The following is a 54,070-nucleotide window of genomic DNA, read 5'->3' on the forward strand; positions in this document are numbered from 1 at the left end:
GGAACAGGAAGCGCACGACGTTCGAGTACACGCCGCACACGAGCAGCAGCAGGCCGCGGTTCAGCGCTGCCGTTTGTACGCGCTTCGTGAAGTCGGCGTCGGCTTCGTTCGTGCCCGGCTTGCAGAATTCCACGGCATTCATCGCGCCCGGACCGCGCACGTCGGCGATTTGCGGCACTTCGGCCTTCATCGCGTTCAGCTTGGCCTTGATCTTGTCGCCGAGCTTCGTGGCGCGCTCGCAGAGCTTTTCTTCTTCGATGATCTCGATGACTGCGTGCGCCGAAGCGACGGCCAGCGGGTTACCGGCATACGTGCCGCCCAGACCGCCAGGCGCTGCCGCGTCCATGACTTCCGCGCGGCCGACCACGCCCGACAGCGGCATGCCGCCGGCGAGGCTCTTGGCGATCGTCATCAGATCCGGCGCGACGTCGTAGTGTTCCATCGCGAACAGCTTGCCGGTACGCGCGAAGCCGGTTTGGACTTCGTCGGCGATCAGCAGGATGCCGTGCGTGTCGCAGATCTTGCGCAGGCCGCGCACGAAGTCAGCCGGCGCCTGGTAGAAGCCGCCTTCGCCCTGAACCGGTTCGAAGATGATCGCGGCGACGCGCTTCGGATCGATGTCGGCCTTGAACAGCATCTCGATGTGCTTGAGCGAATCGGCCGTGCTGATGCCGTGAACCGAGTTGGGGTACGGAGCGTGGTAGACGTCAGCCGGGAAGGGGCCGAAGTTCAGCTTGTACGGCGCGACCTTGCCGGTGAGCGCCATGCCCATCATCGTGCGGCCGTGGAAGCCGCCCGCGAAGGCGATCACGCCCGGACGGCCCGTCGAGGCGCGCGCGATCTTGACGGCGTTTTCGACGGCTTCAGCGCCGGTCGTGAAGAACGCGGCCTTCTTTGCGAAGCTGCCCGGCGCGCGCTGCGCGACCTTCTCGGCCAGCGAGACGTACGACTCGTAGGGGACGATCTGGTAGGCGGTGTGCGTGAACTGGTCGAGTTGCGCCTTGATGGCGGCGACGATCTTCGGATGGCGGTGGCCCGTGTTGCACACGGCGATACCGGCGGCGAAGTCGATGAAGCGGCGGCCTTCGACGTCCCACAGTTCCGCGTTTTCGGCGCGTTCGGCGTAGAAGTTGCACATCACGCCCACGCCGCGCGGGGTAATGGCGTCCTTGCGGCTCTGCAGATCGGCGTTCTTGCTCACGTTCATCTCCTTGATGCTTTCGGTTCTGAGGTTGGTGGGTGGACCGGCAAGCAGTCCATGCCGCGACTATACTCACGTTTGGCTCTAAAATTTAGAGCCATTCAGTGCAATCTTTAGGAGCCAATTTCGATGCGAGCGAGTGTCCTGTCCGACTGGCTGGCCCAGCGGCTCGAGCGCGGCAGCGGCCAGCCCGTGTACCGGCAACTGCACCGGTTGCTGCAACAGGCGATCCTCTCGCGCGAACTGCCGGCGGGCGCGCGAGTCCCGTCCTCGCGGCTTCTGGCGGCGGAGCTGGGGATCGCGCGCAATACGGTGACGCAGGTTTACGAGCAATTGGTGCTCGAAGGCTACGTCACATCGGCGACGGGGCGTGGCACGTTCGTGGCCGATACTTCGCCCGATGAGATCGTCGACGCGGCGGAAATTGGCTCTATCGGATTGGTGAAAACCCCGATTAAATCAGGTGCCATTGCGAGCCAATCGCGAACTAGTGCAACTAACAGCCAGATTGACGCCGCGCTGGCAGTGTTGCCGCCGCCGTTGGCCGTTGCTGCCGATCTGCTCGACGACGACGCTGTCACGCGGTTTTCAGGCGCGCCGCAAGCATTGCAGTCTGCGCAGCCGCACCGGCCGGCTGCCCGCGCGCTCTCCGCGCGTGGCGCGCGCCTGATCGCGGGAGCGGGCGTTTCGAAACGCCAGGGTGGCGCGTTCATGCCCGGCGTGCCCGATGTCTCGCGCTTCCCGGCGCGCATCTGGACGCGCTTGCACAACAAATACTGGCGCACGCTGCGTCCCGATTTGCTGACTTACGCACCGGGCGGCGGGCTCGCTTTGCTGCGTCACGTATTGGCCGACTATTTGCGCACCTCGCGTTCGGTGCGCTGTTCGCCCGAGCAGATCATCATCACGACCGGCATTCACCAGTCCGTCGATCTTGCCGTGCGTCTGCTGTCCGATCCGGGCGACACCATCTGGACCGAAGACCCTTGCTACTGGGGCGTGCGCAGCGTGCTGCACGTTTCGGGGCTTAAGCCGCGTCCGATCGCCGTGGATAGCGAAGGCATCAATCCTTCAGCTGCCGATTTCGCCGCGCCGCCGCCGAAGCTGATTCTTGTCACGCCTTCGCATCAATATCCGCTCGGCATGGTGATGAGCCTCGCGCGTCGCCGCACGCTGCTCGAATACGCGCGGCAGCATCAGTGCTGGATCATCGAGGACGATTACGACAGTGAGTTTCGCTACGGCAGCCGGCCGCTTGCGTCGCTGCAAGGGCTCGATACGGCGGGGCAGGTGATTTATGTGGGGAGCTTCGGGAAGACGCTGTTTCCGGGGCTGCGCGTGGGGTATCTGGTTGCGCCGGAGCCGCTTGCGGAGAGTTTCGCGACTGCGAGTGCCGAGCTTTATCGTGAAGGGCAGTTGTTGCAACAGGCCGTGCTGGCGGAATTTATCGCGGAAGGGCATTTCACTTCGCATATTCGCAAGATGCGGGCGCTCTATGGGCAGCGGCGGCAGGCGTTGCTTGATGCTGCCGCGCGGCGTTATGGGGATGCGTTGCCTGCTATGGGCGGGGATGCCGGGTTGCATGTGGTCATGCAGTTGCCTGAGGGCAGTGATGATCGTGCTGTCGCTGAGGCTGCGCTTGCTCGTAATATCGTTGTGCGGCCGTTGTCGGGGTATTACTCGGAACGTGAGCGCGCGGCGGCGGGGTTGTTGATTGGCTATGCCTGTGTGCCCGATGAGGAGATCGTGCCTGCTTTTGATACGCTTGGCGAGGCTATTGATGTTGGCATTTCCTTGTGATCGTGTTGGTTTGCCAGTGTTGCCCCTGTGCGGGGCGGCACCTACTTTTCTTTGCCGCGGCAAAGAAAAGTAGGCAAAAGAAAGCCGCTCAAACCGCCAGTGTGACGCCGTTCACCACTCGCCCACCAGCGGAGTGGTGACTGGGCAGCGCTCGCATCACGCGTCGTACAACGGAGTGGAGACGCCCGCCCATCCGGGGGCGCTGCGCGCCCCGTGGGGCATAACAAAAAACCGTGGTTTGGGGGTATTCGTATTCTCTGAAAGGTTAGAAGTACTGTTGGTTTCCCATGCAGACCGAACCGCTGCGCGCGTAGCGAGCAGCGGGATGAATGAGTCCTTTGTCACTTCGTTGGGTGGTGCGGGATGCGAGCAATGCCCAGTCACCACTCCGCTACAGGGTTAGTGGTGGACTGCGTCACACTGGCGGTGTGAGCGGCTTTCTTTGCCTACTTTCTTTGCCGCCGCAAAGAAAGTAAGTGCGGGGGTGTCAGAATTTCCGTGTTCAAGGCGGGTTGAGCATTACACGGTGAATCTGAAGAAGCGATCCTGATAGAGGATAGCGAATTGGTTCATGGCAGCTTTCCAGTCGTGAGTGGAGCTGCCCCAGCCCGCCGTGATATTGCGCAAGGCCAGCCAGATCAACTTCGTTGCTGCCTCGTCGCTCGGGAAGTGCCCACGGGTCTTAATGATCTTGCGCAACTGGGCATTGATACTCTCGATGGCGTTGGTCGTATAAATGATCTTTCGGATCGCGGGCGCAAACGCAAAGAATGGAATCACGCGATCCCAGGCACTACGCCATGCCATGCTGATCATCGGGAATTTCTGCCCCCAGGGGCCGTCGGCAAAGTCATTCAGTGCGGCCTCGGCCGCCTCCGCGCTGGTGGCCGCGTAGATCGGTCGAATGGCGGCAGCCAGCGTCCGACGGTCTTTCCAGCCCGAATAATCCAGGCTGTTTCGAATCAGATGGACGATGCAGGTCTGCAGCGTCGTCTCGGGGAACACAGCCGCCAGCGCTTCAGGCATGCCCTTGAGGCCGTCGGTGACGGCAATCAGGATGTTGTGGACGCCGCGCGTCTTCAGATCGTTGAAGACTTTCATCCAGAATTTGGCGCCTTCGGTGCCTTCAATCCAGAGTCCGAGAATGTCGCGCGTGCCGTCCGGCAGCACGCCCAGCGCCAGATAGACGGCCTTGTTGCGCACCACCGCGTCTTCGCGGATCTTGACCCGCAGTGCGTCGAAGAACACGACCGGATACATGGGCTCAAGCGGGCGGCCCTGCCAGGCAGTGACTTCGGCCATCACTTCATCCGTGACCGAACTGATGAAATCGGGCGAGACCTCGGTACCGTACTGCTCCAGCAGGAAGCCCTGGATCTCCCGAACTGTCATGCCTCGGGCATACATGGCAACGATCTTGTCGTCGAAGCCGGTGAAGCGTCGTTCGTGTTTGGGAATCAGCAGCGGCTCGAAGCTGCCATCGCGCTCGCGCGGCACCTCGATGCGCATCGGGCCGTCTTCGGTCAGGACCGTCTTGGCCCCTTTGCCATTGCGCTGGTTGACGACGTCGGCCGGCTTCGTCGCGCCCGGCGGATAACCGAGATGGTGGTTCATCTCGCCGCCCAGCGCACGTTCGATCAGGGCTTTCTTGAGCGCCATCGTGGCGGCATTGATGGCTTCGGCCGTCATCGGGCCGTTGCCGAACTGCTCAAGCAGCTCTGCAGGAATCGCCGGTAAATCTGCCGGCGGGGCTTTCGGTTTGCGTGGCATAAACACTCCTTGGGAGCATGTTATGCCTTAAACACAAAATTACTGACAGGCCCCAAAGAAAGTAGGTGCCGCCCCGCACAGGGGCAACGCTTGCAGACCGACACGACCACAAGGAAATGCCAAAACAGCCAGCAAAAAGAGCAGTTAAAGCCGAATCAAAACCGCCCCACAACTAACAAGCGCACAAGCAAGCATACGCCGCGCGGTGAGCTGTTCCTTCATAAAAACCCACCCAATCAGCACAGCAAAAATCGACGACAACTCGCGCAACGCAGAAACCATAGCAATCGGCAGATACCGAAACGCCTCGATCACAAGACAATAAGCAGTCAGCGCCAGCACACCTGCCAACATACCGCGCGCCGCATTACCTTTCGACACGAACATCTGCGCCACACCACCGCGCAGCGCACAGACGACAATAAACTGAGGCACATTCCAGAGCAAATAAACCCACATGATGTAGCTAAGCGGATTCCCCGCGACACGCGCCCCTAGCCCGTCGACGAGCGAATAGACCGCGATAAAGAGACCCGTAAGCAGCGCCCAGGGCACGCTCTCACCTGAAAACCGCATGCCACGCCGAAATGCCAGCGACATGATGCCGAGCGAAACCAACATCACGCCCGTAGCCGCGAGCGCATGCAACGCCTCATGCGCAAACACAAGCGCACCGACGAAGATCAACAGCGGCGAAAGCCCACGCGCAATCGGATAAATCTGACCGAAGTCCCCGCTGCGATACGCGCGAATCAACGTGAAACAGTAAGCGAATTCCAGCAGCGCCGAAGCCACGATATAAGGCCAGGCCTCGGGCGCGGGCATCGGCAGCACGCACACGCCGACGGCGCTGACCAGCACGTATGGAATCGAAAACATGCCGAGCAGCCACACACGGTCGCCCGAGAGATGAAGGAAGGCATTCCAGCTCGCGTGCATGAGCGCCGAGAGCAAAACCAGCAGGACGACGAAACTTGCCATTGCGAGTGCGTAAAGAACCGAGTGGAAAAGTGGCGGCCCGCTGCCGCTACAAAGAAGCAATTATTCCACCGAATGCGCGCGATCGCCACAAATTGCCACAAATCGCCATAAAACAGGGTGGCGCGTCAGGTCACGCGCGCCCGCAGCCACGCCGAAATGAGATCAATTGTGACGACCACGGCGATCACCATGATGAGCACCGCGCAGGTCTGCGCATAATCGAACGAGCGGATTTCCTCGTACAGCACGACGCCGATGCCGCCCGCGCCCACCATGCCCACCACCATCGCGGATCGCACATTCGACTCGAAACGATAGAGCGCATAAGAGATCCACAACGGCATCACCTGAGGCAGTACGCCATAGATGATTTCGTCGAGCGGTGAGGCACCGGTCGCGCGCACGCCCTCGGCGGGACGCGGATCGATGGCTTCGACCGCTTCGGCAAAGAGCTTCGCGAGCACGCCGGTCGTATGCACCCACAACGCCAGCACGCCCGCGAACGGTCCGAGCCCGACCGCGACGATGAACAGCATCGCGAACACCATCTCGTTGATGGCGCGGCACGCGTCCATCAGCCGGCGCACCGGATGCCGTACCCAGCGCGGCGCGAGGTTGTGCGCGGACATCAGCCCGAAAGGCACCGCGCAGACGATGGCGAGCGCCGTGCCCCACAGCGCGACGGCTACCGTCACCCACATTTCGTGCGCATAGGTGCGCCATTCGGTGAAGTCGGGCGGGAAGAAGCCGCGCGCGAAGGTGCCCATGTTCGACGAGTCGGCGAGCAGGTCGAGCGGGCGCATGTCCGCGCCCTGCCACGCCGCGCCCAGCAGCATGAACACGATCGCCCACAGCACGAGCGACGACCAGCTACGCTTGCCCTTGCCGTGCGCGGCGGCCGCGAGGAGGGGAGCCGTCTTTGCCTCGAAATCCATCGATCCCATCACTGTTTGGCGGCTGCGTCGAGCGCGCCGATCTTCGCGTCGATGGCCGCGATCTGGCTCTTGCGGTCGTCGTCGGAGAGATGCGTGTCGGCGATAATCTTCTGCTTCTGCTGAAAGAGCGCGACCTGGCGGATCGGCAGCAGTTGCGCGTCGGTGGCGGGCGCAAAGCCTGCGTAGCCGGTGATCGCCGCCATCACGGCTTTTTCGCGCGGATCGGCTTTAGCGTAGTGATAGAAGAAGTCGCGCAGTTTCTGTTTGGTGGCTTCGGGCAAATCCTTGCGCCACACGAGCGGATCGGACGCAATCAGCGGCGACGTCCACAGCACGCGTACCTGCGCGAAGCGATCCGGATGCTTCTTTTCCAGCGTGGAAAGCTCGATGGTGTTATTCGTCGCGATATCGACCTTGTTGTTGACCACGGCAAGCAGGTTTGCTTCGTGGCTCGACGGCAGCACGGTCTTGAAGGTCGTTGCGTTTACAGCGAGGCCATGCTGAGCGAAAAGATAGTAGCCAGGAATCAGCGTGCCCGACGTCGAATTCGGGTCGCCCCATCCCAGTGTGAGATCCTTAGGATTCTTGAAGACATCGTCGATGGTCTTCACACGGCTGTTGACGTTGGTGATGAGCACCGATTTGTAGCCGGCGTCGCCGTTTGCGTAGAGCACCTTCGCGAAGATCTCGCCGTTCGAGCGGTCCACGGCTTCCATCGCCGAGGCATTGCCGAAATAGCCGATCTGCACCTTGTTGAAACGCATTGCCTCGATGATGCCCGAGTAGTCGGTCGCAAAGAACGCGTTGACGTGCAAGCCGGTCTGACGGTTCAGATCGTCGATGAAGGGTTGCCAGCGCTGTTTAAGCACCGCCGACGAATCGGTCGAGATAATGCCGAAGTTCAGGTCTTCCGCGCGAGCGGCCGTGGCGCCTAGCGATGCAAACGCAACGGCGCTGGCGGCGCACCAGGACAGCATGGAACGAAGCAGTTTCATGTGAAAGGTAATCCGGTTCGTGGAAAGAGAAGACGTTTGCTTGAACAGAACAGGGAATGCGGCGCTTCAGGCGGCTTCGGGGTGTGCACCGAAACGTCGCGTGATCGCGTGCGAGGCTTCGGGTTCGAGCAGTTCGCGCGCGGCGCTGCCGTAAAGCTGTTGCAGAAGCGCAGGCGTGAGCGCAGCGGACGGACCGTCGTACACCACCCGGCCATCACGCAGCGCAACCGTGCGCGGACAGTACTGCATGGCGATATCGACCTGATGCAGCGATACGACCACGGTGAGGCCATGATTGCGGTTGAGCATGCGCAGCATGTCCATCACGCGGCGCGACGATTCGGGATCGAGCGAGGCGATCGGTTCATCGGCGAGAATCAGGCGCGCACGCTGCACCAGCGCGCGGGCGAGCGCTGCGCGTTGCTGCTGGCCGCCTGAAAGATTGGCGGCGCGTTCCCCTGCCTTGTCGCCGATGCCCACTTCCGCGAGCGCTGCAGCGGAGAGTTCGCGCTCGCTGCGCGGAAAGCAGCCGGTCAGGCGGCGCCACAGCGGCAGGCGCGCAAGCGCGCCGATCAGCACGTTGGTTTCGACCGTGAGCCGATGCACCAGATTGAACTGCTGGAACACGAAGCCGATATCGCGGCGGATGCGGCGCACCTCGCGCACGATGCGGCCGTTCTGCTGGATCGGTCTACCCAATATTTCGATCTGCGAAGGTTGTGGGTCGGACGCCACGAAGCCCGCGATATGACGCAGCAGCGTGGATTTTCCCGACCCCGATGCGCCGATCAACGCGACCATTTCGCCCGTGCCGATGCGCAGGTCGATTTCGTCGAGCGCCTTACGGCCCGCGGAAGATGTGCCCCCGTTAAAAGTCTTCGAGAGGCGTTCGATACGTATCGCGTCCATCGTGGCATCCATTCCGATTCGTCGTATGAGCCGGGCGTTTGTGCCGCGAGTCACGGTTGAGTCGATGTCATTCTAGGAAGCGAGTATGACGCTTGAGTGAAGGTGTCGCGACGTCTAGACGACTAAACAGGTTGAGTGACTTCGAATCGCCATAAACCGGCTCCGCGTGAAGAAAAAATGTCGTTGTCATGATACCTTTTCTTGCGCGTGGCATTTGTGTGACGACGCGCATGTGTCACGTTCCATGCGCGGTGAAGCGGATATGTTGTGGAGTTGACGCGAAACAAAACATTCACGGACCACGCCGTCATGCAGGCACTGAGCTTACGGAGTACCTGTTCGGCAGAATGCCGGCGGTGGGTGGTTTGCTGCGATGGCGCGAATGCGTTGATGAACGGATACCGCGAAAGGTTGGGGTGCCGCGCGCGTGCAGCACGAATGTTGGCAGCCGGAGTGACCGCGCACATGCTGCTCTAGCAGACCTATACGGTTGCCCAGTCCCGACGCGTTTATCTGAAGAGCTGTGAGGTTGATTGCCGGCCCTGTCGCATAGTGGGTGGGGGCAAGTGATAGATTCAATCGGACCTCGCCCATCCGATGATCAGCAATCAACGGACATGGAGCGCTGGGAAGCGACAAGCTTCGGCGCAGGGGCGCATTTGCAGATGCAAAGATCGTCGCTCAAGGCCGCGTGTCGACCGTCAGGCGCGGTCATTATTTGACGTGGACCCTCGCATTGGATCTTGCCCGTCGAATTGCATTCCCGACAATGCACGTCGTCACCTTCGTGAGCGACATCTCTGCCGGCAAACTGGATCGTTGTATGTGCTGCGATGATCGTTCCATTCGCGGTGTTCTTGTCGCCGTTTAGTATCAGATAGCGTTTCATAGATCGTGGTGGAGACGATGATTCAAAGGTTTTTCGCGAAGACGGACCCTGTCATTTCCAATTGAGGACTTCAATCGCAGTCCTCGTCGATCGTCGTGTCGGGGAGCGTCAAAATAATCGATGAATTGATTAAAGGACCAAAGGTGTTGACCATTGTGACACCTTGGTTATCTATCACATCACGCTACTTGTCGGTGAATTTCAGCGTCGACAAAGAGTCGGAGATTTCGTCTAAAAAAGAAATTGGAACGGTGAGATTTTTGTCCGGATCATACATGCTGCCGATAATTACAGAGTCATTGTGAATCAGACAAAATCCTGCGTAAGCAAGAGTGGAGCGATCTCGCTTGCTGGGATTTCCGTAAATGAAACCACTCCATTGATTGTTATCAATGGGCCGGAAGATGAGATTCTTGGTTTTTTTATTTGGTGAAAATTTTCCGTTTTTAAAATCGGCCGGGCAGCGATCAGAGTTATCTTCCATGATTTGTTGAGTTTCCGGAGTCTGATCATCCAAGCTCTTCTTGTTTGCGGACCAGTAAAAATCACTTTTGTTCTCGCACATCATCCCGAACCATTTAAGATCCGCATGCCCACGCGTTTTAAATGACCATGAGTATCCTGATGACATTTGCGCTTGCAAGAGATAAGGCAAAATTCCATCGCTGGCAACTTGTGTGGCATCGTAGAATATTATATCTGGACCATTGTATTTAATATGCTGATTCTTCGATAATTGCATGTCAAACGTACAATCTTCCATGTCAACCGAAACGGCTAGCGGACCATCCGCGGTCTTCACATAGCCAGCCTGATCACCAATTTTGACTGGGTTGATGTCGTCTGCTTTGGCACATACACAAATTAGCGCTGCAAATGATGCAACTGCTGCAATGTATTTGTGCCGTGAAATAGATTTCATTCGATCTCTCTTCTTTTGAAGTCTTGCGGCAGTGAGCTGGTGGATCCGTCTGCTTGGGGGAATTCAAGCGCATCCATAAATACCACTTGGGCATTAGAGAATGCCATGAATCGCCCCTCTATACCCCAAATTGCTGAGTAGCTGCTATTTGAGTTGCCTGTATTGATAGTTCCGGCGACATGGCCAAACGAGCGGCTTTCGGATTCGCAACCGAAGACGGAGCCTTATAGTCGAAAGTGCGCGTTGTATGGATGGTGCTTTGTAGCGTCCGCATTCCTGACCATTGCGTGAACGCATCAGCTTCACTACCTGTTCCCGATCGCGAAAACTGGATCGGGTTGGTTGTCACTTCATCAAGAGCGTAAATGTTGTCCGTCACCACGAAAATGTGTGACTTGCCGTCCTGCGTTTGACGCCAGAAGCCGAAAAGTCCCTCTTCCTCCATCAGGCGTTGAACAAAATTCCAGTCGGTTTCACTTTGACGGCAATACGAACGCTGGGGCAGCGGGTTTTGTAGCGCAAATTGGAATTGTCCCCGCGCCTGCGGATGCATGTTGAATACATCGGTAATGATGGCGTCCACACTTTTGTCCTGCCAGTAACGCATATCGCTGCGGAACCGAAGGAAATGCATCCATGACGCATAAGTAACCTGATAGCCACTGTAACTCCCGTCGGCGCCTAGTCTGCGCGCTGTATGGATGTAACCGTTGACCGGTAGATAGGATTTGTCCGCTTGTTGAATCCACAACGTCATCGGTTTAGCGATGAGCGATTTGAGTTCGATGTCGCTAGCGGTCGAGACCATGTCAACCGTTACACTGAAATCACGGCCGAGTTCGGAATAGGTCACCGCCCGACGTGGTACGAGCGCGTTGTCCGGCAGCGAAGGAATATCCGCCTTAATAAGGCGATCCTGCTGGATCAGCCCATCGCGAATGATCTGGAGCAGATCCGTTGGGTTCATGGATTTTCTTTCCCTGGTGTGGCGCAGGCCGTCAACGCTTTTTCAGTGGCTAACCGTTATGCGGTGGAGGCGCGACCACGCAATTTTAAATATCGCAATATGCGTGCGTCAATCACGATATTTTGGGCGATTTCATGCCCGCTGTATTTGTGATTGGCGTTGCGATTAACGTCGCGTTTAATGTTTCAGGAATTTTTTCCCGAATCTGAAAAATTAGAAATCTATTATGCGTAATTTTTCCTGATTAACGCACTACGCTCGCGCCATTGCTGATAATTTCCGCTTTGTTGGAACCGCATTCCGCGCGGCACTCTGTACGTTTGAGTATCGCGTTTGAACATCGGATGACGCGAGAGTCGCGCGACCAAAGGATGCTCTGGTTGCCGACTGGCCTCGAAAGCAATTGTTTGGCGTCGCATCACGCGAACGCCGCGTAGCAAGGTTTGTAAGCACGCTCGCTAAAGCGCCGACGGCCAGCACATAAACTTGCCCGAAACCGTTCAGCAGGCCACCGACAAACAATAATTAGCGCCACATCATTGTCCGCGCAACGGCAACAAACATAAGGCAGACTGCGTGCGTGCCCACGCCGGGTAAGGGTTTCAGCCGCTCCCACCGTACATATATCGCGTTATGTATAGCTTCCTGCCCGACAGCTTCGCGGAATACGAGGACCTGAAAACGCTCCTCGATGCCGGCGCGCGCTGGTTCGATATTCGCAGCGCGGGTGATGTCGAAGTGCGCGGGCGGCCGTTCTCGCTCTACGTGGCTTCGGTCGGCTCGCGCGATCCGGCGGCGCCCGCAATCGGCTTTTTCGGCGGCATTCATGGACTTGAGCGCATCGGCTCGCAACTCGTGCTCGATTACATGCGCGCGCTGGTGGGGCGTCTCGCGTGGGACGAACTGCTGATGCGCCAGCTCGAATCGGTGCGGCTCGTGATGATGCCGATCGTCAATCCTGGCGGCATGTGGCTCGCCACGCGGGCGAATCCGAACGGCGTCGACCTCATGCGCAACGCGCCGCAGGACGCCGACGAACGCGTGCCTTTTCTGGCGGGCGGCCAGCGGGTGGGCTCGTGGCTGCCGTGGTATCGCGGGCGGCGCGGCGCGGCCATGGAAACCGAGGCGAGCGCGCTGCTCAAGATCGTCGACGAAGAACTCGCGCATCGTCCGCTGGCTTTCGCGCTCGATTGCCACTCGGGCTACGGCTGGCAAGACAGCATCTGGTTCCCCTACGCGCGCACGCGCCAGCTCATGCGTCATCTGCCTGAGATGTACGTGCTCAAGACCATGTTCGAGCGCGCGCACCCTCACCATGGCTACGCCTTCGAGCCGCAGAGCCATCAATACCTGCTGCACGGCGATCTCTGGGATTGCGCGTATGACCGGGCGCCCGCCGGCAACGTGTTTCTGCCGCTTACGCTCGAACTCGGCTCGTGGCTGTGGATCAAGAAAAATCCGCGCCAATTGTTCTCGCGCCAGGGCATGTTCAATCCGGTGATGCAGCACCGCACGGCGCGCGTGTTGCGGCGTCACGCGAACCTGTTCGAATTCCTCACGCGCGCCGCATTTTCCTCGGCGCGCTGGCTGCCCGCGGGGACGGCGCGCCAGCAGGTGCTGCAAAGCGCGATCAACCACTGGTATCGCGATCCGCGCGCGCCCGGCACATGAGCGCCCCGTGGATCCTGTTGCGCGGTCTCACGCGCGAGTCGCGCCACTGGGGCGCGTTCGCGCCGCTGCTCGCGCAGCGTTGCGGTGCGGTGCTGCCGGTCGATCTGCCGGGCAACGGTACGCTCGCGCACGTGCGTTCGCCGCTGGCGGTCGAGGATTACGTGGATGCCGTGCGCGCCGAGGCGCAGCGTCTGGGCGCACGCGGGCCTTACAAGGTGCTGGCGATGTCGCTGGGCGGTATGGTCGCGACGGCGTGGGCGCAGCGCCATCCCGATGAGATCGCGCAGCTCGTGCTCATCAACACGAGTATGCGGCCCTATAGCCGTTTCTACGAGCGCCTGCGGCCCGCCGCGTGGCCCGCGCTGCTGTGCGCGGCATGGCATTGGCGCGCGCGCGGCGACGATTGCATCGCCGAGGCGATGATCCATAGCCGCACCTGCGCGCGCCGCGACACGCTCGCCGCCGACCTGGCCGCGTGGCGCGCGATCCGTGCGGGTGCGCCGGTGAGCCGCCCCAATGCCATACGTCAGTTGCTGGCGGCGGCGCGCTACACCGCGCGAGGCGTGCCGCGCTGCCCGACGCTGGTGCTGTCCTCGCAGGCGGATCGACTGGTCGATCCGGCGTGTTCGGCACGCCTCGCGAGTGCATGGGGCGCGGCATGGCGCGAGCATCCGTGGGCCGGCCACGATCTGCCGCATGACGATCCGCAATGGCTCGTGGAGGCGGTTTGCACCGCATTTGGGCCGAGCGGTGTCATGCACGCTCACGGCAGCCAAGGCGCGGGCTGAGCGGGGCCGTTGCTCGCCGCGCCGCGCTAGAAAGCGTCGCGCGTCGATTGCTCCATAATAAGGGACGTTTTTCGCCCGTTTTCTCCCCCTTTCGCCCCATTCGGAACGATTCCCGCATATGAACGATCCAGATCGCCTGGCGTCGACTCCTTCGGCGCCGCGCCTCACGAGCCTTTCGCACGGCGGCGGCTGCGGCTGCAAGATCGCGCCGGGCGTGCTCTCCGCGCTGCTCGCGCGCGCCACACCGCTCACCGCCGCCTTCCCGAACCTGCTGGTGGGCACCGAGACCGCCGACGACGCCGCCGTCTACAAGCTCAACGACGAGCAGGCCATCGTCGCGACCACCGACTTCTTCATGCCGATCGTCGACGATCCCTACGACTTCGGCCGCATCGCCGCGACCAATGCGCTTTCGGATGTCTACGCGATGGGCGGCAAGCCCATTCTCGCGCTGGCGCTCGTCGGCATGCCGATCAACGTGCTGCCGCACGAGGTCATCGCGCAGGTGCTGCGCGGCGGCGAGGACGTCTGCGCGGCGGCGGGCATTCCCGTCGCGGGTGGCCATTCGATCGACTCGGTCGAGCCGATTTACGGCTTGGCCGCGCTGGGCGTGGTGCATCCCGAGCGCGTCAAGCGCAATGCATCGGCGCGCGCGGGCGACGTGCTCGTGCTGGGCAAGCCGCTGGGCGTGGGCGTGCTGTCCGCCGCGCTCAAGAAGGACCTGCTGGACGCCGCGGGCTACAAGGCGATGGTCGACGCCGCAACCATGCTCAACAAACCGGGCGCGCCGCTCGCGGAACGCGAAGGCGTGCACGCAATGACCGACGTGACCGGCTTCGGTCTGCTTGGCCACACGCTGGAAATCGCGCGCGGGGCGGGCCTGACGGCGCGCGTGCGCTATGCCGCTTTGCCGTGGCTGCCGGGCGTCGAGGCCTTCGTCGAGCAGGGCGTCTATACGGGCGCGTCGGGCCGCAACTGGGCCTCGTATGGCGACGGCGTGACGCTCGCGCCGCAACTGCCCGAGAGCGCGCGCACCCTGCTGACCGATCCGCAGACGTCGGGTGGCCTGCTGGTCGCCTGCGCGCCGCAAGACGTGGACGCGGTGCTTGCGCTGTTCCATGCCGATGGCTTCGCGTCCGCGTGCGTGATCGGAGACATGATCGAAGGTTCCGCGCGAGTCGAGGTCGTATGAGCGCAGAGTCGCCGAAAGCCATTTTCTACGCGCTGGCGGCCAATGCCGGCATCGCGGTCTGCAAGTTCGGCGCGGCGGCGTTCACGGGCTCGGGCTCGATGTTCGCCGAGGCAATTCACTCGACGGCCGACTGCGGCAATCAGTTGCTGCTGCTGTTCGGCCTGCGTCAGTCGCGCGAGTCGCCCACACCGCTGCACCCGATGGGCACAGGCCGCGCGATCAACTTTTATTCGCTGCTCGTGGCGCTGCTGCTGTTTTTTGTGGGCGGCGCGTTCTCGGTGTACGAGGGCATTCACCGGCTGATTTTGCGCGAGCCGCTGCAATACGTGTATGTCGCGCTGGGCGTGCTCGGCATTTCCGTGGCGCTGGAGGCGTTTTCGCTTTACGGCGCGATGAAGGAAATACGCAAAGGCTCGCCGACGAAATCGCTGTGGCGTTGGGCGCGCGAAACACGCGATTCCGATCTGCTGGTCGTGGCGGGCGAAGATATTGCCGCGCTGGCAGGGCTGGCGATTGCCTTCGCCGCCGTGTTGCTCACGGTCATCACGGGCAATCCCGTTTGGGACGCGTGCGGCTCGATAGCGATTGGCGTGCTGCTGATGGCCATCGCGTGGTTCATCGCGCGCGAAGTGAAGTCGATGATCGTGGGCGAATCGGCAAGCCCCGAAATGCGCCGCGATATCGAAGCGCATTTGCGCGCCCGGCCCGAGATTCGCAGCATCATCAGCCTGATCACCCTGCAATGGGGTAAGGAGGTGATGGTGGCGGTGCAGTGCGAGATGCTCGACTACGAGCACAGCCGCACCATGGTCGAAGCGATCAATGAAATCGAAGCCGATTTGCAGGCGCGCTTTCCCGTGGTGCGCTGGGTGTTTTTCGAGCCGGATTTTGTGAAGCGCTGAAACAGCGACAAGGCCCGGCAGTTTCAGAGACCGCCGGGCCTTATCGCTTTCTGGCGCCCTTCCTGGCGCTCAATGCCGGAACGGCGTCCACACGGGCGTGGTGTTGTCCCAGTTGTCGAGTTCAGACGATTGAGGAATCATGATTCGGCATCCTTATCGAAAAAGGTGGGTCGATTTTCCTGGCCGGAAGCGGCTTTATTCGCCGGCACGCGCCACGCGGGTCGTATCGTTGGCGCGGCCTTCCTGCAGCGCGATACGTTCCGCTTGCGTGCGGCCGATCAGGCTTTGATCGGGGTAGCTCGTCTTGTTCATCGCGGGCAGCGTGCCGTTACGATAAGCCTCGACGATTTCCGCCTTGACCTGCGCGCGGCTCTTCGGTGCGCTGTTGTCGTCACGCGGCACTTGAGCGACTGGCGCCGTGGTCTGCGTGCTGGCTTGTGAGTCGCTTTGCGGACCATATGTCCCCGCGCGGCCGATGCCGCCGGCGAAAGCCGATGCACTGGCAGCGAGCGTGACGATAAGTGTGGCGCCGAGGGTGGTTGCGAGAGTGCGTTTCATGATCTGCTCCTGTGTTGTGGTGCCGCGAGTGCCGATGTTTGAATCGGGCGCTGCGGCGACAGGTGCAAATGTAGGTAAATGGGCGTGTGTGATAAACGCCTTGAACGCGAAAGCAATTGTCGAAATTCCGGAACAATCCGAATTAAAGCGCACGGAAAAATGCAATCGCGCGCCGGCAAATCGTTGCACGGCGCGCGATTCAGCGGGGCCAGAGCCCCGCGATATGCTTCGAAAAAGCAGACGAAAAACGTCAGCAGGTTTTAAGCCGCCCACTCCGTAATAACCGGCGTTTCCAGATTCGGCGCCGATTCGCGCTCTTCCAGCGTGCGCAAAGTGCAGGTCTTGTCGAGCGAGGCGCGGCCCGAAAGCAGCGGGCAACGGTCGAACACTTCCGCGATCCAGTCCACAAACACGCGCACCTTCGGCGAGAGATGGCGGCTATGCGGATACACCGCCGAAATCGGCATCGGCAGCGGCTTGAAGTCGGGCAGCACCTCGACCAACTGGCCCGATTTCAGATGCGGCAGCACCATGTAGCGCGGCGCCTGAATCAGGCCGAAGCCTTCGATGCCGCACGTGACATAGGCGTCCGCATCGTTGACCGAGACCATGCTCTTGAGCTTGACCTCGACTTCCTTGCCGTCCACCAGAAACGCCCAGTCGATCACGCGGCCCGTGCGGCTCGAAAAATAATTCACGGCGCGATGCTCGGCCAGTTCCTCGAACGTGGTCGGCGTGCCGTGGCGCTCCAGATACGCGGGCGCCGCGCACGACACGCCTTCGAACAGGCCGATACGGCGCGCGACCAGCGACGAATCCTGCAGCGCGCCCACGCGCACCACGCAATCCACGCCTTCCTGCAGCAGATCGACCGGGCGGTCCGTCAAACCCAGTTGCAGGTCGATATCCGGGTAGCGCGTATGGAATTCGCTCAGCGACGGAATCACGATCAGGCGCCCGATCGAACCCGGCATGTCGATGCGCAATTTGCCGTGCGGCTTGCGGTTGCGATCCTGGAACGTGGTCTCGGTTTCTTCGACGTCGGCAAGAATGCGCACGCAGCGCTCGTAATACGCGGCGCCGTCGGGCGTGAGCGAAAGGCGGCGCGTGGTGCGGTGCATGAGGCGCACGCCAAGAAACGCTTCGAGATTCTGAATGATCGTCGTGACCGAAGCGCGCGGCATGTCGAGCGTTTCGGCGGCGCGGGTGAAGCTGTTGGTGTCCACGACGCGGGTGAACACCTGCATGGCCTGAAGGCGGTCCATTGCCATTCTCCAAAAGACATCGGGCGCACGCCGCGCGGCGCTGACTGAAGCACTGCGGGCGACTAAAGGAAACACATTGTTCAGGTGCGCCGAATTGTGTTGCCGGATTATAGGCATTTATTTGCAAGTCTGCCGAACCCACAATTCGCATCATTCGAATTTACTTTCGCGCTTTGCGCCGTTCCGATATGGATGCTTTCAAACGCTCGACGCCGTGGACGATCGCCGATCAGAGCGGGGCCGACGTGGCCCCCGAGGCCGCGCCCGCTGCTCGCGCTCGCGTTGCGATGGCAGCCGCGCCCGCGCCAAAGGCCCGCGCCACGACCGCCATCGACGTGAGCGAGGTGACGATCGAAGGCCACGCGCAGGATATCGTGCTGCGGCTTTATCGTCCGCAGGGCGCGAGCAATCTGCCGGTACTGCTCTATTTTCATGGCGGCGGCTTCGTGCGCGGGACGCTCGACGACGCCGAGGCGGCCAGCCGGTTTTTCGCAGAACGCTTACCGGCGCTGGTGGTTTCGGTGGGTTATTCGCTCGCGCCGCAGTTTCCGTTTCCGGCCGCGCCTGAAGATGCGCATCGCGCGGCGCTTTGGGTGCTCACGCGGGCGCGCGCTTTTGGCGGCAGCACGAAGCGTATTGTCGCGGCGGGGCACGACGCGGGCGGTCAGATCGCCAACGTGCTCGCTTTCATCGGACGTGATCGCGGCGATGTGAAGCTGGCGGCCCAGGCGTTATTCGCGCCGATGCTCGACCCGAGCCTCACGCGCCTGGGCGACGAAGCGCGCCTCGCTTCCGATATTTCCGCGAGCGAATGCGCGGCCTGCTATCGCGCGTATCTGCCCGAAGCGGCGCAGCGCATGCATCCCTATGCCGCGCCGCTGGAATGTACGCGTCTGGCTGGGCTGCCGCCCACTTTTATCGTCACCGCACAAAACGACGTACTGCATATCGAAGCGGAAAAGTACGCGACGCGCCTGATCGAAGCGGGCGTGCGCACGCATGTGATGCGTTATCCGAGCGTCTCGCACGCGCAGATTGGCGCGCATCCGGATGCGCTCGCCGAAGCGGTGCGCTTTTTCCGCTGCTGTTTCGAAGCCGGCACGCCTTCCTAGCGCTTCTTTGCTGCGCAGGCTGCGCGCGCCAATGCCCGTCTTCAACGAACAAAAAACATTCACTACATTTTTGGAGCCCGCCATGTCACTTAACTCGCATTCCCGTACGCGCATCGCGCTTGCGGTGGTCGCCGTTCTCGTCGTCGCGGGGCTAGGCACCGTTGGCGCAATGCGTCTGAGCACGCATACCGCCGTCGCCGCCGAAGCGCCGCCCGCGCCCGAAGTCGATGTCGCCGCCGTCGTGAAGCGCAACATCACCGATTGGCAGTCCTATTCGGGGCGTCTTGCGGCGGTCGAAAAGGTCGATGTGCGCCCGCAGGTGTCGGGCACGATCGTTTCGGTGAACTTCCGCGACGGCGCGCTCGTGAAGAAGGGCGACACGCTCTTCGTGATCGATCCGCGCCCGTATCAGGCCGCCGTCGATCAGGCCGCCGCGCAACTGGCCGCCGCGCAGGCGCGCACGGGTTACACGCAGAGCGACTGGGAGCGCGCACAACGCCTGATTGGCGATAACGCCATCGCAAAGCGCGACTACGACGAGAAGCAGAACGCCGCGCGCGAAGCGAGCGCCAACCTGAAGGCCGCGCAGGCGGCGCTCGAAGCCGCGCAGATCAATCTGGGCTTCACGCGCATCGTCGCGCCCGTGGCGGGCCGCGTGTCGCGTGCGGAAATCACCGTGGGCAACGTGGTGTCGGCGGGCGCGAGCGCGCCGCCGCTCACGACGCTGGTGTCCGTCTCGCCGATCTACGCCGAATTCGACGCCGACGAGCAAACCTACCTCGACTACATCGGCCACATGAAGGATGGCTCGAAGGTGCCGGTGGATCTGGGCCTCGCGAACGAAACGGGCTATTCGCGCTCGGGCACGATCGAATCGGTCGATAACCGGCTGGATACCTCGTCGGGCACGATCCGCGTGCGTGCGCGCTTTGACAACGCCGACGGCGCGCTCGTGCCGGGGCTCTATGCGCGCATCAAGGTGAGCGGCAGCGCGCCGCATCCGGCGCTGCTCGTCGACGAAGCGGCAATCGGTACCGACCAGGACAAGAAGTACGTCTATGTGGTCGACGGCGCGGGCAAGGTGGCTTATCGCAACGTGCAGATCGCGGGCCAGCAGGGCAACCTGCGCGTGATCACGGATGGCCTGCAGGCAGGCGATCACGTGGTCGTGAACGGCACGCAGCGCGTGCGGCCGGGCGAGGCGGTGCGCTCGCATATGGTGCCGATGAACGGCGACCCCGACGGCGACGCGGCATCGGCCATGGCGACACAGGCGCAGGCCAAGGACGCAAAGGCTTCCTGACGCGTAGCGATTCGCAGGCAGCCGAAATTTGTCTGTGATGTGCGCTGTCTGCGCGATCCTCGCATCCAGTTAGTCATCCGAATCAAAAGAGCGACCCATGAACATATCGAAATTCTTCATCGACCGGCCGATCTTCGCGGGCGTGCTGTCCGTGCTGATCCTGCTGGCCGGGGTGATCGCACTGTTCCAGTTGCCGATCTCCGAATACCCCGAGGTCGTGCCGCCCTCGGTGGTGGTCCACGCGCAGTACCCGGGCGCGAATCCGAAAGTGATCGCCGAGGCGGTAGCCGCGCCGCTCGAAGAGCAGATCAACGGCGTCGAGAACATGCTGTACATGCAGTCGCAGGCCAATAGCGACGGCAATCTCACGCTCACCGTCACGTTCCGTCTGGGCACCGATCCGGACAAGGCCACGCAGCTCGTGCAGAACCGCGTGAATCAGGCGCTGCCGCGCCTGCCGGAAGACGTGCAGCGCCTGGGCATCACGACCATCAAGAGCTCACCCACGCTCACGATGGTGGTGCATCTGATCTCGCCGAACAATCAGTACGACATGACGTATCTGCGCAACTACGCGCTGCTCAACGTCAAGGATCGCCTCTCGAACATCCAGGGCGTGGGCGAAGTGCAGTTGTGGGGTTCGGGCGACTACGCCATGCGTGTCTGGCTCGATCCGCAGAAAGTGGCGCAGCGCAATCTCACCGCGCAGGACGTGGTCAATGCGATTCGCGAGCAGAACGTGCAGGTGGCGGCCGGTGTGATCGGCGCCTCGCCGAGCGTGCCCGGCACGCCGTTGCAGCTGAACGTGAACGCGCGCGGGCGTCTGCGCACGGAAAGCGAATTCGGCGACATCATCGTCAAGACCAATCCCGATGGCGGTGTGACCTATCTGCGCGATATCGCGCGTATCGAGCTTGCGGCTTCGGAATATGGCCTGCGTTCGCTGCTCGACAATAAGCCCGCCGTGGCGCTTGCGATCAATCAGGCGCCGGGGGCGAACTCGCTCGCGATTTCGGAGCAGGTGCGCGCGGCGATGAAGGACCTCAAGCAGGACATGCCCGCAGGCGTCGATTACAAGATCGTCTATGACCCGACGCAGTTCGTGCGCTCCAGTATCGAGGCCGTCGTTCACACGCTGCTCGAAGCCATTGCGCTGGTCGTGATCGTGGTGATCGTGTTCCTGCAGACGTGGCGTGCGTCGATCATTCCGCTGATCGCCGTGCCGGTGTCGATCGTGGGGACGTTCTCGCTGTTGCTGGCATTCGGATTTTCGATCAATGCGCTCTCGCTGTTCGGCATGGTGCTCGCAATCGGCATCGTGGTGGACGATGCGATCGTGGTGGTGGAAAACGTCGAACGCAATATCGAAAGCGGTTTGTCCGCGCGCGATGCGACCTATAAGGCCATGCAGGAAGTGAGCGGGCCGATCATCGCGATCGCGCTCACACTGGTGGCCGTGTTCGTGCCGCTTGCCTTCATGAGCGGTCTCACGGGTCAGTTCTACAAGCAGTTCGCGATGACCATCGCCATTTCTACGGTGATCTCGGCGTTCAACTCGCTTACGCTGTCGCCCGCGTTGTCGGCGCTGCTGCTGCGCGGTCACGATGCGAAGGAAGACTGGCTCACGCGGGCGATGAATCGTGTGCTGGGCGGCTTCTTCAAGCGCTTCAACAAGGTCTTCCATCGCGGCTCCGAAAGCTACGGACGCGGCGTGAACGGTGTGCTGCGCCGCAAGGGCGCGATGCTCGTGGTCTATGTGGTGCTGCTCGGCGCGACCGTGCTGATGGCGCGCATCGTGCCGGGCGGTTTCGTGCCCGCGCAGGACAAGGAATATCTGATCGCCTTCACGCAATTGCCGAATGGCGCGTCGCTCGATCGTACCGAAAGCGTGATCCGCGAAATGAGTGCGATCGCGCTCAAGCAACCGGGCGTGGAAAGCGCCGTGGCGTTCCCGGGCCTTTCGGTGAACGGCTTCACCAATAGTTCCAGTGCGGGCATCGTGTTCGTCACGCTCAAGCCGTTCAAGGAGCGCAAGGGCAAGGCCTTGTCGGCGGGTGCCATCGCGGGCGCGCTGAATCAGCAATATGGCGCGATCAAGGACTCGTTTATCGCGGTGTTCCCGCCGCCGCCGGTGCTCGGCCTCGGCACGCTCGGCGGCTTCAAGATGCAGCTGGAGGACCACGGTGCGCTCGGTTATGAAGCGCTGAACCGCGCGACCCAGGACTTCGTGAAGCGCGCGTCGCAGACGCCGGAGTTGGGCCCGACGTTCTCGAACTATCAGATCAACGTGCCGCAGCTCAACGTCGATCTCGACCGCACCAAGGCCAAGCAGTTGGGCGTGCCGGTGACGGACGTGTTCGACACGATGCAGATTTACCTCGGCTCGCTCTATGTGAACGACTTCAACCGCTTCGGACGCGTGTATCAGGTGCGTGTGCAGGCCGATGCGCCGTTCCGCCAGAAGGCCGACGACATCCTGCAACTGAAGACGCGTAATGCTGTGGGCGATATGGTGCCGCTCTCGTCGCTCGTGACGGTCACGCCCACGTACGGCCCCGAAATGGTGGTGCGTTACAACGGCTACACCGCCGCCGATATCAACGGCGGACCGGCGCCAGGTTATTCGTCGGGTCAGGCGCAGGCGGCGGCCGAGCGCATCGCGGCGGAAGTGCTGCCGCGCGGCGTGAAGTTCGAATGGACCGATCTCACGTATCAGCAGGTGCTCGCGGGCAATGCGGGCGTGTGGGTGTTCCCGATCAGCGTGCTGCTGGTGTTCCTCGTGCTCGCGGCGCTCTACGAGAGTCTGACGCTGCCGCTCGCGGTGATCCTGATCGTGCCGATGAGCGTGCTGTGTGCGCTGACGGGTGTGTGGCTCACGCAGGGCGACAACAACATCTTCACGCAGATCGGCTTGATGGTGCTGGTGGGGCTGGCGTCGAAGAACGCGATTCTGATCGTGGAATTCGCCCGCGAACTGGAACATGACGGCCATACGCCGCTGTCCGCCGCGATCGAAGCGAGCCGCCTGCGTCTGCGCCCGATTCTGATGACGTCGATCGCATTCATCATGGGTGTGGTGCCGCTCGTGCTGTCGTCGGGTGCGGGTTCGGAAATGCGGCATGCGATGGGTATCGCGGTGTTCTTCGGCATGCTCGGCGTGACCGCGTTCGGGCTGCTGCTCACGCCGGTGTTCTACGTGGTGCTGCGCACGCTCGCGGGCGGCAAGATCCACGTCGCGCAGAAGGACAACGCACGCCATCCGGCGAGCACGGTGGATGCGTAAGAAGGGATGATCAAGATGACTAACTATTCATTCTCGCAAAACGCGGGCAGTGCGAGCGGTACCTTCGGGCGCCGCACGCGCCTCGCGCTGGGTGTGGCGCTGTTTGCGTGGCTCGCGGCGTGCTCGGTCGAGCCGACCTACAAGGTGCCCGATGCAGGCGTGCCGAAGGCCTTCAAGGAAGCGCCGCTGCAGACGCAGGCGGGTCAACCCGCCGGCCCGCACGACACCGGTACGTGGACGCCCGCACAGCCCGCCGACGACGCGCATCGCGGCCAGTGGTGGACCGTGTTCGGCGACCCCACGCTGAACCAGTTGGAAGATCAGGCGCAGGCCGCCAACCAGGATCTGAAGGCGGCCGCCGCGCGCGTGCAGCAGGCGCGGGCGGTGACGCAGGCGGCGCGCGCGTCGTGGTTCCCGTCGCTCGATGCGGGCTTCGGGCCGACCTACGAGCACGCTTCGCCGGCCTCGCAGTATCTGCCGCAAAATTCCAGCGTGCCGACGCAGACGCTCTGGCGCGCGCAGGGCACCGCGAGCTATGAAGCGGATCTGTTCGGCCGCGTCAGTTCGAACGTGAGCGCCGCGCGCTCGGACGCGCAGCAAAGCGAGGCGCTGTTCCGTTCGGTGCAGTTGTCCCTGCAGGCCGATGTTGCGCAGAACTACTTCCAGTTGCGCCAGTTCGATTCCGATATGGATCTGTACCGACGCACCGTGACGCTGCGCGAGGACGCGCTCAAGCTCGTCGAGCGCCGCTTCAAGGAGGGCGATATCAGCGAACTGGACGTCTCGCAGGCGCGCAACGAACTCGCGAGCGCCCGCGCCGACGCCGTGGGCGTGGCGCGTCAGCGCGCGGCCTCGGAGCATAGCCTCGCGATCCTGCTCGGCAAGGCGCCGGCGGACTTCACGTTCGCGCAAACGCCGCTCGTGCCCGTCACCGCGCGCGTGCCGGCCGGTCTGCCGTCGACGCTGCTCGAACGCCGTCCCGACATCGCCGCCGCCGAGCGCGCAATGGCGGCCGCGAACGCGCGTGTCGGTCTGGCGAAATCGGCGTTCTTTCCCAAGCTCGACATCACGGGTGCGTTCGGCTACGAGTCGACCACGCTCGGCGATCTGTTCATGTGGTCGAGCCGCGCGTTCTTTCTCGGGCCGCTCGCGGGCACGGCGCTCACGGTGCCGCTGTTCGACGGTGGCCGCCGCAAGGCCAATCTCGCGCAGGCGCGCGCGAAGTACGACGAGGACGTCGCGCAGTATCGCCAGCAGGTGCTGGTGGCGTTCCGCGAAGTCGAGGACAACCTCTCCGATCTGCGCCTGCTCGACGACCAGATCCGCGAGCAGAACGACGCGGTGAATGCCTCGCAGCGCGCCGCGCATCTCTCGCGCACGCAATACGAAGAGGGCGAGGTGAGCTATCTGAACGTGATCGATAGCGAGCGTTCGGTGCTGGTTTCGCAGTTGCAGGCGAGCCATCTGGAAGGCTCCCAGGCCGTTGCGACCGTCAACCTGATCCGCGCGCTAGGCGGCGGCTGGGGCGATGCGAAGCCCGCTGCGCAGCCGGATGCCGCGCCGCCGCCTGTACCGCTCGCGTCGCGCTAATCGCCGAATGGTTGTTGCCTCGCGGCTGGCCGATATGCATCTGCATATCGCCAGCCGCGATTTCGTTTGCGTAAACGGTTCGTAGACCGTCTGAAGGCGCGCCACTATCATCGTTCGATCGAAGCCGGAGCGGATGGCGCGCGCTTGCATCACGCCGCACCGCCCGCCCAGGCACCGCGCAACTCATTCGGGAAATCCTGGCATGAACGACCCATGGCCGCCGCAGACGGACGGCGCTACACGTCCAGATGCACGTCTCACCACGCTGATCGAAACCTTGCGCGCGAGCGCCGCGCGCCGCGACCTGGCAGGCGGTCACGCCGCCGCCGAAAAGCAGTTGATCGCCGACGCGGGTTTGCTCGCGCTGGCCGTGCCGCATGAATTCGGCGGCCGGTTCGGCAAGGACGGCACGCGCTGGGGCGCGCTGTACCAGACCCTTCGCACGATCGCACGCGCCGATAGCGCGCTCGCGCATCTGCTCGGCTTCCAGTTCTTGCAGGTCGCGACCGTCGATCTCTGGGGCAACGCCGCACAGCGCGCGAACTGGCTGCAAGGCACGGTCGAGCATCGCTGGTGGTGGGGCAATGCGGTGAATCCGCTCGATACGCGGCTCGTCGCCCAGGCCGATGATGCGCAAGGCAAGGGCGCGTGGCGTTTGCACGGCAAAAAGGGTTTCTGTTCGGGCACGACCGGATCGCAGATGATGACCGTGAGCGGGCACGATCCGGCCACCGGCAATCCCGTGTTCGCCGTCGTGCCGACCACGCGCGCGGGCATCAGCGTGCACGACGACTGGGACCCCATCGGCCAGCGTCAGACCGATAGCGGCACGGTCTCGTTCGACGCCGTCGAGGTGCGGGCCGCCGAGGTGCTGCATCGCCCCGACACGCCGCGCGCGTCGCTGCGCACGCTGGTGTCGCAGCTTGTGCTGACCAATCTGTTCGTCGGTCTTGCGGAAGGCGCGCTGGAGGAGGCGCGCGACTATGTGCTGGCCAATGGCCGTCCGTGGGTCAACTCGGGCGTGCAGCGCGCCGCGGACGATCCTTACCTCCAGCAGCGTTTTGGCGAAATGCGCATCAAGGCGCTCTCCGCCGCCGTACTGGCCGATCGCGCCGCCGCGATTCTCGACGATGCATGGGGGCAGGGCGACGCGCTCGACGCCGCGACGCGCGCCGAAGTCTCGCTGGCCGTTTCGGAAGCGAAAATCGTGGCTCACCGCGCGGCCCTCGACGCAGGCGAGCAGCTATTCGACGCCTGCGGCGCGCGCGCGACCAACGCGGCGCTCGCGCTCGACCGCTTCTGGCGCAACGCGCGCGTGCACACGCTGCACGATCCGCTCGACTATCGCGTGCGTGATGTGGGTCGATACACGCTCACGCGCGAACTGCCGGAGCCGACGCTGTACACTTGAGGGACCGATCGCGCGCGCCAACAATACGACGTTACGACATACCGCTCGCGCTTCACCCCTTCGAGGATCACACCGTTGGAGTTCAGACTACCGACCACGGCGACGGCGCCGTTTTGCCCTTCCGAAGTTCAAGGCAGCGTGGCGGTTTCGCCGCGCGCGCCGTTCTGGAAGAAGCTGCTGCAATTCGCGGGACCGGGCTTGCTGGTGTCGATCGGTTACATGGACCCCGGCAACTGGGCCACCGATATCGAGGCCGGCTCGAAGTACGGTTACAACCTGCTATTCGTCGTCGTGCTCTCCAGCCTGGCCGCGATGGCGCTGCAATGTCTTGCGATGCGCCTGGGCATCGTCACGGGGCGCGATCTGGCCGAACTGTCGCGTTCGCGCTACAGCAAACCGGTCGTGCTGGGCCAATGGGCGCTGGCCGAACTCGCGATCATCGCCTGTGATCTGGCCGAAGTGCTGGGCGGCGCGCTCGCGTTTCATTTGTTGCTGGGCTGCTCGCTGATGTGGGGCATCGCGCTCACCGCGTTCGACACGATCATCGTGCTCGGCCTGAAGGGCAAAAACTTTCGCACGCTCGAAGCGATCATGGCGGGCCTGATCGCCACCATCGGTCTGGGTTACGTGATCGAGCTGGCGCTGGTGAAGCCGCACTGGCCCTCGGTGTTCGCGGGCGCGGTGCCGTCGTGGCACGCGATCGCCGCGCAGGAGCCGCTGTATCTCGCCATCGGCATCCTCGGCGCGACGGTCATGCCGCACAACCTCTATCTGCATTCGTCGATCGTGCAAACGCGTGCCGTGAAGCGCGACGAAGTCAGCATCGGCCAGGCGATCGGCCTTTCGCGCATCGACACCATTGTTTCGCTGGTGCTCGCGCTGCTCATCAACGCGGCGATCCTGATTCTCGCGGCGGCGGCCTTCCACGCGACGGGCCACACCGGGGTCACCGAAATCGAGGACGCCTACAAGCTGCTCGCGCCGGTCGTCGGCAGCGGCGCGGCGGCCGTGCTGTTCGCCGTGACGCTGCTGGCCTCGGGGCAAAGCTCGACCTTCACGGGCACCGTGGCGGGTCAGGTCGTCATGGAAGGCTTCCTGCGCATGAAGATCCCGTGCTATCAGCGGCGTCTCATCACGCGCGTCCTGGCGCTGATTCCGGCTTTTATCGGCGTGTGGTGGCTGGGCAACGGCGCGGTGGGCAAGTTGCTGGTCGCAAGCCAGGTGGTGCTGAGTCTGCAACTGCCGTTCGCGCTCTGGCCGCTCATCCGCATGACGAACGATCGTGCCTTGATGGGCAAGTTCGCGAACCGCTTGCCGACGCGTCTGATCGCGTGGCTGCTCTTCGCCGTCATCACGGCGGCGAACCTGTGGTTGGTCTGGGAGACCTTCGCGGGGGATTGAAACGGGAAGTGAAGCAGAATTGACGCCGAGATAGCGGCGAATGCGCTTCGCCGTCCGGTACTCTGTGGAGCGCCGGACGGCTTCGCGTCTAGTCTTTGCTGCTGCGTCCGGTTGACCGGATCTTGGCTCTCCTACGCTTATGCAGCCTCGGCAATGCCGTCCGGCGTTTCCACCGGAAGGTTGCGCTCGGTCTGCTCTGCGCCCCGTCGCGCTGCAGCCGCCTTCTTCGTCTTGCCGGCGCGCGAAGGCGGCTGGCATGCACCACACACGACGTTGTGCTGCAGGTCGTGTTTGTGCGCGACGAACTTACCGCCACAACGGCAGCAAGGCGTCATCTGCAGAATATCGGCATCGAAAAAACGCACCAGGGTCCACGCACGGGTGAGATCGAGCACCGGCTCGGTCCCGCTGTGGCGGCAGTGTTCCAGATACAGCCGGAACCCCTTGGTGAGCGCGTCGAGATGCGAGCAACGCGCTTCGTTCTTGAGGAACAGGTACGTGTTGTAGAACAACGAGGCGTGGATGTTGGCCAGCCACGTCATGTACCAGTCCGCCGAGAACGGCAGCATACCCTTGGGCGGCGACACGCCGCGGATCTCGCGGTACAGGCGGATCATGCGGTCGCGCGAAAGCGAAAGCTCGCTTTCCAGCACCTGCATCCGTGCACCCAGCTCGATCAGCGCGATCGCGCGAAAAACTTCCTGCGCGTCTTCGGTGAGGCTGCGGCGGTTCGTCGTCATGACCCGTCCCTCAGGCGAATTGCACAGCCGGCTGGCCTGCAAGCAGGATCGCCGTGTGTGTAGCCGCCACGTCGGCATGCCGGGCCGTCTGCGTCAGAGCGGACAACATGGCATGGTCGTCGAAGCGGAAAAGACAAAGAAGCTGGTCGGAAGCAGCCAGCTTGACGATCTGTGCGAGTGACAGATTGGAAAGCAGATCGGCCAGTTCCGACGACAGGCCCAGACGGAACATCCCGACTGGCTTGTCCTCGCGCAGCATCCGCTGTGCGAGCATCAGGTACGACAAATTAATTTCGCGGATTGAATCCAGCGTCTCGCTGCTACGGTCCATTTCTCTCTTTTCCGAAGCCCCGATTAACCCCCCGGCATTTGCTGCCGTTGTAACTTTTTTGGCTCTTGCGTCGGTCCACTCATTCACGGTGGCGCCTGACTTCTTGATACAACGTGTTACAACTCGTAACACGTTGAAGCGAATTGTATGAGGACTAATCTCAGAAATCAATCCCTCAGCAAAAAAATAATGCGGCTGTTACAAATAATTTCGGTAACTTTTTCTGCGGATTGAAGGCACTTCTGTGACAGTCGACGACAACGCCTCGCGGGTTCGGGTGTTAAGCCAAAAAGCCTATGAAACAAGGGATTTCAGGGTGTGGTCGATGCATGCGCAACGAATCGGAAAGACTGCTGCGCCAGCATATGTCGAATAAACGTTTTGAAAGGAATTACGTTGACAGGTAAGAACTACTCAGTTAATTGTTAATACATATGAGGATTAATCTGTAACAGGTGTTTCGACCCTGTGTAACTGGCTTTGTCAAGATGTGACAGAGCGTATCCATCTGCGGTGTGTTGACGCGTTTTACCGATGCTGGTTTACACGTATATGTAATTCGCATGAAAACAACAGTTTTAACGAAGCGGGAGCATTGAAATCAGCCGTCATATTGTGTCATGACGTGATATGAACGGACCGAGAGCCGCTCCCCGTCTGGCGTGACGCAGCGACCGGGTGCAGACGACCGGTTTTCGCGCAGCCCATTATCGGGGCCGTATCGGTTTGAGGCTGTTACATCCAGGCTGTTACAGATTGAGCTTCGGGCGCTTTGTCTTTGTAACAGGGGCGAATGCGCGCGCGGTATCCCGGTGCTATACGCGTTTAATCGCTCGCGTGATTAGGCTGTTAATCCTGTTTCGTGCGCAGTGCTGCGGCGGTTGCCGCATCGGCGGGAAAAAATGCCTCGATGGCCAGTTCGGAAAGCGTGATGTCGACCGGCGTGCCGAAGATTGTCGTGGTGCCGTAGAACGACAACTCGCCGAGCGCGGTACGCAAGCGCAGCGGCACGGCAATGTGGTGCTGGATCGATTCCACGCAGGCGGGCGCCGCGCCCGTCGGTGCGGGGTAGGCGGCGAGTTCGTCGTGAAGTGCCATTAGCGCGGCATCTGCGCTCGCGTCGATCTGGCGTTGTAGCCTGGCGAGCAGATGCGCGCGCCAGGCGTGCCAGTTGACGATGCGCGGCGCCATGCCCTCGGGATGCAGCGAAAGGCGCAACGCGTTCACAGGCGCCGCCAGCAGCGCGGGCGATGCGTTGCCGACGAGCGGTGCGAGCGCGCCATTCGACGCCACGATATTCCAGTGCCGATCCACCGCAAGCGCGGGGTAAGGTTCGTGGCCGCGCAACACCAGTTCGACCGCTGCGCGCGCCGCGGCCAGGTGCGGATCGTCGAGGGCGCGCTCGCGATAGAGCGGCGCGTAGCCCGCCGCGACCAGCAGTGTGTTGCGCTCACGCAGCGGCACGTCGAGCCGTTCGGCAAGATGCATCACCATTTCCCGGCTAGGCGTTGCGCGGCCCGATTCGACAAAGCTCAGATGGCGCGTCGAGATTTCGGCCTCGGTGGCGAGCAGCAACTGGCTCATGCGGCGGCGCACGCGCCATTCGCGCAACAGTTCGCCGACGCTGCGGCGGCCTTCGCCGGCAGACAGCGCGGGGAGTGCGAACGCCGAGGGTGCGAGCGTGTTCATGTTGCGGATTCTAGCGAAACGATGCACGCCATCCATTACCTCCGAGGTCATGTGTGCTGTACCACAGGCCGCCGCGAAAGGTCGCCTTGCCGTCCTGCGGCACGCCATCCACGGTGCCGGCACCGATATAAGTAAACCGTGCAAAAGAACCCATGCGACGATCGTGTGGGGCGCTTACCGGCCGAGATTTGATCGCCTAAAATCTAGACTTCACACTTTGTCTGGCGGGTTGGCGAAGGAGACGGCCATGAGGGAAACGGTTGCTGCTTATCTGCTGGGTCCAGCCGTAATGGTGCTGGTATGCGCGGCATCGTGGGTCATTTCGCGTCGTAGCCGGGGCTCGATCGAACAGCGCGTGACCCGCTGGCTCGACGGTCGGCGTCCCCACGGGATGCGTCATAAGCATTGATTGTGCCCGTCATCCGGATTTTCGATTCGGAACACAACCGCTGCGGGTAAACACGCAGCGGATGCGACACGGCATGGGTATGCTTAATAGTCTGTCTCATACATCGTAGTCCGAATCAATGCGCCGGTCATCGGCCCGGCCCGGTCTTGCTGCGTTCCTCTTCTTCCCTCCACGTAATCCATGATGTCGGGGAACTGCGGGGCGCGAGCACGGTCACTGCGTTATTGCATACCGGAGCCCTCCATGACCCGTCCCGCCGATTCCCTCATCATCTTCATCGCCCGACTCGCGCTCGCAATACTGTTTCTCTGGGGCGGCGCCATGAAGCTCTTGGGGTACGCGGGGTTCGTCGGCTACCTGCACGCGCGTGGCGTGCCCTACGCGCAGATCGCGGCAGCCGTCGCCACCGCCATCGAGCTGCTGGGCGGACTCGCGCTCGTGTTTGGCGTGCGCACGCGCTTCGTCGCTTTTGTGCTGGCCGTGTACGCGATCGTTACGGCCATACTCGGGCACGATTTCTGGAACGTCACCCAGGCCGCGTTGCAGCAGGATGCGGTCGTGCACTTCTGGAAGAACGTGGCGATCGCCGGCGGTTTCCTGCTGTTGACCGTAACGGGAGCGGGACGTGCTTCCATCGATGGACTGCGCGCGCCGCGTGGCGGCTTCGGCGGCTGAAACGCCATGGCGCAACGCAAGTCGATCATGGACATAATCCATTAATCCACACGAAACAGGGAGCCGGCTTTGATACAAAACTTCGATTTCAACGTGGGTGGCAAGACGGGGCAATTCTGCGCGAGTCTCGCCGAAGACGGCACGCGCCGCGTGCTCATCAGCACCGCCGATACGGCGACGACCCTGGTGATCCTCGACGCCACGGGTCTGCTCGGCGCGCTCAAGGCGGAACTTGAGGAGCCGGCCCAGTTGATCGCCCATGCGATTCGCAAGGCGCAAGACGACGGACTTATAGAACGTGCATTGAGCACGGGCGCGATCCAGGAAACGTCGCTTTAAGCTGGGACGCGTAGTTCGTTCAGGCTAAAAGGCTCCGCAAGGAGCCTTTTGCGCTTTCGGCTGAGGAAAGCGTGCGGCTTGCTTCAGCGAGACGTTTTCATGTGCGGCGCAGTCGTCGTGGCTTGTGCGGGATGCGCCGTATCGGCCCGCATGGTCCACGCCAGCATGGCAGCGACCAGAAGGATGGCCGCCGAAATCGCCGCGTCGCCGTGCAGGCCGCTCACGACCTCGTTGGCCGCGCCGCCGCCCGTAAGCGCCCCGAACGCCGCCACGCCCACCGCGCCGCCCGCCTGGCGCGCCGTGTTCAACAGCGCCGAAGCCGTGCCCGCGCGGGCCGGTTCGACGGCACTCAGCACCGTCGTCGTCATGGCCGGCACCGCGAGTCCCATGCCGCTCGGGATCAGCAAAAAGGCTGCCAGCAACGCGACGAGCGGCGTGCCCGCATCGACGGGAATCAGCAGCGCATAGCCCAGCCCCGCGACCAGCGCGCCGCCGATCATCGGCAGGCGCGTGCCGAAGCGCGAGACCACGTGCCCGCTCGCGATATTGGAGAGCAGGAAGCCGCCGGTGAGCGGGATGAACGTGAGGCCCGCCTGCAACGGCGTTTGGCCCCGTGCATGCTGAAGAAACAGCGCGAGGACAAACACGGTGCCGTAATAGGTCAGGTTCACGCAGATACCGAATAGCACGGTCGCGCTGAAAGTGCGGTTGCGCAGCATCGCGAGCGGCAGCATCGGATCGGCGGTGCGCGCTTCCTGCGCGACGAACGCCATGCTCGCGGCTACGGCCAGCAGCAGGCCGCCCCAGACAGCCCAATGCGTGAAGCCGAGCGGCCGCCATTCGATCACCGCACCCGTGAAGGCCGTGAGCGCGACGATGGCGAGCAACTGGCCGCGCACGTCGAGGCTGCGCGGGCGTTGCGGAGCCGCTGCGGAGGCATCGGCATGTGGTTGCCTTGCTGGAATCCAGGCGAGCGTGGCGGCTAGCCCTGCCGCGCACAGCGGCAGATTGACGAGAAAGATGCTGCGCCAGCCGAAAGCCGCAATCAGCAGTCCCCCGGCGACCGGCCCGGCGGCGATCGAGATCGCGCCCGCTGCCGTCCAGAAGCCCACGGCGCGGGCGCGCAGCGAGCGCTCGTGGCGGCAGGCCTCGTTGAGCAACGCGAGCGAATTCGGCAGCATCGCGGCGGCCCCGGCGCCTTGCAGCGCGCGCGCGGCGATCAGCAGGGCAGGATTTGCCGCCAGCCCGCAGGCGAGCGAGGCGAGTGCGAAGACCACGAGGCCGACTGCATACATGCGCCGCGCGCCGTAGCGGTCGCCGAGCACGCCGCCCGAGAGCATCAGCACCGCGAAGGCGAGCGTATAGGCATCGACGATCCATTGCAGCCGCGCGACGTTGGCGTGCAAATCGGTGGCGATACGCGCGAGCGCGATATTGACGATGGTGACGTCGAGCTGGGTGACGACGAAGCCCACACTGACCGTCCCCACGATGCGCATGAGGGCGGGCGTGAAGCGGACGTGGGAGGCGGCTGGCGGGGTGGAGTGTGCGGGTTTCATGCGTCTTATGTTAGGGCGCGGGCTGCGCGGACGTTTCGGCCTGGCGTGAAAGGTCGAATCGGTATCGCCGCCCTGGAGCGCAGAAAGAAAAACGGCGCCGGATCGAGATCCGGCGCCGTTTCTTAAGACCGCTGCGGGTTCCGCCAGGCGGATCAATCGCCCCGCACCGGGTCCTTGAATAACAGCGTGGTCAGGGCGCCCAGCACACAGATCGCGGCGACGTAGTAAGTCGGCGCGAACGGTTGCGATTTCATCAGCAGCGCCACGACGATCGGTGTCAGGCCGCCGAACACCGCATACGCGACGTTGTACGAGAACGAGATGCCGGAGAAACGCACCACGGCCGGAAAGGCGTTGACCAGCACGAACGGCACCGCGCCGATCGTGCCGACCAGCAGACCGGCGACGGCATAGAGCGGCATCAGCAGGGAACTGTCGATGGCCATTTGACGGAACAGCGCGTAGTACGCGATCGCCAGCGCCATGCCGCCGATCGACAGCACGCGGCGCGCGCCGAAGCGGTCGGCCAGCGCGCCCGCGCTCACGCAGCCCACCGTCAGGAACACCGTGGCGACGCAGTTGGCGAGCAGTGACGTGGTGGCGTCCAGATGGAACTGCTTCTGCAACAGCGGCGGTGTCATCAGGATCACGACGACGATGGCGGCCGACAGCATCCACGTCAGCAGCATCGACACGATGACGGCGCGGCCATGGTCGCGCAGCACGGCCTTGAGCGGGATTTCATCGGCGAGCGACTTGCGCGCCTGCATTTCCGCGAAAACCGGCGTTTCGTGCAGCCAGCGGCGCAAATACACCGAAAACAGGCCGAAAACGCCGCCGATCAGGAAGGGGATGCGCCACGCGTACGAGGCGATTTCCGTCGGCGCGAAGTGATGATTGACCGCCGCCGCGATCAGCGAGCCCAGCAGGATGCCGAACGTGAGGCCTGCCGTCAGCGTGCCGCAGGCGTAGCCGGTATGACGGCGCGGCACGTGTTCGGAGACGAAGACCCATGCGCCCGGCACCTCGCCGCCCACGGCCGCACCCTGCAGCACGCGCAGCGCGAGCAGCAGCACGGGCGCGAGCGCGCCGATCGTCGCATAGGTGGGCAGGCAGCCCATCGCGAGCGTGGGCAGCGCCATCAGCAGCACGGAGAGCGTGAACATGCGCTTGCGCCCAAGCAGGTCGCCGAAGTGCGCCATGACGATGCCGCCGAGCGGACGCGCCAGGTAGCCCGCCGCGAAGATGCCGAAGGTCTGCAACTGGCGCAGCCAGTCGGGAATCGCCGCCGGAAAGAACAACTGGCCGATGGCCGGCGCGAAGAACACGAAGATGATGAAGTCATAGAACTCGAGCGCACCGCCGAGAGCGGCGAGGCCGAGCGTTTTGTAGTCGCTGCGCGTGAGCGCGCGCGTCGGGACGCTCGCGCGAGCGTCCAGATCCGTTGCCTGCATGTCCGAAATATCCGTACCGTGAAGTTGTTATCGGGTTCGATTGGCATCACGCCGGCGAGCGCGCGGATGGCGCGTCGGGCGGCGGCGGTCGGAAGGCGGGCGCGGGTGGGCACGGGGCAAGACGCGCGCGAGGCCGGGTAGGCCATGAGGAGGGGCGCGCGTCGACGACTTCTAGCCAGGCGGCGATTTTACAGGAAGCCAACGGTGCACCTGCCATCGCGAAAGTTGTTGTCGTCGATGTCGGCAGCTTGATGCAAACGCTGGAATGCGGCGCAAGGAGTAGCAATTCAGACTCCTCTTATGGGCGGTCTTTGCATTTCTCAACAAAATTGCGCGTTCCGAATTTGAGAGACTCCCTATGCGTATCGCGATTCTTCAGCGCGACGCCACCCAGCGCGGACAAATCGAACGCGTGCTCGCCCAGAGCGGCCATGCCTGCCTGCCGTTCAGCGACGGCATCGTGCTGGCCAGGACGCTGGCGGCTTCAACGGTCGACATGCTCGTGCTCGACTGGCAGGGCACGCGGTTTTCGGGCGCGGATTTGCTGAAGACAGTGCGCGCCCTGAACGGCAACCAGATTCCGGTGCTGTTTGCGTCCGAGGACGCCTCGGACGACAGCGTGGTGCGCGCGTTTTCCGTCGGCGCCGACGACTACGTGAGCCTGCCCGTATGCGCCTCGGTGTTGAGTGCGCGTGTGAATGCGCTGCTGCGCCGCGCGTTTCCCGAGCGCTATGACATGCCGATGCTCGACGCCGGCCCTTACCACTTCGACATGTCCCGTCGCCCGCAAGCCCTTGATGGGCTTGGGCTGTTTAATACATGTTCAATAACTGTTCAAAATAGCTCTGTTTAATTCACCTTGACCTTGATGGGCTCCAAGTCCCGCAGATCGGCGTAGAGCTCCGCATTAGAGTCGGACAAATGGCCGAGCAGCGCCTTCGTGTCGACATTGCCCTGCTCCAGATACAGTCGTTTCGACAGGCTTCGAATCTCGTGGAACGTCGGCGCGCGTTCGTCCGGTATGCCAGCTAGGCGACGCGCATCTGTAAACTTCTGAGAGATCGTTTTTAGCTTTATCGCGCTACCCTTCGGGGCCGCCGGGTTGCCGCGGATGTGGTGGATCAGGTACTTACTTACGACGCCAGTCGACCTGCACCGCGCGATGACGTCGGCGAGCGACAGGCCAATGGCATCCATGCGCAGTTCGTTCGGGATTGCGATGCGGACGCCAGTCTTCACGCGCGTCAGCACAGACTCGCTACCGGTGCTGAACGATCGCTCCCATCTCCCGATCGTGGAGCGGTCCTGTCCGGAGACGAGCGCGAGCAGCATGGCGTTCTGGAGCCAGAGCGCCACTTCGGGTGCCTTAGCGAAAATCGCGTTGAATGCTTCGAGCGACAGGCGCTGGCGCTGCACCTTCACCTCTGGACGCTCGGTCGGGTCGGCCGGGTTCTTGTCCATCCATCCGAGCGCCATCCCTTTGCGGCAAACCGCGCGCACGCGGCTGCGCACCTGGAGCGCCATGCGCATCGCGCCGCGCGCCTCGATCGCCGTGAGCATTTCCGCGACGTGCTTCGTTGTCAGCGCGTCGCAGCGGATCTGGCCGACTGCTTCGCGGATCGCTTTGTCGAGGTACTTCCGCGCCTTCACGGTGTTCGCCTTCTTTCCGACAGGCATCCGCTCAAGCAGATCCGCCATGGTCTCGCTGTGCATCGAGATACGATCGGCTAGGCGCTTCGAGGGTTCGAGTTCCTTGAGCTTCGCGTTGGTCTCGACCACCTCGAAGATGGCCTGCTCCAACGGCATGCGTCCCAACGCAGTCGACTTGCCGCTGCGCGGGTCGCGCCAGACGTAGTAGCCCGGGCGCGGCTCGTGCAGGTTCTCGGGCCAGTTGGCCCGACGGCGTATGCGTGGTCTAGCCGCCATAGCCGAACACCTTGTGAACTAGTCGCGAGGTCGGCACACCGTTTCGGAACACGGCCTTGTCGTCGACGTAATACGAGCGGCCAACCTTCTCCGGCGCCGGAAAGATCTTGCGGTCCTTGATCCACTGGCGCGCCGTGCGGATGGCGGGCGGCGGATCGAATTCGCGCTTCAGCCATTCGTCCAGTCGAATCTTCATTGCTCGATACCCCCTTCGTGTTGCGTGTTGCTCTGTTGGTGCACGTCTATGGTTGCGCGGTTACCTTCGGCGTCTGCGAAAAGCTTTTCGATACGCTCGCCGTGCTTTCGGTAAGCGTCGCGCATAGCGACGGCGCGCTCGCCATCGCCGAGTGCACGTGGATCGATTTCGAGGCCCATCAGGAAGGCGTTGAGCGCGATGCTCAGCGTCAGCGACTCGAAGTCCGTCAGCGGCGTGCCGTCGATGACGACGTGCGGCTCCCGCGCTGCGTGCGCGGCGGCGACGCTGAGTGCGACAACTGGGTGATTCGTGCCTTGAATCCAGAGATGAACCGGCGCGCCCGCATTGAGCGCGACGAGTTCTTCGGCCGTCGGCATCCAAGCGGAAACCATGAACGGGACGCTTTCGGTCATCACGTCAGCGATCGGCAGAACGCTGCACTCGGCCTTCTCGTGGTCCCAGTTGGCGGGTGCGCCGAGGCGGCGCGTGGCACCTTCGATTTCGCGGATCAGCATGCTTCACCTCCGCTGCGCTCGATCTCAGCTTTGCGGGCGGCGCGGTCAATGCGCTCGATCTCTGCGAGGATCAGTGCGCCGGATTTGACGAGCGCAGTTCGGTAATCTTTCGGCTTCCACCATTTATTAGAAAACGGCCACATGTCGGGTGGCGTCGAATGGAAGCGACCGCTCTTCTGTGGGTACGGATAAATGTCATCAGCCACGGCAAGCGCATAAGCACTTGCTGCCGCCGCGAGAGTGCCAGGCTGATGCCCGTCATCGTGCGCCGCATCCCAACCTTCACCGCTGACCTGCCGCACCCGCTCGGCGAGCACATCGCGCGCGGCGTCGCTCATGCGCTGCTCGGTGGGATGGGCGGCGAGCAGGGCGCGGAGGTCGGCCGCAATCTTGTTGACATCAGTCCAAGGGTCGTCGCCGAACTTCTGCTTCAGATTGGCGTAGCTGTCGTGCCCGGTGAATATGGCGATGATGTTCGCCGCTTCGTTGATCGTCGTGCGCTGCGCTTCCGTCAGCACCGCGCCTGCATCAGTCGTCAAGCTGGGTGCGGTGGGAGCACAGCCGGGAGCGGGAGGCATCGGCATCCAGTGACTTACTTGGATCGAGCTCGCGCCGGGATACAGCAGCGAGAATCCTTCGTCGTTGGCGAACACTGCGCCGGATCGCCACTCCGAACTCGTTTGCGGCCGGTAATACGCGAGCACCGTGCCCGCCTGGGTCGGTAAGCGGTCTTTCACGCTGACCCAAGGCGCTTGCCCTGCGCTTCCCGCGACGGGGGAAGGGGTGGTGGCGCGGGCTTCGTCGAACGCTTGCAGGAATTTGGGGAACATTTCTTCGAAGCGGCCGTGCTGAATGTCGCGCTCTCCCATAGCGATCTTTGCCGCGATGACTGGCCGAAGAAGTTCACGGAACGACGATGACCCTGCGCTTCCATGAGTGCAAGCGCGGTCATACAGATCGCGCAGACGTTGGGTTGCCTCACTCATCTCCGACGCGTCCTCAGCTTTGCTACAAGCCGAGAAGTGGGCCAGCAATGCATCTTCGAACGCCGCGCGCTCGTCGGCCTCAGTGGCTTGCTGGGTGGCGCGTTCATCGATAGGGAAAGCGCGACGTGCTTCATCTACGATCTGGAATAGACGGCCGTGCGTTGCGGGAGCAATACGGCGCTCAGCGCAGTAGACCATCAGTTGTGACCAGAGCCACGTACCTACGTCGGCTGCGCGCTCGTCGGGCTGCGCAACCAATTTACGGTCATGCGCAATATGGTCGTGAGCAGATTCCTTCTTGCACGTGCCAGTGCCACAACCGCGCGAGCACTCGACGTCGCTGATTGCGCACACGCGAACGGCGGCGCGCACGAGTTCTCCGTACTCGTTCGCATAGCCCTGCATCTGGTGCTCGGTGAAATACCCGCTTCCGTTGGCGTCCCGGATGGTCGGCGACGGGAACCGTGGGTGCCGTGGCCATTCAAACGGCGCTGCCACAGCAGGGGCGACGGGAGCGGCGATCTGCGCTTTCAATTCTTCGATCGCACCGATGATCGGCTCTGCGCCGCCGTCGTCTGGGTCGAGGCCCAGCGCTTCGTTGATAGCGCCCAGGTCTGCGCACGCAGCGTGGAACATGCGCGTCATCGACGCCAGTTCGCTTTCGACAGTCGGGTTATAGCGTGGCAACTTGACCATCGCGCCGATCCAACGCTGGAGCGACTCTTCGGTGATCGTCTCGCCGTCGCAATGATCAACGAGATAGCAGGCAAGATTCACGGCACCAGCGGGCGCGATCGTATCAGGCGCTTGCGCTGCATCGGAAGGGAGTGCGGCGAGGATCGCGCGCGCGTCAGCCGGTTCGATCATCCGAATATCGCCCCAGCCATCCGGCTTATCCGCGAGCTCGCGCAACTTCGTCATGAGCTTGTCGCTCGGTGCTTTTGCATCCATGGTTCAATCCTCGTGAGTAGTGGTCAGCAGCCGATATAGTCGAGCGCATGCCCTTTCAGGACGATGCAAGTACCTGCTGCGTCCTCGATGAGATCTGCAAGGCCGCGCAGATGAAGCCATTCGAACGCGTCACGGATACCCTGATCGGCTTCGTCGATGGCTTCCACCTCGATGCCGTTCTCGTCCGATAATCCGAAAATCGGTGTCAGCGCGTCATGCCGCACCGCATGGCAATTCAGCAACTCGACCATGCTTTGATCGGCGATCTCGAAGGCGCGAGCGGTAAGGTCTTGGCTCATATGCGTCTCTGCTTTAGTGGTGGGTGATACCTGTTTTCGCTTTTCTTGCCGTGGCTGTAGTACTGTTCAAGCTCCTATCAACCTGGGGGGGCGACATGGCGCGAATTCAGATCGAGCATGGGCATCGCAACGCACAAACCGACGAGTACAAGGGGCGAACAATAGAGGTCGCCACTGGCTACGACGCCATGTCCGACAAGTGGCCGGTTCACATTTACATCACGCACGGAGGCGTCCGTCGCAAAGTAGAGGGCCGCTTTATTTCCGACTCGGAGCAGGAAGCTTTTGACTTCGGGTTTGCCGCGGCGGCGACTGAGATCGATAGCGACGGCTAGAAATTTGCTCATTGCTGCCTCACGTTAGGATTTCCTCGAAACTGAACCGGAGACTTGAATTGGCCTACATCCCGACACCTGGAACCGCACGGCACGCTGCTGACGACGGAGTTCGCTTCTCGCTGACGATCGATGGCGCCGCGCAGCAGTACTGGATTTCGCATGAAGCGCTGGAGAACCACTTCGGCGACGAGAACGGTCGGCTTGACGGCTTGCTCGCTGCATTTGATCGGAACCAGGAACGCATTTACGAAGTGGCTGCGGCGAAACTCGGGGCTGCTCCCGTCGGCGGCAATGGCGGTCGCATCAGCTTGAGTAGCAACGACTTTAACTAGGCGGCTCATACGCTCTCCGCAGTCACGTTCAGTTGCCTGCGGACTGCTGCGGCGCGTGACTGCGAGCAGCCCAGGAACGTTCGGATACCAGTCACAGTCGGGCGTACCTGCCCGGCATTGATCGCGGCCCTGACTCGGGTCACGTCGTCACGCTGCTCGACGACTGGCAGGCTCAGGATTTCTGCGGGCGCGGTCATGAACGGCTCGGCGGCGACCGGCGCGCCAGTCACGACTACCGGCGCGGCGATACTTTCGGGCGTGACTGGCGTTACCGTTACTGCGTTACTCCCTTGCTGGGCGGGCGTTACCGGCGATTCAGTCACAGAGGCAGTCACGGCCACCGGGCGCAGCGCGAGCAGCCACGCGAAGCAGGCGACAGCCTCAAGCACGCCGGCGAAGGCCAGCCCGGCGATCAGGTCGGCGCGCGCGGCGGGCAGGCCGAAGGAAGTCATGGCGCCCGTTACCGGGTCGGCGAGGGCGGCGGCGCGCGCAGCGGCGGTGCGGTCCTGCGCGGCCTCGGCGCGGCGCGCTTCGTCGCGCTCGACGTCGAGGGCATCGACGCGGGCTGCAGCGGCGGTACGCTCGGCAGTCAGGTTCGGACATGGGGCGACGCAGCGACGCGCATTGGTGCGGGCCAATCGCGTTACTGCGTCAGCACGGTCACGTGCGATCTCGGCCAGGCCACGTCCCTTTGCCGTGACTACTGGCACCGCGGCGGCGCGCAGCTCACCAGCGTGACGGGCAGCAGTCAGAAAAAAGACGGCGTGACCGTAGCAGGTAGCAGCGATGCAACCGATCCAGAGCAGGGCGCCGACCGTACGCACTCGCCAGCCATGCGACCGCACGAGGGCAGGCAGCAGGTGAGCGGCCACGACGAGCACGACGCCGACGGCGACCCACAGAGCGCGCTCGGCAAAGAAGCCGCCACGCTGCAGGCCTGACTGGACGGAGAGGCACGCTGCAGTCACGGTCGCCGCGACTGCGAGTAATGCCGGGAGAGTGCGCATCGGCATGGTGGTTATGCCGCCTCAGCCAATTCGCCGGTCTCGACTTCCTCGAATACGCCGGCCTTGGTGACGCGATACCAGGTATCCGCCTTGATGTTCTCGCCGACATATCCGACAGCAAAGCGCACGCGGTCATGAGCATCACGATATGCAATGGAGACTGAAGCATTGGCACCAGCCTTGAATTGGGCATCGAGGCCAGCAACAGCAATTACGGCGTTTTCGCCGGTCACCACGATCTGGGCGGAGTAGCCCGAGCTGCCGATCCGGGCGTAGTCGCCCGAGCTGCCGATCTGGGCGGAGTAGCCCGAGCTGCCGATCCGGGCGGAGTCGCCCGAGCTGCCGATCCGGGCGTAGTCGCCCGAGCTGCCGATCTGGGCGGAGTAGCCCGAGCTGCCGATCTGGGCGGAGTAGCCCGAGCTGCCGATCTGGGCGGAGTAGCCCGAGCTGCCGATCCGGGCGTAGTCGCCCGAGCTGCCGATCTGGGCGGAGTAGCCCGAGCTGCCGATCCGGGCGGAGTCGCCCGAGCTGCCGATCCGGGCGTAGTCGCCCGAGCTGCCGATCTGGGCGGAGTAGCCCGAGCTGCCGATCTGGGCGGAGTTGCCCGAGCTGCCGATCCGGGCGTAGTCGCCCGAGCTGCCGATCTGGGCGGAGTAGCCCGAGCTGCCGATCTGGGCGGAGTTGCCATTATCATTTTCGGTGGTGCTCGCAACGTTCTCGGCTTCAACCTTGAGCGCCGTCGTGTCGGCGATGAGCTTGTCGCTCACAGCCTTCGCATCGGCGGTGATGTCGCTCACGATAGCTGGCTCGACAAGCAGGTGCCCGAAAGTCTGCTCGGTCAGCCAGTTCGAATCGTCGAAGCGGTTGTCGTCGCGCAGGGCTTGCTGAACAACGCCATAGTCAGCGCCTTGCGGGAAACGGCGGATGAACCAGCCGTAGCCATCGGTGCATGCGCTCCACTCACGGAGCAGGTCGGTCGTGATCTTCATTTGGAATCCTCAAAAAGAAGGGCCGGGACTGCACCCTTAAAGCCGCAGCTCGGGGAGCCGCCGGAGCGATTCGTTATTCGGTTTGCGCGCGGACCATTGCGTCACGCGCGTTACGGAGTTTTGCGAGGGTGGGCGCTTTGGACTTTGCGAGGCGCAGCGCGCCAATCGCAAGCTCTTTCCACGCCACAGCCGTTTGATAACTACCGGCTAGCACGCGTTGAGGGGGGCGCCAGCAAAGCTGCTCGATCGCACCGCGCAGCGTTTCGATCTCCGCGCGTTCGATTTCGAGCGCTTCCTTGGTCTTCTCGATCTTTTGTTGCGAGCCCATTTCGATCACCTCGAATTAGGAAGGATTACTAATCGTATGGAGCGGTATCCATACGGTGAGGATGTACAGGATCAGGTGCAGTGGCGCGTGCTGCAGCGGGCTTCGAATGCTGCTTCGCGCTCGTGCATCTGAGCTTGGAAAGCGAGCAGGGCGATAACGACGAAGCCTGCGATGCTGAGGCGGCCGGCGAGCTTGAGCGTTTGCATTACCACGCACCCAGCAGACGGCAGATGCCTTCGCCGATGAACGGCAGCGCGGCGAGCGCGACGAACGAGAGCAGCGGGCGTTTTGCGGTCCAGCGTGCGTAGCGCGCGAGTTCAGCGTCGGTCAGCGGGCGCGGCGCATCCGTTCTGGCTGGCGTGGCGCGGGGAGCGAATGCCGCTGCGCCTTGTGTTGCTGCGTGGCTCATATCTCAAGCTCCGTTATGTATCGCAGCACTGAGCGGGAGCGCTTCTCTCACTGTCTGCGAGGTCCATGCGTGGGAGACGTCACGCTACGGGCTATTTAGAGTCGCCGCGCCGACTTGAAGCGCTCCCGCTCAGTGCTTCGGGGTGTTCTGTAGTGCGTGAGATGAAGCTTATAACCATAGTTATATTTATGTCAATAACTATAGTTATCGTTGACTCGGAAAATTTGTAACAGTCGAGGAATGCCTATCAATCGCCCATTCCGCGATCTATAACGAACGTGCGCGTGCTATGGAGGGGGCAGCTATGACGCGGGAAGATGTGTTAGAGAGGCTGGTCGACGCCGAGCCAACCAATGACACGTGGAAGCCGATTGAGCGATATGCCGACGTGTTGGCCGAGTTGGAGCGGATGCTAAGCGACCGCGAGATGGCGGTGCTGGTGGATGCTGGGGCCCGTCTAGTGCGAGCGCTTTACCCCGAGGTGTTCCGGCGAGTGCCGATATAAAAATCCCCGCTCGGTGGCGGGGATCTTGGGTCATTTGTCAGGCGTTACTGGCGACTTTTTCCAGCGCTCGGCGAGTTGCTCGATCTCTTGGAAAAAGGTGTCCTTCTTTTCCATGCGGCGGACCTCATGAACGAAGCCACGGGCAGCATCCCAAACTTTCAGGACGTTTGAGCACTGCATACGCTTGTAGATCTTCTCGTCAAATGCACCCTGTCGAATCCCGAGCGCAATAAACTCGTGATTATTGAGGACCATGATGATAGCTTCTCGCGTTGCGATTTCTTCATCGGCGGTGAGGTTCGAGGGGACGTATCGGCTGAACTGAATATTGTTTCGATGCAGCCGGAATACCATCTGAGTGGCTTCCAGAAGCTTGTGGTCTGTTTTTTGTTGAATGATCAGGTCAATCAGAGCCTTGGTGCGACCCTGTTTCCCGTTGTAGTAGATTACGGCGACGCCAGCGAGGGCAGAAATTAAAAAGGCTCCTGTTTGTATCCAGAAGCCCCAAGTTTCCCCGAGCCAGCCGACCGTCTTCGCGATCTGCTGGCAGTCCATTCAGCCGTCCCAGCCTTCAAAAAAGCGAACCTTCATAGTCGACCCCTTTGGTTGGTGGCCGCAGCGGAATGCTGCCGCCTTAGATATGCCATTAGATGGCGCCAATTATAAGGAAACTGATACTTTGTCCGCATCAAATGTTACAAAAAACTTGATGCGCACGTCATATAATTTCCTTGTATTTCAATGACTTGCATGTAAATTAGATCGGGGCGCGCCGACGGAATTCAATGGCACGCGCGGCACGTCTCCCGACAGCTCGCAAGATGCCTGCCCGGAGTTGACCCATGCGTTTCAGCGTGCAAGGCGCTCGTCCGTGGGACTAACCCAAATAAGAATCAATCGACTTGACGGCCATCCCAGGCTACCCACGATAGACAATGGCGTCGCTCAGTGCGGCGACAATGCGGCGCACCAAGGCATCGTCGTGCGATGTGAATGCTTTCGCTTCCCCTGAGGCTGATTGAAGCCGGACCTGTGACTGAGGGCGCCCACGCCACAGGAGGTAGGCACCTAACCCCGCGAGGATGAGCCCGAGCGTTAAGGGTCCCGCAGACCCTTCAGCGCGAGAGATCGAGACCCCGGTAAGTAACATCGGGAGGCCCATAAAAATCAGCAGGGCGCCGAACAGCCATTTTCGGGGCGTTCGCCAATGCTGGACGGATGTTATGCCGCTCATGGCAAACGTCTGCCCGGGCACCATGAACCGCGCGCTCGTGACCTTGACGTTGTCGAGCTGCAAGAACACCTTCTCAGGCTGCGCGCTGCTTCTGATTTCCCCGAATGCCGATTCGCCTCTCATTTTTGCCTCTTATAGCGATTGTCGTTCCCAAACCGTCGCGTAGCCCGGATTAGAGGCGCCCTGGGCTGATCGAACTCGCCTTGCTAAACAGATCGATCACGCTAATGATCGTCACGCCAATCGTTATCCAGGCCATTATCCGGCTGAACGTCTTGGACTCCGGTTTGGAGATGAGAGCGACCATTCGGGTGATAATGTAGAGGCCGATCATTACGCCGATGTCTGGAATCATGGTTTCCCCGATTTATATGCGATTTGAATGATTACTATTTGGAAAGAATCCGTGCGACTCTAGCAGCCGAATGAAAGCTCTGGTACTGTATAAGCGTACAGTGCTTTTGCATGAGCGAACCAAGAATGACGCAGCAAAACGGGGGGGCGTCGGGCTTGCGGTGCAGGCCTGGCGACATCGCACAAGTGATTTATTCCAGCAACGCACTGCTGATCGGCCGCTTTGTTTTGGTCGAGGGATGGGGTGCGCATGATCGATGGAATGTGACGCTCCTGGGCGCGCCGGCGTTCGGGCGCGAGTTCGGAACGGGGCGCCCGGTGATCGGGCGCAAAACCGCGTTTCGCGATACCTCGCTGAGACCCCTCAAAAGCGTCGAGCATATGCCAAAGAGTTCAATCCGCTTGGAATCGCCCGTCGCCTGACTGGGGTGATTCCTGCGACAGAAGCCAGCCGATGTAGGACTCCACCTGCGCGCGCCGCATTGAGTCCAGTGATTTCCAGCCTTTCGGCGCGTTTCGCCACTCGTCCCCGAATTCAAGCCACTCCAGCGTAGTTTCAAGTGCGGCGGCCAAGGCGAAGCCGACAGTCGTCGACGTACTGCCGCCTGCTTCAATTTTTGCGATTGCCGGCTGCGATACGCCCACCCTCTCAGCAAGCGCTTTTTGAGACAGCTTCAAGCTCTCTCTGCGGGATCTCGCGCGCCTTCCGAATTCTGGATTGTCCATGCCGCGCATCCTATAACCATGGTTTTTACTCGGCAAATAACCAAGGTTATTGAGTTGCGATAACTTTGGTTATAGAATTGCCGTATGGAACATCCGAACTGCTCAGTGCCGGGCATCAAAGACGCGATCCGCAAAGCTGGATCGCAATCGGCGCTTGCCCGTCTTTTGGGCAGGCCTCAGCCACTGATCTCGAAATGGCTCAAGTCGACGCGTCCGCTGCGTCCGGAGCGGTGCAGCGAGATAGAGCGCGCAGTTGGTGTTTCGCGACAAACCCTGCGTCCTGATGACTGGCAGGACATCTGGCCCGAACTCGTCATCCAATCGGCGACACACCCGGAGGCAGCCTGAAATGAAGAACCTGTATGCGCGACTAGTGCTGTTCCTGATCCGCCCGGCGGTGCAGTGCGCCCTGCGCGAAGAATCGAAGCAGGGCGGCGTTGCTCTTCCCAACCGAGCCGTCGTGGCCAACGTGCTGTGGAAGAGCGCACTTGGTGCACGAATTGACACTCTGGTGTCGGTTACTCCGCCTGGCGGTCGTCTGTGAGGTGCATGGTGGCTCGCATCAAGATCGCGCGAACCTCCCGACTGAAGCGCTCCAGTTCCTCCTGATTGCTGTAGGTCTCTTTTCCCGCATTGAGCAGCGCTGGCAAGCGAGATTCGATTTCTTGAACCGGATTTGGGTGTTGCTTTGCTGCGATCGAAAGTGCGGTAGCCAAAGCGACTTGATGCGCAGCCAGTGTCGCGCTGACGTCCTGTTCGAAAGTTAATGCCATGAGGTTCCTTTGTAGACGGGGTTGTGTGAGAGCTACCAAGTCTACCGGCGAAAGCCAGGAACCTCACCCTAATAACCACGGAGCATATATGCACCTTCCGCAACACCAACAGATGCTGCGCGATCACCCGAAACATGGCGGCGTTGACGCAGTGATGGTGACCATCGCCAAGGAAAACCCCGGCGTGTTTCGGGACGAACAGCTTGCGGAAATTCGCGCCAGGCAGCGCGTGACCGAGGCAAACGATGCGCTTGCTGCGGTGGCTTGAAACGATAAGAGAGTTCGCCCAGCTCCACCGAGCGGAGCGGGCGAACGAGAGGCGAAGCGATTCCCCGCGCTTCGGCCCGATGCCGTTCCGGCGATAACCGGCAGCAACGATTTCATTTTCTTTTCCCTGTTTGCTTCTTGTTTTAAATGACTTTAGTAGTACTAACAGGGACAAAACACGTTTGTTTGGAGCCTCAATTGAACATCCTCGATACCGCGCACGCTGTTGCGCACAACTACCCTGGTGGCTGTGAATCGTTGGCGCCGCGGATCGGCATGTCGGCGGCGGTGCTTCGCAGCAAGGTCAATCCGAACACGGATACGCACAAGCTGACGCTCCAGGAGGCGGTGCGCATCACCGATGTGACGGGCGACGAGGCGATCCTTGAAGCATGGGCGCAGGAGCGGGGCCTCGCGCTGGTGAGGATGCCTGCTGCCGAGCATTGCAGCGATTCGGCTGTGCTGGAGCTGATGGCGAAGACCTGGGAAACGAACGGCGAGATCGGCAAGGAAGTGAATCGCACGTTCGAAGACGGCGTCGTCGAAAGCCACGAGGTCACGCGTGTGAAGGATCGCATCTGGGAGCACATCCGAACGCTGTTCGGCCTGCATAGCCGCATCGAAGGCATGGTGGAGGGCAAGCGATGAGAACCACGCACACCCAGCGCGCGGCCTACGACGCGCTCGAAGGCGGCGCGCGCCGCACGCAGAAGCAAATGATCCTCGACCTGTTCTACACGCCGCACCTGACGCTCACGCGCCAAGAGATTGCCGATCGCACGAACATGCGTCTCGGCAGCGTCTGTGGTCGCGTGCGCGAGCTGATCGACGACGCGAAGCTGGTCGTGCATGGCATGCAGAAGTGCGCGGCGACGGGGCAGCAAAACGAAACGCTCGGCTTGCCGGCGGCGAACTGATTGAGGCGACGATGAACACGAAGGTTCTGCCGTGGTTCCGCATGTACACCGACTTCCTCAACGACCCGAAGATGATTTCGCTCGCGTTCGAGGACCAGCGCCACTTCATCGCCGTATTGGCGCTCAAGGCAGCCGGCGTGATCGACCAGCAATGCGCGCCCGAGCTGCTCGACCGCATCGTTGCGCAGCGCATCTGGATCGACTTCGCGATCGTGCGCGACGTGAAAAAGCGTCTCGTGGCCGCCGGGCTGATCGATGAGAGCTGGCAGCCGTCGGCGTGGGCGAAGCGTCAGATGCGCAGCGACACCGATCCTACGAACGCGGAACGTCAGCGCCGCCATCGCAACAAGAAGGGCGGTTCCGCTGAAGAAGGCCATAACGAACCGGGTAACGGTGACAGTAACGCGTTACATAACGGTGATGTAACTGACCTAGATAAGAGTAGAGAAGATAAGAGTAGAGAAGAGGAGAACAAAGAAACGCACACGCGCGAGCGCGGTGCTTCGGCTTCGCAGTCCTCTGTGGATAACTCTGATGTCGAAGGCAAGCCGCTGACCGCCAAGGATCTTGTCGCTGAAGGCGTCGTCCGCGCTCACGCTCGCGACTGGCTCGCGCTGCGCAAGGCCAAGCGCCTTCCGCTGACGCCGACGGCATGGGATGGAGTGAAAGCTGAGGCCGAAGCGTGCGGCATGACGCCGGCAGCCGCCGTGAAGTTCGCGGTCGAGCAGGACTGGGCTGGCTTCAAGGCGAAGTGGGTTGCTGCAAAAGCAGCAACGGGCGCGCCTGCGGCGTCGCGTGCTAGCGGCGCGCCGAACAAGCAGGAAGCGCTCGAGGCGAACAACCGCGCAGTGGCAGAGCGCGCCGCCGCGCGATTCCAGGCTCAACAGGGGGCCGTGCAATGAGCCCAAGCGATCACGGCGCCTTCGTCGCGCTCGTTGCCAATGTTCACGCGTTCTACCGCCGCGACTTCTCCGACTTCTCAGCGGACGTCTGGTGGAACGCGCTCAGGCCATACGACTTCGCGGCAGTCAGCGAAGCGATCGGCCGCCACAGCGTCAATCCCGATTCTGGCCAGTTCATGCCGTTCCCGGCCGACATCGTGAAGATGCTCGACGGCTCGACGCAGGACGCGGGCCTCGTGGCGTGGGCGAAGGTCGACAACGCCGTGCGCTCGTGCGGAACGTACAACAGCGTCGTGTTCGATGATCCGCTGATTCACCGCGTTATCGTGGAAATGGGTGGCTGGGTCCTGGTGGGCGGCAAGGACGAGAAGGAATGGCCGTTCCTGCGCAACGAGTTCGTAAATCGCTATCGCGGCTATCGGATGCGCAGCGAGACGCCCGAGTACCTGCCGGTGCTGATCGGGATTGCCGAGGCGCAGAACAACCGGACGGGGCAGAAGAGCGTGCCACCCGTGCTGATCGGAAACCCGGACGTCGCGCAGCGCGTGATGCTGGCCGGGCAGGACAAGCCGGCGCTCGGTTTCGTGCGCATGAGCGCGCAACTGGCGGCGAACCGACCAACGCCAGCCCCTCGATTGGGGGCTGCATGAACACCTGCCGCGACTGTGACCACGCAACGAAGAAGCCCGGCCACGAAAAGATGTATCGGCTCGGCTATCGCAACTGCGCGCTCAAACCCGAATACGTATTCGTGCCCGGCCGCCAGGCATGCACGGTGAATCCGCCGAGCTGGGAGGCAAAGCGGCAATGACGAAGCGCACCACATCATGGCCGATGGTCGTGCCAGCGGGCACGAAGACGGTAGGCACCGCGCGCGTGCGCGACGACGCACCGATGCCGTACGCACAGAAGAAGCTGGCCGAGAAGTTCGGCACGCGGCCCGCGCACGGCTTCGACGACATTGCAGACGGCGCGAGCGAGCCTGGCGCGCGCACGCCCGCGTATCGCCGCGAGGCACTCCCATCGCTGGGCATGGCGAAGCCGAAGAAGGCGCCGAAATACCGCAACACGAAATGCGAGCACGACGGCATCAAGTTCGACAGCCTGAAGGAGCGCTCGCGCTGGTTCGAGCTGATCCAGATGCAGGCGCGCGGCGAGATCCGCGACCTACGTTTGCAGGTGCGCTTCGAGCTGACGCCGCGCAAGCAGCGCGACGACAGCACGTGGGAGCGCGCGTCGTTCTACGTGGCCGACTTCGTCTATATCGATGTCGCGAGCGGCAAGCAGGTCGTCGAGGACGTGAAATCGCCCGCGACGCGCAAGAACCCGGCGTACGTCCAGAAGCGCAAGCAGATGCTGGCCGTGCACGACATCACTATCAAGGAAATTTGATGGACGAGATCGAGAAGCCGCGCCGCGCGCGCGCACCGGAGTGGACGCCGGCGGAGAACGCATTGCTGCGCAAGGTCTGGAAGAGGTCCGCGCCGCTGAAGACGGTCACCCACTTGTTTCCCAGCCGCAGCGAAAACGCGATCGTGATGCACGGCATTCGCCTCGGGCTGCCCGATCGCCGCCGCAAGATGCCCGGCAAGCGTACTGCGGAAACGATCTGGCCGCGCATCGAGGCGGCGCTGCGAGTGCGCCCGGCGTCGCTCGACGAGCTGGCCGCATTGGCGCGGTGTTCGAACGGCACGGTGCGCCGGTTCATCAAGGCGAAGCGCACGGAAGTGCACATCGCGAAATATCTGCGCGCCATCGGAACGCGGAACGTGACTGCGCTTTGGGCGTGGGGTGCTGGCGAGGATGCGCCGCGGCCGCCACGAATGACTGAGGCAGAACAGAGGGCGCGCTACAAGCGAAAGCTCGAACGCGAGCGGCCCGAAGAGCTGGACCGGCAGCGCGCCAGGGCGCGGGTGCGCGCAGCGCGGCGAGACGGGCGTCTCGTGCGGCGTGATCCGATGGTGGTGGCGTTGTTCGGAAATGGGGGTGTTGCTGCATGAAGCTCTATATCGCAGGCCCGATGACGGGCTACGCCGAACTCAACTTCCCGGCGTTCCACACTGAGGCCCGTCGCCTTCGCGAACTTGGCTTCGAGATCGTCAACCCGGCTGAGCTTAATCCGGACAAGGGCGCCGAATGGCTCGACTGCATGCGGGCGGACATCAAGCAACTGGTCGACTGCGACGGCGTTGCGCTGCTGCAGGGCTGGGAGCAATCGCGCGGCGCATCGCTCGAATGCCATATCGCTCGATCGCTCGGCCTGCGTGTTTTCACCGCGACTTACCTGGTCGGCCTTGCGGGCGAACTGCCGGTGATCTCGCAAGCAGCAGTCATTGAGCAGCTGGAGGCGGTATGACCGCAAAGCCATCGAACCCGAAAGATCTGGTTGGCGTGCGCAAGGCTCCGATGTCGACTGTTTCGGCTGCCGTCATGGCTGAAGTGGGCGTCGCGATGCTCGAAGGCGCGGCGAAATACGGGCGCCACAACTATCGCGCCGTGGGCGTGCGTGCGTCGGTCTACTACGACGCAACGATCCGGCATCTGTTCTCGTGGTGGGAGGGCGAGGACATCGATCCGGATTCCGGCATGTCGCACATCACGAAAGCGATCACGTCCCTGGTCGTCCTTCGCGACGCGATGATCCAGAGCATGATGACCGACGACCGCGCGCCCAGCTCGAAAGACTTCTACGCGGCGCTCAACGCGGCGGCGGGCGCGATCCTCGACAAGCACGCGGACAAGAACCCGCGCCATTTCACGATCGCTGATTCGGTGCGGGAGGCGGATTGAAGCGATCCGGATTCGGCCCGCGCAAGACGCCGATGTCGCGCGGCTCCTGGAAATCCTCACCGTCGGCGGCAACGCTGAAGCAGCGCTCGACGATGAAACGCCGGGTGAAGAAGCCGACAGTGGCGGAAGGATCGAAGTATCTGGCGGCGTGCCGTAACGAGCCGTGTTTTTTGAACGTGAAGTGCCCGTGGACGGATTGGGCAGACCCCACGGTAGTGGATTGTCACAGCAACCAGGCGATCCACGGCAAGGCTGGCGCGCGAAAGGCGGACCACAAATTCACGGTGCCGGGTTGCGCGGCCTGCCACGAGTGGCTCGATAGGTCGGGCGCGCCATGGGAACAGAAGTGCGCGGTGTTCGACGGCGCGCTCGCACGCTGGGTTCCGAGGCGCGCACGAAAGATGGGCATTACGGAGGAGGCTGAGTGCAGCCAGTAAAGATCGAAGTGAACGTGCCGATACCGGCGGCGATCAACAAGCGCTGGTCGAATGGTCGGTTTATCAGCGAGCGCGTCAAACAGCAAATCCTGATGGTGGTGTTCGGGTTCAGGCGCTGCCGCAAGAAAGACCCGCTGGGCAATGAGTACATCGTGCAGGTGCTCGCGCGCGTGCCGAGCGGCTATCGCATCTTCGTGAAGCCGTGGCAGTGGGTGTCGGCTGACCTGGCATGGCTCGATGCGCTGGTGGCTCTCAACGATGCCGCGCTGCGCCCATTCCTCGCCAGCGGCGATAACGAATGGCGCGCGGAGGTGGCGGCATGAGGCCGATTCGCCTGCAGGTTCAGATGCCGACGATCGGCGTTTTCAGCATCAAGGGTCGCTCGGCCGTCGGCGAGGTCGAGCAGCTGACGGAAACGATGGTGATCGCGTTGCGTCGCAGCGAGCACAACGGCGTGATCGCCGAAGACTGCGTGCGTGCGCTGGCGTTCGTGCCCGAGCAGTTTCGTGTGCATCTGAGCGAGAGGCGCCGGCTGATCGATGGCGAATACGCTTGGTGCTTCGCGAGGCTCGCGGACAACAAGAAGTCGCTGGCGCCGTTCATGGCTAGCGGCGATCGCGAATGGAAAACTCAAACGACAAGGTGACTATGAACGCAATCAACAACGGCATTTTCCATAGCGCACAAGAGGCGATCGCCTTTGCGTGCAACTATTCCAGTCAGCAATACGCCATGTCGCCGATGGCGAAGCTGCTGCAAGGCCCGTCGCGCGGCAGCGGACGCGGGCTGGTCGGTCTGGACGGCGCGGGGCAGGCGGGCATGGTGTTCGCCGAACTGGCGCGCATCGACTACTGGCAACTCGCCGCGCTTGTGACGGGCCGGCTACCGCACAGCGAACGCTGCGACTGTCAGCGCGCGTGCTGTCGTGGTTGGCGACTCAACCCGATGTTCGAAGAGGCAGTGAACCAGCTTGCGGATCACGTGGCGCTCACGCTTACGCCTGTTCCTCCTGTCAAGGAATTCCGCATCGCAGTGATCATGAAGTATTTCGGGGAAAAGGCAGATCCTCTCGATACGGCGAAGCATCTTGGCATTCCCAAGAATGCGGCTGAACGTCACATCACGAATATCCGTCGCACTATTCGCGAGTTGGAAAAGAACGGCATTACGGCACTCAGTGCGCGTCTAGACGAAATTGGAATGCTTGTGCGTGCAACTTGATGCGTTTTGAGTCTTGAAAGCGCGACTCTATCCTCATATCCTCGTGGTCGCCGCCAGAAAGGCGATCACGAAATAAACGGGGATCAATCGTCGCTCGCGAAGCAGATCAACCAGATCCAGCAGCAATACGCCGAAAAATCACGGCAGCTCGCGCAGCAGCTTGGTAAGCCGAACGGTATTAGCCAGGATCAATACAACGAGCAGCTCGCTCAGTTGCAGAAGTGGCAGTCCGACTCGGTTGGAATCGTGACAAACGGCCACGAGGCGATGCTTGCTGCGGAGGGAAATTGGGCGAACGGAGCAAACCGGGCGCTTGAGAATTATGAGGCGAAAGCGGGGGACGTCGCGAGTCAGGCGGCGGATGCGTTCACGAATGCGTTCTCCGGTATGGAAGACGCGCTCGTGCAGTTCACGACTTCCGGCAAGCTGAATTTCTCGAGTCTCGCAACGTCGATTATCGGCGACATAGCTCGGATCTCGATTCGAGCGCTGGAGTCGCAAGCGCTTGGTGCGAGCGGCCTAGGTTCCTGGATCTCTGGCTTCCTCGGTTCTTCGGGAACTTCGCAGTCTGCACTCTCTGGCGTGACATCGCTGCTCGGGTCGAGCATGTCGTCGAGCTACACCTCG

64 protein-coding genes and 1 pseudogene (2 of these 65 only partly in view) are annotated in these 54,070 nt (G+C 62.2%); 34 read left to right on the forward strand and 31 right to left on the reverse strand.

Annotated elements, in window-relative coordinates:
* Positions 1-1,207, reverse strand: partial view of a 4-aminobutyrate--2-oxoglutarate transaminase gene (gabT, locus tag B0G62_RS04940; RefSeq protein ID WP_103703071.1) — the 5' portion only. It extends 86 nt beyond the left edge of the window; only the first 1,207 of its 1,293 coding nucleotides appear in the window; its start codon is at positions 1,205-1,207; its stop codon lies beyond the left edge, outside the window.
* A 123-nt stretch (positions 1,208-1,330) separates the two neighbouring features.
* Here gabT and pdxR point away from each other — a divergent pair, with 123 nt between their 5' ends.
* The gene (gene pdxR / locus B0G62_RS04945) at positions 1,331-3,001 is read left to right on the forward strand and encodes a MocR-like pyridoxine biosynthesis transcription factor PdxR (RefSeq protein ID WP_103703072.1); all 1,671 of its coding nucleotides are present in this window, start codon (positions 1,331-1,333) and stop codon (positions 2,999-3,001) included.
* 519 nt (positions 3,002-3,520) lie between these two features.
* Here pdxR and B0G62_RS04950 read toward each other — a convergent pair.
* The 8 genes and pseudogenes from B0G62_RS04950 to B0G62_RS04980 all read right to left on the reverse strand — a co-directional run.
* A complete protein-coding gene (locus tag B0G62_RS04950) occupies positions 3,521-4,771 on the reverse strand; it encodes an IS256 family transposase (RefSeq protein WP_103703073.1) in 1,251 nt (416 codons plus the stop codon).
* Positions 4,772-4,915: 144 nt separating this feature from the next.
* Positions 4,916-5,752: an EamA family transporter gene (locus B0G62_RS04955; protein WP_103703074.1), complete on the reverse strand. Its 837-nt coding sequence runs from the start codon at positions 5,750-5,752 to the stop codon at positions 4,916-4,918.
* A gap of 125 nt (positions 5,753-5,877) precedes the next feature.
* Positions 5,878-6,687 carry a phosphonate ABC transporter, permease protein PhnE gene (gene phnE / locus B0G62_RS04960; protein ID WP_167401180.1) on the reverse strand — a complete coding sequence of 270 codons (810 nt, stop codon included), beginning with the start codon at positions 6,685-6,687 and terminating at the stop codon, positions 5,878-5,880.
* Between the two features lie 8 nt (positions 6,688-6,695).
* A complete protein-coding gene (phnD, locus tag B0G62_RS04965) occupies positions 6,696-7,682 on the reverse strand; it encodes a phosphonate ABC transporter substrate-binding protein (protein WP_103703076.1) in 987 nt (328 codons plus the stop codon).
* A gap of 66 nt (positions 7,683-7,748) precedes the next feature.
* Entirely contained in the window at positions 7,749-8,603 is an 855-nt protein-coding gene (phnC, locus tag B0G62_RS04970) for a phosphonate ABC transporter ATP-binding protein (protein ID WP_181315617.1), read from the reverse strand.
* A 589-nt stretch (positions 8,604-9,192) separates the two neighbouring features.
* Complete coding sequence (locus B0G62_RS04975) at positions 9,193-9,480, reverse strand: PAAR domain-containing protein (RefSeq protein WP_103703077.1); 288 nt, start codon at positions 9,478-9,480, stop codon at positions 9,193-9,195.
* A gap of 184 nt (positions 9,481-9,664) precedes the next feature.
* On the reverse strand, positions 9,665-10,402 hold the full coding sequence (locus B0G62_RS31050) for a hypothetical protein (protein WP_146055199.1): 738 nt from the start codon (positions 10,400-10,402) through the stop codon (positions 9,665-9,667).
* Between the two features lie 184 nt (positions 10,403-10,586).
* Positions 10,587-11,369, reverse strand: a pseudogene (locus tag B0G62_RS04980) (phage late control D family protein); the annotation flags it as partial.
* A 633-nt stretch (positions 11,370-12,002) separates the two neighbouring features.
* Between B0G62_RS04980 and B0G62_RS04985 the strand changes: the two are divergent.
* From B0G62_RS04985 to B0G62_RS05000, 4 genes are all read left to right on the forward strand, one after another.
* Entirely contained in the window at positions 12,003-13,040 is a 1,038-nt protein-coding gene (locus B0G62_RS04985) for a M14 family zinc carboxypeptidase (RefSeq protein ID WP_103703078.1), read from the forward strand.
* Positions 13,037-13,828: an alpha/beta fold hydrolase gene (locus B0G62_RS04990; protein WP_103703079.1), complete on the forward strand. Its 792-nt coding sequence runs from the start codon at positions 13,037-13,039 to the stop codon at positions 13,826-13,828. Before B0G62_RS04985 ends, B0G62_RS04990 begins: the two co-directional genes overlap by 4 nt.
* Before the next feature lie 118 nt (positions 13,829-13,946).
* On the forward strand, positions 13,947-15,020 hold the full coding sequence (gene selD, locus B0G62_RS04995; protein WP_103703080.1) for a selenide, water dikinase SelD: 1,074 nt from the start codon (positions 13,947-13,949) through the stop codon (positions 15,018-15,020).
* On the forward strand, positions 15,017-15,922 hold the full coding sequence (locus B0G62_RS05000) for a cation diffusion facilitator family transporter (protein WP_103703081.1): 906 nt from the start codon (positions 15,017-15,019) through the stop codon (positions 15,920-15,922). Before selD ends, B0G62_RS05000 begins: the two co-directional genes overlap by 4 nt.
* A gap of 195 nt (positions 15,923-16,117) precedes the next feature.
* On the opposite strand, the gene B0G62_RS05005 is transcribed toward B0G62_RS05000, so the two are convergent.
* A complete protein-coding gene (locus tag B0G62_RS05005) occupies positions 16,118-16,480 on the reverse strand; it encodes a DUF4148 domain-containing protein (RefSeq protein ID WP_103703082.1) in 363 nt (120 codons plus the stop codon).
* Between the two features lie 260 nt (positions 16,481-16,740).
* Positions 16,741-17,745, reverse strand: a complete 1,005-nt coding sequence (locus tag B0G62_RS05010; protein ID WP_103703083.1) for a LysR family transcriptional regulator — start codon at positions 17,743-17,745, stop codon at positions 16,741-16,743.
* A gap of 287 nt (positions 17,746-18,032) precedes the next feature.
* Here B0G62_RS05010 and B0G62_RS05015 point away from each other — a divergent pair, with 287 nt between their 5' ends.
* The 6 genes from B0G62_RS05015 (at position 18,033) to B0G62_RS05040 (ending at position 27,845) form a co-directional block, all read left to right on the forward strand.
* Positions 18,033-18,857 carry an alpha/beta hydrolase gene (locus B0G62_RS05015; protein WP_103703628.1) on the forward strand — a complete coding sequence of 275 codons (825 nt, stop codon included), beginning with the start codon at positions 18,033-18,035 and terminating at the stop codon, positions 18,855-18,857.
* A gap of 82 nt (positions 18,858-18,939) precedes the next feature.
* Positions 18,940-20,160 carry an efflux RND transporter periplasmic adaptor subunit gene (locus B0G62_RS05020; RefSeq protein ID WP_103703084.1) on the forward strand — a complete coding sequence of 407 codons (1,221 nt, stop codon included), beginning with the start codon at positions 18,940-18,942 and terminating at the stop codon, positions 20,158-20,160.
* Between the two features lie 97 nt (positions 20,161-20,257).
* A complete protein-coding gene (locus B0G62_RS05025) occupies positions 20,258-23,443 on the forward strand; it encodes an efflux RND transporter permease subunit (RefSeq protein ID WP_103703085.1) in 3,186 nt (1,061 codons plus the stop codon).
* 15 nt (positions 23,444-23,458) lie between these two features.
* A complete protein-coding gene (locus tag B0G62_RS05030; protein WP_103703629.1) occupies positions 23,459-25,033 on the forward strand; it encodes an efflux transporter outer membrane subunit in 1,575 nt (524 codons plus the stop codon).
* 202 nt (positions 25,034-25,235) lie between these two features.
* The gene (locus B0G62_RS05035) at positions 25,236-26,444 is read left to right on the forward strand and encodes an acyl-CoA dehydrogenase family protein (RefSeq protein ID WP_103703086.1); all 1,209 of its coding nucleotides are present in this window, start codon (positions 25,236-25,238) and stop codon (positions 26,442-26,444) included.
* Between the two features lie 75 nt (positions 26,445-26,519).
* Positions 26,520-27,845: an Nramp family divalent metal transporter gene (locus tag B0G62_RS05040; RefSeq protein ID WP_103703087.1), complete on the forward strand. Its 1,326-nt coding sequence runs from the start codon at positions 26,520-26,522 to the stop codon at positions 27,843-27,845.
* Positions 27,846-27,982: 137 nt separating this feature from the next.
* Here the strand turns inward: B0G62_RS05040 and flhC are convergent, their stop codons facing one another.
* The 3 genes from flhC to B0G62_RS05055 all read right to left on the reverse strand — a co-directional run bounded on the left by flhC (position 27,983) and on the right by B0G62_RS05055 (position 30,605).
* Entirely contained in the window at positions 27,983-28,585 is a 603-nt protein-coding gene (gene flhC / locus B0G62_RS05045; protein ID WP_103703088.1) for a flagellar transcriptional regulator FlhC, read from the reverse strand.
* A 10-nt stretch (positions 28,586-28,595) separates the two neighbouring features.
* The gene (flhD, locus tag B0G62_RS05050) at positions 28,596-28,916 is read right to left on the reverse strand and encodes a flagellar transcriptional regulator FlhD (RefSeq protein WP_103703089.1); all 321 of its coding nucleotides are present in this window, start codon (positions 28,914-28,916) and stop codon (positions 28,596-28,598) included.
* Positions 28,917-29,765: 849 nt separating this feature from the next.
* Positions 29,766-30,605 (reverse strand): helix-turn-helix domain-containing protein, encoded by an 840-nt coding sequence (locus B0G62_RS05055; RefSeq protein WP_103703090.1) that lies wholly within the window; start codon positions 30,603-30,605, stop codon positions 29,766-29,768.
* A 652-nt stretch (positions 30,606-31,257) separates the two neighbouring features.
* Here B0G62_RS05055 and B0G62_RS05060 point away from each other — a divergent pair.
* The gene (locus B0G62_RS05060) at positions 31,258-31,689 is read left to right on the forward strand and encodes a DoxX family protein (protein WP_103703091.1); all 432 of its coding nucleotides are present in this window, start codon (positions 31,258-31,260) and stop codon (positions 31,687-31,689) included.
* A 69-nt stretch (positions 31,690-31,758) separates the two neighbouring features.
* Positions 31,759-32,028 carry a hypothetical protein gene (locus B0G62_RS05065; RefSeq protein WP_103703092.1) on the forward strand — a complete coding sequence of 90 codons (270 nt, stop codon included), beginning with the start codon at positions 31,759-31,761 and terminating at the stop codon, positions 32,026-32,028.
* An 83-nt stretch (positions 32,029-32,111) separates the two neighbouring features.
* Here B0G62_RS05065 and B0G62_RS05070 read toward each other — a convergent pair whose 3' ends face one another.
* Together B0G62_RS05070 and B0G62_RS05075 are read right to left on the reverse strand one after the other, a co-directional pair.
* Positions 32,112-33,587, reverse strand: a complete 1,476-nt coding sequence (locus B0G62_RS05070; protein WP_103703093.1) for an MFS transporter — start codon at positions 33,585-33,587, stop codon at positions 32,112-32,114.
* A 152-nt stretch (positions 33,588-33,739) separates the two neighbouring features.
* Positions 33,740-35,041, reverse strand: a complete 1,302-nt coding sequence (locus tag B0G62_RS05075; protein ID WP_103703094.1) for an MFS transporter — start codon at positions 35,039-35,041, stop codon at positions 33,740-33,742.
* A 358-nt stretch (positions 35,042-35,399) separates the two neighbouring features.
* Here B0G62_RS05075 and B0G62_RS05080 point away from each other — a divergent pair, with 358 nt between their 5' ends.
* Entirely contained in the window at positions 35,400-35,894 is a 495-nt protein-coding gene (locus B0G62_RS05080) for a response regulator transcription factor (RefSeq protein ID WP_103703095.1), read from the forward strand.
* On the opposite strand, the gene B0G62_RS05085 is transcribed toward B0G62_RS05080, so the two are convergent.
* Genes B0G62_RS05085 through B0G62_RS05105 form a run of 5 tightly spaced genes read right to left on the reverse strand, consistent with a single transcriptional unit; the run spans position 35,891 to position 39,914 of the window.
* Entirely contained in the window at positions 35,891-36,967 is a 1,077-nt protein-coding gene (locus B0G62_RS05085) for a phage integrase central domain-containing protein (RefSeq protein ID WP_103703096.1), read from the reverse strand. The genes B0G62_RS05080 and B0G62_RS05085 overlap by 4 nt on opposite strands.
* The gene (locus B0G62_RS05090; RefSeq protein ID WP_103703097.1) at positions 36,957-37,163 is read right to left on the reverse strand and encodes an excisionase; all 207 of its coding nucleotides are present in this window, start codon (positions 37,161-37,163) and stop codon (positions 36,957-36,959) included. Before B0G62_RS05090 ends, B0G62_RS05085 begins: the two co-directional genes overlap by 11 nt.
* Positions 37,160-37,678, reverse strand: a complete 519-nt coding sequence (locus tag B0G62_RS31870; RefSeq protein WP_181315618.1) for a hypothetical protein — start codon at positions 37,676-37,678, stop codon at positions 37,160-37,162. Before B0G62_RS31870 ends, B0G62_RS05090 begins: the two co-directional genes overlap by 4 nt.
* A complete protein-coding gene (locus B0G62_RS05100) occupies positions 37,672-39,615 on the reverse strand; it encodes a DUF551 domain-containing protein (RefSeq protein WP_103703098.1) in 1,944 nt (647 codons plus the stop codon). Before B0G62_RS05100 ends, B0G62_RS31870 begins: the two co-directional genes overlap by 7 nt.
* A 23-nt stretch (positions 39,616-39,638) precedes the next feature.
* Positions 39,639-39,914 carry a hypothetical protein gene (locus B0G62_RS05105; protein ID WP_103703099.1) on the reverse strand — a complete coding sequence of 92 codons (276 nt, stop codon included), beginning with the start codon at positions 39,912-39,914 and terminating at the stop codon, positions 39,639-39,641.
* Between the two features lie 95 nt (positions 39,915-40,009).
* Here B0G62_RS05105 and B0G62_RS05110 point away from each other — a divergent pair, with 95 nt between their 5' ends.
* Entirely contained in the window at positions 40,010-40,249 is a 240-nt protein-coding gene (locus B0G62_RS05110) for a hypothetical protein (RefSeq protein WP_146055200.1), read from the forward strand.
* A gap of 59 nt (positions 40,250-40,308) precedes the next feature.
* Positions 40,309-40,584: a DUF1488 family protein gene (locus B0G62_RS05115; RefSeq protein ID WP_167401181.1), complete on the forward strand. Its 276-nt coding sequence runs from the start codon at positions 40,309-40,311 to the stop codon at positions 40,582-40,584.
* 5 nt (positions 40,585-40,589) lie between these two features.
* Here the strand turns inward: B0G62_RS05115 and B0G62_RS05120 are convergent, their stop codons facing one another.
* The 8 genes from B0G62_RS05120 to B0G62_RS05155 form a co-directional block, all read right to left on the reverse strand.
* Positions 40,590-41,597, reverse strand: a complete 1,008-nt coding sequence (locus B0G62_RS05120; RefSeq protein ID WP_167401182.1) for a hypothetical protein — start codon at positions 41,595-41,597, stop codon at positions 40,590-40,592.
* A gap of 5 nt (positions 41,598-41,602) precedes the next feature.
* A complete protein-coding gene (locus B0G62_RS05125; protein ID WP_103703102.1) occupies positions 41,603-42,580 on the reverse strand; it encodes a YdhT family protein in 978 nt (325 codons plus the stop codon).
* Positions 42,581-42,653: 73 nt separating this feature from the next.
* Positions 42,654-42,908 (reverse strand): hypothetical protein, encoded by a 255-nt coding sequence (locus tag B0G62_RS05130; RefSeq protein WP_103703103.1) that lies wholly within the window; start codon positions 42,906-42,908, stop codon positions 42,654-42,656.
* Between the two features lie 71 nt (positions 42,909-42,979).
* Positions 42,980-43,114 carry a hypothetical protein gene (locus B0G62_RS32430; RefSeq protein WP_279629738.1) on the reverse strand — a complete coding sequence of 45 codons (135 nt, stop codon included), beginning with the start codon at positions 43,112-43,114 and terminating at the stop codon, positions 42,980-42,982.
* Positions 43,114-43,317 carry a hypothetical protein gene (locus tag B0G62_RS05135; protein WP_103703104.1) on the reverse strand — a complete coding sequence of 68 codons (204 nt, stop codon included), beginning with the start codon at positions 43,315-43,317 and terminating at the stop codon, positions 43,114-43,116. The genes B0G62_RS32430 and B0G62_RS05135 overlap by 1 nt, the downstream gene beginning before the upstream one ends.
* Positions 43,318-43,852: 535 nt before the next feature.
* Positions 43,853-44,377 carry a DUF4760 domain-containing protein gene (locus tag B0G62_RS05145; protein WP_103703106.1) on the reverse strand — a complete coding sequence of 175 codons (525 nt, stop codon included), beginning with the start codon at positions 44,375-44,377 and terminating at the stop codon, positions 43,853-43,855.
* A 364-nt stretch (positions 44,378-44,741) separates the two neighbouring features.
* Positions 44,742-45,179 (reverse strand): DUF6232 family protein, encoded by a 438-nt coding sequence (locus tag B0G62_RS32620; protein WP_103703107.1) that lies wholly within the window; start codon positions 45,177-45,179, stop codon positions 44,742-44,744.
* Between the two features lie 49 nt (positions 45,180-45,228).
* The gene (locus B0G62_RS05155; protein ID WP_103703108.1) at positions 45,229-45,411 is read right to left on the reverse strand and encodes a hypothetical protein; all 183 of its coding nucleotides are present in this window, start codon (positions 45,409-45,411) and stop codon (positions 45,229-45,231) included.
* A 125-nt stretch (positions 45,412-45,536) separates the two neighbouring features.
* Here B0G62_RS05155 and B0G62_RS05160 point away from each other — a divergent pair, with 125 nt between their 5' ends.
* On the forward strand, positions 45,537-45,833 hold the full coding sequence (locus B0G62_RS05160) for a hypothetical protein (RefSeq protein ID WP_103703109.1): 297 nt from the start codon (positions 45,537-45,539) through the stop codon (positions 45,831-45,833).
* On the opposite strand, the gene B0G62_RS05165 is transcribed toward B0G62_RS05160, so the two are convergent.
* Entirely contained in the window at positions 45,804-46,136 is a 333-nt protein-coding gene (locus B0G62_RS05165) for a helix-turn-helix transcriptional regulator (RefSeq protein WP_208624207.1), read from the reverse strand. The genes B0G62_RS05160 and B0G62_RS05165 overlap by 30 nt on opposite strands.
* A gap of 84 nt (positions 46,137-46,220) precedes the next feature.
* On the opposite strand from B0G62_RS05165, the gene B0G62_RS05170 reads away from it, so the two are divergent.
* Both B0G62_RS05170 and B0G62_RS31055 read left to right on the forward strand, forming a co-directional pair.
* Positions 46,221-46,484, forward strand: coding sequence for a transcriptional regulator (locus tag B0G62_RS05170; protein WP_103703111.1), 264 nt, complete (start codon positions 46,221-46,223; stop codon positions 46,482-46,484).
* A 1-nt stretch (position 46,485) separates the two neighbouring features.
* Positions 46,486-46,680 (forward strand): hypothetical protein, encoded by a 195-nt coding sequence (locus tag B0G62_RS31055; protein ID WP_146055202.1) that lies wholly within the window; start codon positions 46,486-46,488, stop codon positions 46,678-46,680.
* On the opposite strand, the gene B0G62_RS05175 is transcribed toward B0G62_RS31055, so the two are convergent.
* Complete coding sequence (locus tag B0G62_RS05175) at positions 46,655-46,909, reverse strand: hypothetical protein (protein ID WP_103703112.1); 255 nt, start codon at positions 46,907-46,909, stop codon at positions 46,655-46,657. The two genes, B0G62_RS31055 and B0G62_RS05175, sit on opposite strands and share 26 nt — an antisense overlap.
* Before the next feature lie 112 nt (positions 46,910-47,021).
* On the opposite strand from B0G62_RS05175, the gene B0G62_RS31545 reads away from it, so the two are divergent.
* The 15 genes from B0G62_RS31545 to B0G62_RS05245 form a co-directional block, all read left to right on the forward strand.
* On the forward strand, positions 47,022-47,177 hold the full coding sequence (locus B0G62_RS31545) for a hypothetical protein (protein ID WP_167401183.1): 156 nt from the start codon (positions 47,022-47,024) through the stop codon (positions 47,175-47,177).
* A gap of 197 nt (positions 47,178-47,374) precedes the next feature.
* Positions 47,375-47,824, forward strand: coding sequence for a phage regulatory CII family protein (locus B0G62_RS05185; RefSeq protein WP_103703114.1), 450 nt, complete (start codon positions 47,375-47,377; stop codon positions 47,822-47,824).
* On the forward strand, positions 47,821-48,093 hold the full coding sequence (locus B0G62_RS05190; protein ID WP_103703115.1) for a hypothetical protein: 273 nt from the start codon (positions 47,821-47,823) through the stop codon (positions 48,091-48,093). Before B0G62_RS05185 ends, B0G62_RS05190 begins: the two co-directional genes overlap by 4 nt.
* Before the next feature lie 11 nt (positions 48,094-48,104).
* Positions 48,105-48,995 carry a hypothetical protein gene (locus B0G62_RS05195; RefSeq protein ID WP_103703116.1) on the forward strand — a complete coding sequence of 297 codons (891 nt, stop codon included), beginning with the start codon at positions 48,105-48,107 and terminating at the stop codon, positions 48,993-48,995.
* Positions 48,992-49,645 (forward strand): DUF6475 domain-containing protein, encoded by a 654-nt coding sequence (locus B0G62_RS05200; protein ID WP_103703117.1) that lies wholly within the window; start codon positions 48,992-48,994, stop codon positions 49,643-49,645. The genes B0G62_RS05195 and B0G62_RS05200 overlap by 4 nt, the downstream gene beginning before the upstream one ends.
* On the forward strand, positions 49,642-49,806 hold the full coding sequence (locus tag B0G62_RS31550) for a hypothetical protein (RefSeq protein WP_167401184.1): 165 nt from the start codon (positions 49,642-49,644) through the stop codon (positions 49,804-49,806). Before B0G62_RS05200 ends, B0G62_RS31550 begins: the two co-directional genes overlap by 4 nt.
* On the forward strand, positions 49,803-50,387 hold the full coding sequence (locus B0G62_RS05205; protein ID WP_103703118.1) for a DUF1064 domain-containing protein: 585 nt from the start codon (positions 49,803-49,805) through the stop codon (positions 50,385-50,387). Before B0G62_RS31550 ends, B0G62_RS05205 begins: the two co-directional genes overlap by 4 nt.
* Positions 50,387-50,995: a hypothetical protein gene (locus B0G62_RS05210; RefSeq protein ID WP_103703119.1), complete on the forward strand. Its 609-nt coding sequence runs from the start codon at positions 50,387-50,389 to the stop codon at positions 50,993-50,995. The genes B0G62_RS05205 and B0G62_RS05210 overlap by 1 nt, the downstream gene beginning before the upstream one ends.
* Positions 50,992-51,351 carry a DUF4406 domain-containing protein gene (locus tag B0G62_RS05215; RefSeq protein WP_103703120.1) on the forward strand — a complete coding sequence of 120 codons (360 nt, stop codon included), beginning with the start codon at positions 50,992-50,994 and terminating at the stop codon, positions 51,349-51,351. The genes B0G62_RS05210 and B0G62_RS05215 overlap by 4 nt, the downstream gene beginning before the upstream one ends.
* Positions 51,348-51,785, forward strand: a complete 438-nt coding sequence (locus B0G62_RS05220) for a dATP/dGTP diphosphohydrolase domain-containing protein (RefSeq protein ID WP_103703121.1) — start codon at positions 51,348-51,350, stop codon at positions 51,783-51,785. The genes B0G62_RS05215 and B0G62_RS05220 overlap by 4 nt, the downstream gene beginning before the upstream one ends.
* Positions 51,782-52,222 carry a hypothetical protein gene (locus B0G62_RS05225; protein WP_167401185.1) on the forward strand — a complete coding sequence of 147 codons (441 nt, stop codon included), beginning with the start codon at positions 51,782-51,784 and terminating at the stop codon, positions 52,220-52,222. The genes B0G62_RS05220 and B0G62_RS05225 overlap by 4 nt, the downstream gene beginning before the upstream one ends.
* Entirely contained in the window at positions 52,210-52,545 is a 336-nt protein-coding gene (locus B0G62_RS05230) for a hypothetical protein (RefSeq protein WP_103703123.1), read from the forward strand. Before B0G62_RS05225 ends, B0G62_RS05230 begins: the two co-directional genes overlap by 13 nt.
* Positions 52,542-52,868: a hypothetical protein gene (locus tag B0G62_RS05235; protein ID WP_103703124.1), complete on the forward strand. Its 327-nt coding sequence runs from the start codon at positions 52,542-52,544 to the stop codon at positions 52,866-52,868. Before B0G62_RS05230 ends, B0G62_RS05235 begins: the two co-directional genes overlap by 4 nt.
* Positions 52,869-52,870: 2 nt before the next feature.
* Complete coding sequence (locus B0G62_RS05240; RefSeq protein ID WP_103703125.1) at positions 52,871-53,443, forward strand: hypothetical protein; 573 nt, start codon at positions 52,871-52,873, stop codon at positions 53,441-53,443.
* A 6-nt stretch (positions 53,444-53,449) separates the two neighbouring features.
* A protein-coding gene (locus B0G62_RS05245; RefSeq protein ID WP_103703126.1) for a phage tail tape measure protein crosses the window boundary here: on the forward strand, positions 53,450-54,070 show its 5' portion. The gene runs 426 nt beyond the window's last position; only the first 621 of its 1,047 coding nucleotides appear in the window; its start codon is at positions 53,450-53,452; its stop codon lies beyond the right edge, outside the window.

The sequence above is a fragment of the Paraburkholderia eburnea genome (assembly GCF_002917095.1).
In the GTDB taxonomy this organism is placed as follows: domain Bacteria; phylum Pseudomonadota; class Gammaproteobacteria; order Burkholderiales; family Burkholderiaceae; genus Paraburkholderia; species Paraburkholderia eburnea.

Bases quoted from the DNA above. Each gene is read 5' to 3' on its own strand.
- B0G62_RS05200 (WP_103703117.1), top strand. From the start codon at position 48,992: ATGAGCCCAAGCGATCACGGCGCCTTCGTCGCGCTCGTTGCCAATGTT.
- B0G62_RS32620 (WP_103703107.1), bottom strand. From the start codon at position 45,179: ATGAGAGGCGAATCGGCATTCGGGGAAATCAGAAGCAGCGCGCAGCCT.
- B0G62_RS05110 (WP_146055200.1), top strand. From the start codon at position 40,010: ATGGCGCGAATTCAGATCGAGCATGGGCATCGCAACGCACAAACCGAC.
- B0G62_RS05125 (WP_103703102.1), bottom strand. From the start codon at position 42,580: ATGAAGATCACGACCGACCTGCTCCGTGAGTGGAGCGCATGCACCGAT.
- B0G62_RS31055 (WP_146055202.1), top strand. From the start codon at position 46,486: ATGAAGAACCTGTATGCGCGACTAGTGCTGTTCCTGATCCGCCCGGCG.
- selD (WP_103703080.1), top strand. From the start codon at position 13,947: ATGAACGATCCAGATCGCCTGGCGTCGACTCCTTCGGCGCCGCGCCTC.
- flhD (WP_103703089.1), bottom strand. From the start codon at position 28,916: ATGGACCGTAGCAGCGAGACGCTGGATTCAATCCGCGAAATTAATTTG.
- B0G62_RS05090 (WP_103703097.1), bottom strand. From the start codon at position 37,163: ATGAAGATTCGACTGGACGAATGGCTGAAGCGCGAATTCGATCCGCCG.
- B0G62_RS31870 (WP_181315618.1), bottom strand. From the start codon at position 37,678: ATGCTGATCCGCGAAATCGAAGGTGCCACGCGCCGCCTCGGCGCACCC.
- B0G62_RS05135 (WP_103703104.1), bottom strand. From the start codon at position 43,317: ATGAGCCACGCAGCAACACAAGGCGCAGCGGCATTCGCTCCCCGCGCC.
- B0G62_RS04985 (WP_103703078.1), top strand. From the start codon at position 12,003: ATGTATAGCTTCCTGCCCGACAGCTTCGCGGAATACGAGGACCTGAAA.
- B0G62_RS05070 (WP_103703093.1), bottom strand. From the start codon at position 33,587: ATGAAACCCGCACACTCCACCCCGCCAGCCGCCTCCCACGTCCGCTTC.
- flhC (WP_103703088.1), bottom strand. From the start codon at position 28,585: ATGACGACGAACCGCCGCAGCCTCACCGAAGACGCGCAGGAAGTTTTT.
- B0G62_RS05025 (WP_103703085.1), top strand. From the start codon at position 20,258: ATGAACATATCGAAATTCTTCATCGACCGGCCGATCTTCGCGGGCGTG.
- B0G62_RS05030 (WP_103703629.1), top strand. From the start codon at position 23,459: ATGACTAACTATTCATTCTCGCAAAACGCGGGCAGTGCGAGCGGTACC.
- B0G62_RS05000 (WP_103703081.1), top strand. From the start codon at position 15,017: ATGAGCGCAGAGTCGCCGAAAGCCATTTTCTACGCGCTGGCGGCCAAT.
- B0G62_RS05220 (WP_103703121.1), top strand. From the start codon at position 51,348: ATGACCGCAAAGCCATCGAACCCGAAAGATCTGGTTGGCGTGCGCAAG.
- B0G62_RS05005 (WP_103703082.1), bottom strand. From the start codon at position 16,480: ATGAAACGCACTCTCGCAACCACCCTCGGCGCCACACTTATCGTCACG.
- B0G62_RS05085 (WP_103703096.1), bottom strand. From the start codon at position 36,967: ATGGCGGCTAGACCACGCATACGCCGTCGGGCCAACTGGCCCGAGAAC.
- B0G62_RS05130 (WP_103703103.1), bottom strand. From the start codon at position 42,908: ATGGGCTCGCAACAAAAGATCGAGAAGACCAAGGAAGCGCTCGAAATC.
- B0G62_RS04955 (WP_103703074.1), bottom strand. From the start codon at position 5,752: ATGGCAAGTTTCGTCGTCCTGCTGGTTTTGCTCTCGGCGCTCATGCAC.
- B0G62_RS05215 (WP_103703120.1), top strand. From the start codon at position 50,992: ATGAAGCTCTATATCGCAGGCCCGATGACGGGCTACGCCGAACTCAAC.
- B0G62_RS05105 (WP_103703099.1), bottom strand. From the start codon at position 39,914: ATGAGCCAAGACCTTACCGCTCGCGCCTTCGAGATCGCCGATCAAAGC.
- B0G62_RS04990 (WP_103703079.1), top strand. From the start codon at position 13,037: ATGAGCGCCCCGTGGATCCTGTTGCGCGGTCTCACGCGCGAGTCGCGC.
- B0G62_RS31550 (WP_167401184.1), top strand. From the start codon at position 49,642: ATGAACACCTGCCGCGACTGTGACCACGCAACGAAGAAGCCCGGCCAC.
- B0G62_RS05210 (WP_103703119.1), top strand. From the start codon at position 50,387: ATGGACGAGATCGAGAAGCCGCGCCGCGCGCGCGCACCGGAGTGGACG.
- B0G62_RS05080 (WP_103703095.1), top strand. From the start codon at position 35,400: ATGCGTATCGCGATTCTTCAGCGCGACGCCACCCAGCGCGGACAAATC.
- phnC (WP_181315617.1), bottom strand. From the start codon at position 8,603: ATGGATGCCACGATGGACGCGATACGTATCGAACGCCTCTCGAAGACT.
- B0G62_RS31050 (WP_146055199.1), bottom strand. From the start codon at position 10,402: ATGAAATCTATTTCACGGCACAAATACATTGCAGCAGTTGCATCATTT.
- B0G62_RS05120 (WP_167401182.1), bottom strand. From the start codon at position 41,597: ATGCCGATGCGCACTCTCCCGGCATTACTCGCAGTCGCGGCGACCGTG.
- B0G62_RS05060 (WP_103703091.1), top strand. From the start codon at position 31,258: ATGACCCGTCCCGCCGATTCCCTCATCATCTTCATCGCCCGACTCGCG.
- B0G62_RS05235 (WP_103703124.1), top strand. From the start codon at position 52,542: ATGAGGCCGATTCGCCTGCAGGTTCAGATGCCGACGATCGGCGTTTTC.
- B0G62_RS05205 (WP_103703118.1), top strand. From the start codon at position 49,803: ATGACGAAGCGCACCACATCATGGCCGATGGTCGTGCCAGCGGGCACG.
- B0G62_RS04975 (WP_103703077.1), bottom strand. From the start codon at position 9,480: ATGAAACGCTATCTGATACTAAACGGCGACAAGAACACCGCGAATGGA.
- B0G62_RS05010 (WP_103703083.1), bottom strand. From the start codon at position 17,745: ATGGACCGCCTTCAGGCCATGCAGGTGTTCACCCGCGTCGTGGACACC.
- B0G62_RS05035 (WP_103703086.1), top strand. From the start codon at position 25,236: ATGAACGACCCATGGCCGCCGCAGACGGACGGCGCTACACGTCCAGAT.
- B0G62_RS05240 (WP_103703125.1), top strand. From the start codon at position 52,871: ATGAACGCAATCAACAACGGCATTTTCCATAGCGCACAAGAGGCGATC.
- pdxR (WP_103703072.1), top strand. From the start codon at position 1,331: ATGCGAGCGAGTGTCCTGTCCGACTGGCTGGCCCAGCGGCTCGAGCGC.
- B0G62_RS05155 (WP_103703108.1), bottom strand. From the start codon at position 45,411: ATGATTCCAGACATCGGCGTAATGATCGGCCTCTACATTATCACCCGA.
- B0G62_RS05170 (WP_103703111.1), top strand. From the start codon at position 46,221: ATGGAACATCCGAACTGCTCAGTGCCGGGCATCAAAGACGCGATCCGC.
- phnE (WP_167401180.1), bottom strand. From the start codon at position 6,687: ATGGATTTCGAGGCAAAGACGGCTCCCCTCCTCGCGGCCGCCGCGCAC.
- phnD (WP_103703076.1), bottom strand. From the start codon at position 7,682: ATGAAACTGCTTCGTTCCATGCTGTCCTGGTGCGCCGCCAGCGCCGTT.
- B0G62_RS05160 (WP_103703109.1), top strand. From the start codon at position 45,537: ATGACGCAGCAAAACGGGGGGGCGTCGGGCTTGCGGTGCAGGCCTGGC.
- B0G62_RS05195 (WP_103703116.1), top strand. From the start codon at position 48,105: ATGAACACGAAGGTTCTGCCGTGGTTCCGCATGTACACCGACTTCCTC.
- B0G62_RS05020 (WP_103703084.1), top strand. From the start codon at position 18,940: ATGTCACTTAACTCGCATTCCCGTACGCGCATCGCGCTTGCGGTGGTC.
- B0G62_RS05175 (WP_103703112.1), bottom strand. From the start codon at position 46,909: ATGGCATTAACTTTCGAACAGGACGTCAGCGCGACACTGGCTGCGCAT.
- B0G62_RS05075 (WP_103703094.1), bottom strand. From the start codon at position 35,041: ATGCAGGCAACGGATCTGGACGCTCGCGCGAGCGTCCCGACGCGCGCG.
- B0G62_RS05145 (WP_103703106.1), bottom strand. From the start codon at position 44,377: ATGGACTGCCAGCAGATCGCGAAGACGGTCGGCTGGCTCGGGGAAACT.
- B0G62_RS05190 (WP_103703115.1), top strand. From the start codon at position 47,821: ATGAGAACCACGCACACCCAGCGCGCGGCCTACGACGCGCTCGAAGGC.
- B0G62_RS05100 (WP_103703098.1), bottom strand. From the start codon at position 39,615: ATGGATGCAAAAGCACCGAGCGACAAGCTCATGACGAAGTTGCGCGAG.
- B0G62_RS05015 (WP_103703628.1), top strand. From the start codon at position 18,033: ATGGCAGCCGCGCCCGCGCCAAAGGCCCGCGCCACGACCGCCATCGAC.
- B0G62_RS05055 (WP_103703090.1), bottom strand. From the start codon at position 30,605: ATGAACACGCTCGCACCCTCGGCGTTCGCACTCCCCGCGCTGTCTGCC.
- B0G62_RS31545 (WP_167401183.1), top strand. From the start codon at position 47,022: ATGCTGCGCGATCACCCGAAACATGGCGGCGTTGACGCAGTGATGGTG.
- B0G62_RS04950 (WP_103703073.1), bottom strand. From the start codon at position 4,771: ATGCCACGCAAACCGAAAGCCCCGCCGGCAGATTTACCGGCGATTCCT.
- B0G62_RS05165 (WP_208624207.1), bottom strand. From the start codon at position 46,136: ATGGACAATCCAGAATTCGGAAGGCGCGCGAGATCCCGCAGAGAGAGC.
- B0G62_RS32430 (WP_279629738.1), bottom strand. From the start codon at position 43,114: ATGCAAACGCTCAAGCTCGCCGGCCGCCTCAGCATCGCAGGCTTCGTC.